The organism is Kitasatospora sp. NPDC001132 (genome assembly GCF_053598415.1).
On sequence record NZ_JBSFKF010000002.1, the window covers coordinates 57672 to 114328 of the forward strand.

At 74.6% G+C, this 56657-nt stretch carries 49 protein-coding genes and 2 pseudogenes (2 of these 51 cut by a window edge); 20 read left to right on the forward strand and 31 right to left on the reverse strand.

Features of this window, described 5'->3' with window-relative positions:
• The 7 genes in view from ACWDBE_RS02480 to ACWDBE_RS02510 are tightly spaced (at most 12 nt apart) and all read right to left on the reverse strand, a layout consistent with a single transcriptional unit that may run on beyond the window.
• A protein-coding gene (locus tag ACWDBE_RS02480; protein ID WP_449807004.1) for a class I SAM-dependent methyltransferase crosses the window boundary here: on the reverse strand, positions 1-17 show its 5' portion. The gene continues 739 nt to the left of window position 1, outside the view; only the first 17 of its 756 coding nucleotides appear in the window; it begins with the start codon at positions 15-17; its stop codon lies off the left edge, out of view.
• A gap of 3 nt (positions 18-20) precedes the next feature.
• On the reverse strand, positions 21-815 hold the full coding sequence (locus ACWDBE_RS02485; protein ID WP_449807005.1) for an SDR family oxidoreductase: 795 nt from the start codon (positions 813-815) through the stop codon (positions 21-23).
• On the reverse strand, positions 803-1666 hold the full coding sequence (locus ACWDBE_RS02490) for a TauD/TfdA family dioxygenase (RefSeq protein ID WP_449787454.1): 864 nt from the start codon (positions 1664-1666) through the stop codon (positions 803-805). Before ACWDBE_RS02490 ends, ACWDBE_RS02485 begins: the two co-directional genes overlap by 13 nt.
• 12 nt (positions 1667-1678) lie before the next feature.
• Positions 1679-2935, reverse strand: a complete 1257-nt coding sequence (locus ACWDBE_RS02495; protein ID WP_449787755.1) for an aspartate aminotransferase family protein — start codon at positions 2933-2935, stop codon at positions 1679-1681.
• 11 nt (positions 2936-2946) lie between these two features.
• Complete coding sequence (locus tag ACWDBE_RS02500) at positions 2947-7320, reverse strand: AMP-binding protein (protein ID WP_449807006.1); 4374 nt, start codon at positions 7318-7320, stop codon at positions 2947-2949.
• Positions 7317-7886 (reverse strand): DUF6309 family protein, encoded by a 570-nt coding sequence (locus ACWDBE_RS02505; protein ID WP_449787456.1) that lies wholly within the window; start codon positions 7884-7886, stop codon positions 7317-7319. The genes ACWDBE_RS02500 and ACWDBE_RS02505 overlap by 4 nt, the downstream gene beginning before the upstream one ends.
• An 11-nt stretch (positions 7887-7897) precedes the next feature.
• Positions 7898-8782 (reverse strand): phytanoyl-CoA dioxygenase family protein, encoded by an 885-nt coding sequence (locus ACWDBE_RS02510; RefSeq protein WP_449807007.1) that lies wholly within the window; start codon positions 8780-8782, stop codon positions 7898-7900.
• A gap of 376 nt (positions 8783-9158) precedes the next feature.
• Between ACWDBE_RS02510 and ACWDBE_RS02515 the strand changes: the two genes are divergently transcribed.
• From ACWDBE_RS02515 to ACWDBE_RS02525, 3 genes are all read left to right on the forward strand, one after another.
• Complete coding sequence (locus tag ACWDBE_RS02515; protein ID WP_449807008.1) at positions 9159-9821, forward strand: TetR family transcriptional regulator; 663 nt, start codon at positions 9159-9161, stop codon at positions 9819-9821.
• Positions 9822-9928: 107 nt separating this feature from the next.
• A complete protein-coding gene (locus ACWDBE_RS02520; RefSeq protein ID WP_449807009.1) occupies positions 9929-10123 on the forward strand; it encodes a DUF1918 domain-containing protein in 195 nt (64 codons plus the stop codon).
• Positions 10124-10167: 44 nt separating this feature from the next.
• Complete coding sequence (locus tag ACWDBE_RS02525) at positions 10168-10869, forward strand: DedA family protein (protein ID WP_449807010.1); 702 nt, start codon at positions 10168-10170, stop codon at positions 10867-10869.
• Here ACWDBE_RS02525 and ACWDBE_RS02530 read toward each other — a convergent pair.
• Positions 10862-11602 carry a PIG-L deacetylase family protein gene (locus ACWDBE_RS02530; protein WP_449807011.1) on the reverse strand — a complete coding sequence of 247 codons (741 nt, stop codon included), beginning with the start codon at positions 11600-11602 and terminating at the stop codon, positions 10862-10864. The genes ACWDBE_RS02525 and ACWDBE_RS02530 overlap by 8 nt on opposite strands.
• A gap of 109 nt (positions 11603-11711) precedes the next feature.
• On the opposite strand from ACWDBE_RS02530, the gene ACWDBE_RS02535 reads away from it, so the two are divergent.
• From ACWDBE_RS02535 to ACWDBE_RS02545, 3 genes are read left to right on the forward strand one after another with little or no spacing between them, the layout of a single operon-like run.
• Positions 11712-12119, forward strand: coding sequence for a hypothetical protein (locus ACWDBE_RS02535; protein WP_449787462.1), 408 nt, complete (start codon positions 11712-11714; stop codon positions 12117-12119).
• 59 nt (positions 12120-12178) lie between these two features.
• Positions 12179-13198: an MDR family NADP-dependent oxidoreductase gene (locus tag ACWDBE_RS02540; protein WP_449787463.1), complete on the forward strand. Its 1020-nt coding sequence runs from the start codon at positions 12179-12181 to the stop codon at positions 13196-13198.
• A gap of 42 nt (positions 13199-13240) precedes the next feature.
• Positions 13241-13633, forward strand: a complete 393-nt coding sequence (locus ACWDBE_RS02545; RefSeq protein WP_449787464.1) for a MerR family transcriptional regulator — start codon at positions 13241-13243, stop codon at positions 13631-13633.
• Between the two features lie 94 nt (positions 13634-13727).
• Here ACWDBE_RS02545 and ACWDBE_RS02550 read toward each other — a convergent pair whose 3' ends face one another.
• The 5 genes from ACWDBE_RS02550 to ACWDBE_RS02570 form a co-directional block, all read right to left on the reverse strand.
• A complete protein-coding gene (locus tag ACWDBE_RS02550) occupies positions 13728-14981 on the reverse strand; it encodes an MFS transporter (RefSeq protein ID WP_449787465.1) in 1254 nt (417 codons plus the stop codon).
• A 5-nt stretch (positions 14982-14986) separates the two neighbouring features.
• Positions 14987-15574, reverse strand: coding sequence for a GNAT family N-acetyltransferase (locus ACWDBE_RS02555; protein ID WP_449787466.1), 588 nt, complete (start codon positions 15572-15574; stop codon positions 14987-14989).
• A complete protein-coding gene (locus ACWDBE_RS02560) occupies positions 15571-16866 on the reverse strand; it encodes a type III PLP-dependent enzyme (protein WP_449787467.1) in 1296 nt (431 codons plus the stop codon). Before ACWDBE_RS02560 ends, ACWDBE_RS02555 begins: the two co-directional genes overlap by 4 nt.
• Before the next feature lie 74 nt (positions 16867-16940).
• The gene (locus ACWDBE_RS02565; protein WP_449807012.1) at positions 16941-18284 is read right to left on the reverse strand and encodes a DUF6271 family protein; all 1344 of its coding nucleotides are present in this window, start codon (positions 18282-18284) and stop codon (positions 16941-16943) included.
• Positions 18266-19375 carry a phytanoyl-CoA dioxygenase family protein gene (locus tag ACWDBE_RS02570; RefSeq protein ID WP_449807013.1) on the reverse strand — a complete coding sequence of 370 codons (1110 nt, stop codon included), beginning with the start codon at positions 19373-19375 and terminating at the stop codon, positions 18266-18268. The genes ACWDBE_RS02565 and ACWDBE_RS02570 overlap by 19 nt, the downstream gene beginning before the upstream one ends.
• A gap of 432 nt (positions 19376-19807) precedes the next feature.
• Between ACWDBE_RS02570 and ACWDBE_RS02575 the strand changes: the two genes are divergently transcribed.
• Positions 19808-21748 (forward strand): FUSC family protein, encoded by a 1941-nt coding sequence (locus tag ACWDBE_RS02575; RefSeq protein WP_449807014.1) that lies wholly within the window; start codon positions 19808-19810, stop codon positions 21746-21748.
• 69 nt (positions 21749-21817) lie between these two features.
• Here the strand turns inward: ACWDBE_RS02575 and ACWDBE_RS02580 are convergent, their stop codons facing one another.
• Positions 21818-23221 carry an amidase gene (locus ACWDBE_RS02580; protein WP_449787470.1) on the reverse strand — a complete coding sequence of 468 codons (1404 nt, stop codon included), beginning with the start codon at positions 23219-23221 and terminating at the stop codon, positions 21818-21820.
• Positions 23222-23530: 309 nt separating this feature from the next.
• Between ACWDBE_RS02580 and ACWDBE_RS02585 the strand changes: the two genes are divergently transcribed.
• Both ACWDBE_RS02585 and ACWDBE_RS02590 read left to right on the forward strand, forming a co-directional pair.
• Positions 23531-24880, forward strand: coding sequence for a cytochrome P450 (locus tag ACWDBE_RS02585; RefSeq protein WP_449807015.1), 1350 nt, complete (start codon positions 23531-23533; stop codon positions 24878-24880).
• Between the two features lie 108 nt (positions 24881-24988).
• Positions 24989-25702 carry a rhomboid-like protein gene (locus tag ACWDBE_RS02590; protein WP_449807016.1) on the forward strand — a complete coding sequence of 238 codons (714 nt, stop codon included), beginning with the start codon at positions 24989-24991 and terminating at the stop codon, positions 25700-25702.
• Positions 25703-25781: 79 nt separating this feature from the next.
• Here ACWDBE_RS02590 and ACWDBE_RS02595 read toward each other — a convergent pair whose 3' ends face one another.
• Positions 25782-26363: a DUF421 domain-containing protein gene (locus ACWDBE_RS02595; RefSeq protein ID WP_449787473.1), complete on the reverse strand. Its 582-nt coding sequence runs from the start codon at positions 26361-26363 to the stop codon at positions 25782-25784.
• Between the two features lie 54 nt (positions 26364-26417).
• Positions 26418-27269, reverse strand: coding sequence for a LysR family substrate-binding domain-containing protein (locus tag ACWDBE_RS02600; protein ID WP_449807179.1), 852 nt, complete (start codon positions 27267-27269; stop codon positions 26418-26420).
• Between the two features lie 67 nt (positions 27270-27336).
• Between ACWDBE_RS02600 and ACWDBE_RS02605 the strand changes: the two genes are divergently transcribed.
• Both ACWDBE_RS02605 and ACWDBE_RS02610 read left to right on the forward strand, forming a co-directional pair.
• Positions 27337-27765 carry a DUF5997 family protein gene (locus ACWDBE_RS02605; protein ID WP_449787474.1) on the forward strand — a complete coding sequence of 143 codons (429 nt, stop codon included), beginning with the start codon at positions 27337-27339 and terminating at the stop codon, positions 27763-27765.
• A 150-nt stretch (positions 27766-27915) separates the two neighbouring features.
• Positions 27916-29679 (forward strand): DUF885 domain-containing protein, encoded by a 1764-nt coding sequence (locus tag ACWDBE_RS02610; protein WP_449807017.1) that lies wholly within the window; start codon positions 27916-27918, stop codon positions 29677-29679.
• A gap of 108 nt (positions 29680-29787) precedes the next feature.
• Here the strand turns inward: ACWDBE_RS02610 and ACWDBE_RS02615 are convergent, their stop codons facing one another.
• Positions 29788-30915: a hypothetical protein gene (locus ACWDBE_RS02615; RefSeq protein ID WP_449807018.1), complete on the reverse strand. Its 1128-nt coding sequence runs from the start codon at positions 30913-30915 to the stop codon at positions 29788-29790.
• 407 nt (positions 30916-31322) lie between these two features.
• Here ACWDBE_RS02615 and ACWDBE_RS02620 point away from each other — a divergent pair, with 407 nt between their 5' ends.
• Complete coding sequence (locus ACWDBE_RS02620; RefSeq protein WP_449787757.1) at positions 31323-31994, forward strand: hypothetical protein; 672 nt, start codon at positions 31323-31325, stop codon at positions 31992-31994.
• A gap of 134 nt (positions 31995-32128) precedes the next feature.
• On the opposite strand, the gene nadE is transcribed toward ACWDBE_RS02620, so the two are convergent.
• Entirely contained in the window at positions 32129-32968 is an 840-nt protein-coding gene (nadE, locus tag ACWDBE_RS02625; RefSeq protein WP_449807019.1) for an ammonia-dependent NAD(+) synthetase, read from the reverse strand.
• A 66-nt stretch (positions 32969-33034) separates the two neighbouring features.
• Positions 33035-34900 (reverse strand): ATP-dependent zinc metalloprotease FtsH, encoded by a 1866-nt coding sequence (gene ftsH / locus ACWDBE_RS02630; protein WP_449807020.1) that lies wholly within the window; start codon positions 34898-34900, stop codon positions 33035-33037.
• 590 nt (positions 34901-35490) lie between these two features.
• Here ftsH and ACWDBE_RS02635 point away from each other — a divergent pair.
• The gene (locus ACWDBE_RS02635) at positions 35491-36081 is read left to right on the forward strand and encodes a DUF1707 SHOCT-like domain-containing protein (RefSeq protein WP_449807021.1); all 591 of its coding nucleotides are present in this window, start codon (positions 35491-35493) and stop codon (positions 36079-36081) included.
• Between the two features lie 95 nt (positions 36082-36176).
• Here ACWDBE_RS02635 and ACWDBE_RS02640 read toward each other — a convergent pair whose 3' ends face one another.
• The 5 genes and pseudogenes from ACWDBE_RS02640 to ACWDBE_RS02660 form a co-directional block, all read right to left on the reverse strand.
• Complete coding sequence (locus ACWDBE_RS02640) at positions 36177-36818, reverse strand: mycothiol-dependent nitroreductase Rv2466c family protein (protein WP_449787758.1); 642 nt, start codon at positions 36816-36818, stop codon at positions 36177-36179.
• Positions 36819-36984: 166 nt separating this feature from the next.
• A complete protein-coding gene (locus ACWDBE_RS02645) occupies positions 36985-38562 on the reverse strand; it encodes an alpha/beta hydrolase (RefSeq protein WP_449787480.1) in 1578 nt (525 codons plus the stop codon).
• Positions 38563-39144: 582 nt separating this feature from the next.
• A complete protein-coding gene (locus ACWDBE_RS02650; protein WP_449787481.1) occupies positions 39145-39855 on the reverse strand; it encodes a DUF6461 domain-containing protein in 711 nt (236 codons plus the stop codon).
• A 189-nt stretch (positions 39856-40044) separates the two neighbouring features.
• Positions 40045-41280 carry a glycosyltransferase gene (locus ACWDBE_RS02655; RefSeq protein WP_449807022.1) on the reverse strand — a complete coding sequence of 412 codons (1236 nt, stop codon included), beginning with the start codon at positions 41278-41280 and terminating at the stop codon, positions 40045-40047.
• 468 nt (positions 41281-41748) lie between these two features.
• A pseudogene (locus tag ACWDBE_RS02660) lies at positions 41749-42843 on the reverse strand (amidohydrolase family protein); the annotation flags it as partial.
• Between ACWDBE_RS02660 and ACWDBE_RS02665 the strand changes: the two are divergent.
• Positions 42837-43355: an ankyrin repeat domain-containing protein gene (locus ACWDBE_RS02665; protein WP_449807180.1), complete on the forward strand. Its 519-nt coding sequence runs from the start codon at positions 42837-42839 to the stop codon at positions 43353-43355. The pseudogene ACWDBE_RS02660 and the gene ACWDBE_RS02665 overlap by 7 nt on opposite strands.
• A 540-nt stretch (positions 43356-43895) precedes the next feature.
• Here ACWDBE_RS02665 and ACWDBE_RS02670 read toward each other — a convergent pair.
• A pseudogene (locus tag ACWDBE_RS02670) lies at positions 43896-44114 on the reverse strand (SRPBCC family protein); the annotation flags it as partial.
• A 208-nt stretch (positions 44115-44322) separates the two neighbouring features.
• On the opposite strand from ACWDBE_RS02670, the gene ACWDBE_RS02675 reads away from it, so the two are divergent.
• A complete protein-coding gene (locus ACWDBE_RS02675; protein ID WP_449787484.1) occupies positions 44323-45243 on the forward strand; it encodes a LysR family transcriptional regulator in 921 nt (306 codons plus the stop codon).
• A 113-nt stretch (positions 45244-45356) separates the two neighbouring features.
• Here ACWDBE_RS02675 and ACWDBE_RS02680 read toward each other — a convergent pair whose 3' ends face one another.
• Positions 45357-46127, reverse strand: a complete 771-nt coding sequence (locus tag ACWDBE_RS02680; protein WP_449787485.1) for a GNAT family N-acetyltransferase — start codon at positions 46125-46127, stop codon at positions 45357-45359.
• A gap of 131 nt (positions 46128-46258) precedes the next feature.
• A complete protein-coding gene (locus tag ACWDBE_RS02685; RefSeq protein ID WP_449787486.1) occupies positions 46259-47020 on the reverse strand; it encodes a crotonase/enoyl-CoA hydratase family protein in 762 nt (253 codons plus the stop codon).
• A gap of 192 nt (positions 47021-47212) precedes the next feature.
• Between ACWDBE_RS02685 and ACWDBE_RS02690 the strand changes: the two genes are divergently transcribed.
• Entirely contained in the window at positions 47213-48547 is a 1335-nt protein-coding gene (locus ACWDBE_RS02690) for an aminotransferase-like domain-containing protein (protein WP_449787487.1), read from the forward strand.
• A gap of 22 nt (positions 48548-48569) precedes the next feature.
• Here ACWDBE_RS02690 and ACWDBE_RS02695 read toward each other — a convergent pair whose 3' ends face one another.
• Positions 48570-49556 carry a helix-turn-helix transcriptional regulator gene (locus ACWDBE_RS02695; RefSeq protein WP_449807023.1) on the reverse strand — a complete coding sequence of 329 codons (987 nt, stop codon included), beginning with the start codon at positions 49554-49556 and terminating at the stop codon, positions 48570-48572.
• Between the two features lie 170 nt (positions 49557-49726).
• On the opposite strand from ACWDBE_RS02695, the gene ACWDBE_RS02700 reads away from it, so the two are divergent.
• On the forward strand, positions 49727-50275 hold the full coding sequence (locus ACWDBE_RS02700; RefSeq protein ID WP_449807024.1) for a DinB family protein: 549 nt from the start codon (positions 49727-49729) through the stop codon (positions 50273-50275).
• 89 nt (positions 50276-50364) lie between these two features.
• Here ACWDBE_RS02700 and ACWDBE_RS02705 read toward each other — a convergent pair whose 3' ends face one another.
• Entirely contained in the window at positions 50365-50580 is a 216-nt protein-coding gene (locus tag ACWDBE_RS02705; protein ID WP_449787490.1) for a heavy-metal-associated domain-containing protein, read from the reverse strand.
• A gap of 383 nt (positions 50581-50963) precedes the next feature.
• Here ACWDBE_RS02705 and ACWDBE_RS02710 point away from each other — a divergent pair, with 383 nt between their 5' ends.
• A complete protein-coding gene (locus tag ACWDBE_RS02710; protein ID WP_449807181.1) occupies positions 50964-51875 on the forward strand; it encodes a glutaminase in 912 nt (303 codons plus the stop codon).
• A gap of 86 nt (positions 51876-51961) precedes the next feature.
• Here ACWDBE_RS02710 and glmS read toward each other — a convergent pair whose 3' ends face one another.
• Positions 51962-53788 (reverse strand): glutamine--fructose-6-phosphate transaminase (isomerizing), encoded by a 1827-nt coding sequence (glmS, locus tag ACWDBE_RS02715; protein WP_449787491.1) that lies wholly within the window; start codon positions 53786-53788, stop codon positions 51962-51964.
• An 84-nt stretch (positions 53789-53872) separates the two neighbouring features.
• The gene (locus ACWDBE_RS02720; RefSeq protein ID WP_359817625.1) at positions 53873-54148 is read right to left on the reverse strand and encodes a hypothetical protein; all 276 of its coding nucleotides are present in this window, start codon (positions 54146-54148) and stop codon (positions 53873-53875) included.
• Between the two features lie 216 nt (positions 54149-54364).
• On the opposite strand from ACWDBE_RS02720, the gene asnB reads away from it, so the two are divergent.
• Both asnB and ACWDBE_RS02730 read left to right on the forward strand, forming a co-directional pair.
• Positions 54365-56215, forward strand: coding sequence for an asparagine synthase (glutamine-hydrolyzing) (gene asnB / locus ACWDBE_RS02725; protein WP_449807025.1), 1851 nt, complete (start codon positions 54365-54367; stop codon positions 56213-56215).
• 275 nt (positions 56216-56490) lie between these two features.
• Positions 56491-56657 carry the 5' end (the start) of a hypothetical protein gene (locus ACWDBE_RS02730; protein WP_449807026.1) on the forward strand. It continues 949 nt past the right edge of the window, so only the first 167 of its 1116 coding nucleotides appear in the window; the start codon lies at positions 56491-56493; its stop codon lies off the right edge, out of view.

The window sequence follows — 56657 nt, forward strand, 5'->3', positions numbered from 1 at the left end:
CGCGCGCTGACCAGCACGGCTCAACCCCTCCCGACGAACGGCATGGTGGTCGGCAGCACCACCAGGGACTGGATGGTGGTGTCCGGCGGCTGCGAGGCCATCAGCACCAGGGCCTCGGTGAAGCGGTCCACCGGGATGGTCGCCTCGACGGCCATGGTCCGGTCGGCCTGCATGGCGGCCGGCTGCGGGCCGCCGTCCACCGGGGTGACGTTGCCGACGTCGATCTGTCCGCAGGAGATACCGTACGGCCGGCCGTCCAGGGCGAGCACCTTGGTGAGGCCGAGGACGGCGTGCTTGGCGGCGGTGTACGCGATCGAGTTGGGGCGTGGCACATGGGCGGAGGGCGCGCCGTTGTTGATGATCCGCCCGCCCTGCGGGGTCTGGGCGCTCATCACCCGGAAGGCCTCACGGGCGCAGAGGAAGCCGCCGGTGACGATGGTGTCCAGCACCCGGTTCCAGTCCTCGAACGGGGTCTCGGTGATCGGCCGGCGCGGGGCGGCGGCGCCCGCATTGTTGAAGAGCAGGTCCAGCCGGCCGTACCGGTCGAGCACCCTGTCGAAGAGCCGGGCGACCTCCTCCGGGCTGCGGATGTCGGTCGGGACGGGCAGCACCCGGTCGGCCCCGGGGCCGGCCAGGGCCGCGGTCTCCTCCAGGGCGTCCTTGCGGCGCCCGGCGACGACCACCGTCCAGCCGGCCGCCAGCAGGGCCAGCGCCGAGGCCCGGCCGAGCCCGCTGCCCCCGCCGGTGACGATCGCCACCCGTCCGTGCGGTGCGGTCCCGCCGCCGCCCTCCCCCGTGGTCGTCACGGCGCCCACTCCTCCCCCTCGTTCACCCAGATCCGCAGCATCCGCCGGGAGTACGGCCCGGGCTCGTCGACGAACGGCGAACGGCCGTGCAGCACCCGGCTGTTGCGGATGATCAGCAGGTCCCCGGCGGCCATCGGCAGCCCGAAGGCGATCTCCGGCCGGTAGAGCACCTCGTCCAGCACGCCCAGCGCCTCCCACTGACGGTCCGTCAGGTCCGGCCCGCCGCGGTCGGGGGAGGAACGGACCGTACGGGTCTGGTAGTAGCAGCCGATCGTCCCGTCCTTGCGGTCGTACAGGATGGGGGTGACCACCACCTGCGGACCGGCCCGGCCACTGCGTTCGAAGGTCCAGTCCTCACGGAGCGTGGTCAGCGCGTCCGGGCGCTCCCGCTGGATCAGGTCGTGGACGTGCCGGGCGCTCGCCAGCTTGGTCAGCCCGCCGCCGTCGAAGGCGGGCCGCAGGCAGAGCAGGACCAGTAGGTCGCAGGTGTCGCAGTGGAAGCCCAGTTCGGTGTTGCCGTCGCCGTCCTGGTCGTGCAGCACCGAGGTGAGGTCACCGCGCCCGTTCTGCGGGACGATCCGGCCGAAGTCCCGCAGCAGGAAGGAGAGCACCTCGGTGATCTCCTGCTCCGGGCGGGCCGGGTCCACCAGGCCGCTCACATGGGCGACGCCCACCGAGTCGGCGGCTTTCCGGACGAACTCCCGTAGTCGGGCACGCACTTCCTCGGCCGCGCCCCAGCGCCCGGCCCGCGCGTCGGCCCAGAGCAGCCGTCGCTCCCGCTCCCCCAGCGGGAGCGACCAGAGCTCCCGCCGGGCGTCCAACTCCAGGCTGCTCCAGCCGATTTCGGTCACCGCATCCATGTCCTCTCCTTCCTACCGGCCGCCGGCCGCGACGGCCTTCGCCCACAACTCCAGGCCCTCGTCGATCTGTTCGGCCGTGACGACCAGCGCCGGGATCATCCGGACCACGTTCAGGTGGATGCCGCACAGCAACAGCAGCAGGCCGTGCTCGGCCGCGGACTGCTGGGCGCGCCGGGCCGCCTCCGGGTCCGGGGTGCCGTCCGGGCGGCAGAACTCGCTGGCGGCCATCAGCCCGAGCCCGCGGACGTCGGCGATCCCCGGCGTCCCGGCGGCCACCGCCCGCAGCCCGGCCAGCAGCCGGGTGCCCTGCTCGGCCGCGTTCTCGACCAGCCGCTCCTCGCGCAGCACGTCCAGGGTCGCCAGGGCGGCGGCGCAGGCCACCGGGTTCCCGCCGTACGTGCCGCCCTGCGATCCCGGCCAGGCGCGCCCCATCAGCTCGGCGGGCGCGGCGATCGCGGACAGCGGGAAGCCGCTGGCCAGGCCCTTGGCGGTGATCAGGACGTCGGGGAGCACCCCGCTCTCGTGCTCGTGGGCCCAGAACCGGCCGGTGCGGCCGAAGCCGGTCTGCACCTCGTCCACCACCAGCAGGATCCCGTGCCGGTCGGCCCGCTCCCGCAGCCCGGCCAGGAAACCGGGCGGCGCCGGGACGTAGCCGCCCTCGCCGAGCACCGGCTCGACGAACATCGCGGCCGTCTCGGCGGGCGCGGAGACGGTGGCGAGCACCTCGTCCAGTCCGCGCAGGGCGTGCGCCACCGCCTCCTCCTCGGACAGTCCGAGCCGGAAGGCGGCCGGGAAGGGCGCCACCGCGACCCCGGGCATCAGCGGGCCGATGCCGGCCCGGAACCGGGTGCCGGCCGTGGTGAGCGAGGCCGCGCCCATGGTGCGGCCGTGGAAGGAGCCCTCGAAGACGATCACGTTCTGCCGGCCGGTGGCGTGCCGGGCGAGCCGCAGCGCGGCCTCCACCGCCTCGGTGCCGGCGGTGGCGTAGAACAGCGAGTCCAGACCGGCGGGCAGGACCTCGCCCAACCGCTCGGTGAGAGCGAGGAGTCGGTCGTGCAGCACGGTGGTGTACTGCCCGTGGATCAGCCGGCCGGCCTGGTCCCGCACGGCCTCGACCACCTTCGGGTGACAGTGGCCGGTGCTGGTCACCCCCACGCCGGAGGTGAAGTCGAGGTGGCGGCGGCCGTCGGCGTCGTAGAGGTGGAGTCCTTCGCCGCGGACCGCGACGACCGGGGTGGCCTGCTTGAGCACTGGGGAGAGCCGGGACACGGGGCCTGCCTTCACGGGTTGGTCCTGCCTTCACGGATGTCGTCTCGGATGTCGTCACGGCTGCCGTGACGGGTGTCGTGACGCGCGTCGTCACGGCTGTCGCGTCGGGCGTCGTCACGGGTGGGCGGGGTCGGACCGACGGGCGGCAGGTAGCCGGCCTCGGCGGCCCAGGTGAGCGCGGCCGACCACCACCGCCGGGTCGGCGCGGCGAAGCGCACGCCCAGCCGGTCGAGCACCGCGGTGGTGTACGCGCTGTCCACCAGGACGCGGCGCTCCTCCTGCGCCGCCCAGGCGGCGGCCACCCGGGCGGCCGTCGGGTGGCGGCGCTCGGCCCGGGCGAGGGCGGCCGCGAAGGCCTCCTCGTCGGTGAGCCGCACGGGGTGGCCGTGCCCGGCCAGCCACCGCACCAGTTCGTCGTGCGGGACGGCGTGCGGCGACTCCACGTGGTACGCGCCGGGCACGGCGTACCGGTCGAGGGCGATCGCGGCGATCCCGGCGGCCACCGTGTCCACGTACGAGAACGCGAAGGCGGTGTCCGGCCGGCTCGGCGCGGCGCCGGCCAGCAGATAGCCGCGGATCAGCTGGTAGATCCGGTTGTCCCCGGCGTTGGCCTGGAACGCGCCGGTCCGGCTGTGCGCCGCGATGTGGCCGCTGCGGTGCAGGTAGGCGGCGTGCCCGCCCGTCGCCCAGGCCCGGACGGCCAGCTCGGCCCGGTACTTGGTCCGCTCGTACGGGGTGCGGAAGTGCTGGCCGATCTCCAGGTCCGCCTCGCTGAAGCGACGCGGCGGGCCGTCCACCCCGCCCGAGACGGCGAGCGTGGAGACGTGGTGGAGCCGGGCGTCCGGGGCGTTCTCGCCGACCCAGTCGAGCAGCCGGCGCACCGCGAGGTGGTTGGTGCGCTCCAGCTCGTCGGGCGAGGCCACCAGCCGGACGTCCGCCGCCGCGTGCACCACCAGGTGGGCGCCCCTGACGAGTTCGCGTCCGGCCGGGGAGAGGCCGAGGCCGTCCCGGTCGACGTCCCCGGCGAGCGCCCGGACGGCGCCTCCGGCTGCGTTGTCGGCTCCGGCTCCGGCTCCGGCTCCGAGCCGTTCCAGCGCCGTGGCGTCGTCTGCGGCCCGCACCAGGCAGGTGACCTCGGCACCGCGCCGGACGAAGGCCTCCAGCAGGTGCCGGCCGAGGTAGCCGGTGGCGCCGGTGAGCAGCACCCGGGCGGGTTCGCGCACCGTCGCCCGGGCGGCGGTCGGGGAGACGCCGGGGTGCAGCAGCTGGCCGGAGGTGGACAGCGCCGCCCGGACGGGCGGCGCGGTGTCCGGCGCCTGCGCCTCGGCCGCCACGGCCCGGGCGAAGCGCCCGGTGATCCGCCCGGCGGCGGGGTGCGGCAGACCGGGCCGGCCGTACACCAGGTCGGCCACCAGCCGATGCTCCACCACCCGTGCGGTGAGGCGCAGTTCGTACAGCGGGTCGCCGCCGGCGCAACGGGCCGTGCCCGCCTGTTCGGCGGCGACGGTCCAGTCCAGCGCGGGCTCCTCGGGCAGCCGGAAGGTGCCGAGGAAGTTGAAGCCGACGGCGGGCCGTTCGCCGGGCGCGTCCATCGGCCGGACGGGCGCCTCGCGCAGTCGCCGCGCCACGGTGTCCGGGGTGGCCCCGGCGTCCAGCTCGACGTGCTTGACGGCGGTGAACCAGCCGACGGTGTCCAGGAATTCACCCGGGTCGCCGACCGCGTCCCGGCCGTGGGTCTCGACCTCCACCGCGAGCCGGGGGCGGCCGTCGTCGCCGGTGACGGCCTTCGCGAAGGCGGCCAGCAGCACGGCCTCCAGCTCGGCCCCGGCGCCGTGCCGGGCGATCAGCCGGGCGGTGGCGTCCGGGTCGAGCGCCCAGCTGAGCGTGCCGGGCGCCTCGAACTCCGCTGCCGCTTCGGCTTCCCGGGCTTCCTCGGTCTTCTCGGCAGTGCGCTTCTCATTGCCGTCGACCTGCTGGGCATCGGGCGAGGCGAGCGCCGCCCAGGCGTAGAAGTCGGCCGTCGGCGGCAGGTCGACCGGCTTCCGGTCGAGCACCGCCCGGTACGCGTGCGCCAGATCGTCCAGCAGGATCCGCCAGGACAGTCCGTCGACCACCAGGTGGTGCGCGATCAGCGCGAGCCGGTCGTCGGTGCCGGGCGGGCCGGTGAACAGGTGGGCGCGCAGCAGCCGGCCCGCCGACGGGTCGAGGCTGCGGTGGAGTCCGGTGCAGACCCCGGCGACGGTGTCGGCGATCTCCCCGGCGGCGTTCGGGATCCGCGAGAAGGAGACCGGGTCGAGGTCGGCCACCGCCCGCGGTTCGCCGCAGCCGTCCGGAGTGACCGGCCGGCGCAGCGCCGGGTGCCGCTCCAGGACGCCCGCGACGGCGGCCGAGAGCGCCGCCGGGTCGACGGCGGTGCGACAGCGCAGCAGCACGGACTGGTTCCAGTGCCGCAGGTCCCGCGGCTTCCGCTGCCCGTACAACCAGCGCTGGGCCGGGGCGAGTCGGAGCCCGCCGGTGGAGCCGCGCGGGGCCGGGGCGGACGGCGCGGCCGGGACCGCGGCCGCCGCCAGGCCCTCCGCCGTCGGGTGCCGGTAGAAGTCCTCGTAGGCGACCCGCAGGCCGGAGCGCCGCAGGAAGGCGATGGTGCGCATGGCCAGAATGGAGTCGCCGCCGAGGCCGAGCACGTCGGCGCCCGGCCCGACCACGGGCAGGCCGAGGGCGCCCGCCCAGAAGCTCGCGATCTCCCCGACCAGGCCGCCCCCGGCGTCACCGCCCGGCTCCCCCGCGCCGGCCGCGCCCGACTCGGCCCGGGCCTCGACCAGTTCGGCCGCCAGCTCGGCCAGCCGCTGCCGGTCGAGCTTGCCGTTCGGTCCGACCGGGAACCGCGGCAGCACCAGGATCGGCTGCGGCACGGAGTAGCCGGGGAGCCGGTCCCGCAGGTGGGCCCGCAGCCCATCGAGCCGGTCCGAGCCGTCCGAGCCGTCCGAGCCGTCCGACAGCCGTACGATGCCGATCAGTTGATGGCCGAGCGAGGTTTCCCGCAGCAGCGCCGCCGAGCGGGCGACACCCGGGTACCCGTCCATGGCCCGCTCGACCTCGGCGAGGTCCACCCGGTACCCGCGGACCTTCACCTGGCGGTCCACCCGGCCCAGGAAGACCAGGGTCCCGTCGGCCCGCCGGCGGCACAGGTCACCGGTGCGGTAGACGAGTCGGCCGTCGTGCCGGACGAAGCCGCGGGCGGTCTCGGTCGGCCGGCCGTAGTATCCGGCGGTCAGGCCCCGGCCGCCGATGAGCAGTTCGCCCACCGTGCCGTCCGGGGCCTCCCGGCCGGTGCCGTCCACCACGGTCAGCAGCACCTCGCCGATCGCGGTGCCGATCGGTACGGTCGGCTCCTCGGCGGGCAGCTGGCGGGCGGAGGTGACGAGGAGGCAGGCGGCGCCGACGGTGGTCTCGGTCGGGCCGTAGTGGTTGACCAGCCGCGCGGTGGTGCCGCCGTCGAGCAGGGCGGCGGCGAGCGGGCGGGGCAGCGCCTCGCCGCCGAGCAGCACGGTGTGCAGCGGCGGGGAGTCGGCCGGGCGGCCCTCCAGCAGGGCGGTCAGGTGCGAGGGGGTGGTCTTCAGCACGTCCACCCCGGCCCGGCGCAGCGAGGCCCAGAAGGCCTCCGGGTCGCGCACCTCGCGGTCCGGCACGAGGTGCACCGAACCGCCGGTGGCCAGGGCGAGCAGCCAGGAGGTGTGGCCGAGGTCGGCGGCCAGGGTGGTGACGTGCGCGGCGCACGGCGCGTCGGCCTCGGTGAGGTCGAGCCGCCCGGCCAGCGCCCGGGCGTAGTGCACGGCGTTGGCGTGGGTGACGGCCACCGCCTTGGGCTCGCCGCTCGACCCGGAGGTGAAGGAGAGGTACGCGAGGTCCTCGCCCCGCACCTCGGCCCGCGCCTCACTCCCTCCCGGCGGCAGGCCCGGCAGCGCCTCGACGTCGACCACCTCCCCGCCGAGCCCGCCCTCGGTGGCGAGCACCCGGGCCACCCGGACGGAGGCCAGCCGCCGGGCCAGGTCCGCCGCCGACCAGTCCGGATCGGCCAGCACGGCCGCCGCGCCGGAGCGCAGCACCCCGTGCAGCAGCACCAGCATCCGGGCGTCCCGGGGCCCGACCAGGGCGACCCGGTCCCCCCGGCCGGTGCCGGCGGCGGCCAGCCGGTCGGCGATCCGGTCGGCCGCGGCGTCGACTGTGCGGTAGTCGAAGCCGCGGACGCCGTCGGTCAGAGCGGTCCGGTCGGGGTGGGCCCGGGCGCGGTGGGCGAGCAGCTCGGGCAGCGAACGGGCAGGGCGGGCGGGGTCGGCCGGGTGGCCCGAGGACGCGGAGCGGACGTGCTGCGTCGCGGAGGTCACGCCGACTCGTCCCCCGTCCGGCCCGCCCGGGCGGGCTCGGCGACCACCGCCGGGTCGCCGACCAGGTAGCCGTCCAGCAGCGGCCGCTCGGGCAGCCGTCCGGCCAACTCCCAGGCCAGCATGCGGTGCAGGCCGTCGAGGTGGATCAGACCCGACCGGACCGCGAGGTCCCCGTAGTCGGAGTGGTCGACCGGGGAGGTGCTGAGGAAGAGGGGCGTGAACGGCGCCCGGCGCAGCAGCCGGAGCTTCGTCGCGCAGACCGGGTTGGCGGTGGCCCACGCCGCCCCGCCGGCGCGGACCCGCTCGGCCGCCTCGGCCACCGTCAGTCCGCAGCGCGGCACCAGTTCGAGCTCCCCGCCCTCGCTGAGGTGCCAGGGCAGCACGACGCCCAGGACGTCCGCCCGGGAGAGCCGGATCCGCCACCAGCCGCCGCGGATGCGGTCGGCGCGTTCGAGGTTCTCCTCGCCGTACATGTTGCTGTTCGCCTCGTGGGCCCGCTCCACCGGGTGGTCCCGCAGGTAGGCGTCGTGGACCTCGGGGTAGGCGACGGCGGTGACGATCTCCACGGCAGTGCTCCTCAGACGGTTCCGGTGTACTCGGTGCCGGCGTACTCGGTGCCGGACGGTCCGGTGCCGGCGTACTCGGTGCGCCCGGTACGCCCGGCACGGCTCGTGCCGGTGTACTCGGTGAAGTGCCGCTCCGCGAACAGCTCGGGCCACTGGCCGTCGGCCAGGTCCAGTTCGCGGGCCCGGGCGAGCATCCGCCGCCAGTACGGCTTCACCGGGCGCCAGCGCGCCCCCACCTGGCAGTAGGAGGCGTCGACGAAGTAGCGGGGCCGGCCCGGGCCTTCGGGCGCCGGCCGACGGGTGTGGAACAGCGCCGAGTTGAGCAGCACCGTCGAGCCGGGCGGCAGCCGGTCGATCACCACCTCGCCGGCCAGTTCCGCGGTGCCGTGGTGGGCGTAGGCGGACTTGTCGGCGGTGCGCAGGTGCGAGCCGGGCAGGACGGCCAGACTGCCGACCTTCCCGTCCAGTCCGCCGAGGTAGTGCAGCGCGTGGACCATCAGCAGCGACGGGTCGGAGCGGTCGTTGGGCTCGCAGTCGTGGTGCCAGGCCTTGCCCGGGATCCCCGGGTCCTGGCGGTCGCTGTGCAGGTGGTGGAAGACGAAGTCCGGCCCGAGCAGACGGGTCAGGGCGAGCAACAGCGGTGGGAAGGTGAGGAGTTCACCGTGGGCGGGAAGTTCCAGTTCCAGCAGCGGCGGCGGTCCGTACCGTAAGGGGTCGGCGCAGGCGGCGATCGAACGGGCCCGCAGACCCTCGTCCACCCACCGGTCGACCTCGGGGGCGAGCCGTTCGCGCAGCGCTTCCGGCAGCAGGCCGGGCAGGACCAGGTATCCGGCTTCCAGGAACTGGCGGCGGTGCTCGGTGTCGAGGGCCTCGCGCCCTCCGGGCGGCAGCGTCACCGAACCGATCCCCTCCTTCCGGTCGGCGGGGCACACACAGGAACGTGGCGCCACAGGGCGTGGCACGGGCAGTGGAGGTACACGGCGTCATCCAGACCTCGGGTGGCGGCGGAGCGTCCGTCACAGGCGCCTCGGCCGCCACAGCTGAATCGCGATCACCACGAAGAGGAATGCGTTGATCACGCAAGGTAGTCCGCCTCAGGAGTATGAACCTGTCCTCGCGTCCACGACAAGGCCGATGCCAACCCGTGGACACCTTCCCGCCACCGTGCCGTTCAGCTCCGGCCACCACTCGCCTCCCGTCGCACGGGCAACTCCGCGCCGATCGCGCCCCGGTGATTCGCCGCCGCAACAGCGGATGCGGCACAGTGAGGTCATGAGCGACAGGACCAACCCCGCCCCCGGACCGGTCAGGCGCCGCCCGGTCCAGCAGCGCAGCCTGGAGCGGTACGGCCGCATCCTGGACGCCTGCGCCGGACTGCTGGACGAGGTCGGGGCGACCGCGCTCACCACCAAGGAGGTGGCCCAGCGCGCCCAGGTGCCGATCGGCACCCTCTACCAGTTCTTCGCCGGCAAGGAGGACCTGCTGGCCGCGCTCGCCACCCGCAACCTCGACCGCTACCTCCAGCGCCTGGACGCCCGGCTGGCCGCCGCCGCACCGGTCGGCCCGGCCGTCTTCACCGACCTCGCGGTGGAGGAGTTCGTGGCGATGAAGCGCGCGGTGCCGGGCTTCGGCCAGCTGGACTTCGGCCTGGCCGTCCCGGCCGTGCCCACCGACGTCCTGGACGACCGGCACCTGCTGGACACCGGCGTCGACAACAACACCGCCGTCGCCCTGCGGCTCCAGTCGCTCGGCGGCGAACTGTTCCGGGCGGGCGACCCGACCGCCACCACGCTCACCCTGCGGGTGGCCCTGGAGGCCGCCGACGCGGTGCTCAAACTGGCCTTCCGGGAGGCCCCGGACGGCGATCCGGCGCTGATCGCCGAGTGCAAGCGGTTGGTCCGCGGCTACCTCGCGCAACAGCCGTCCGCCCGCTGACGCCCACCCCCGGCGCCCGAGGCGTTGCGCACCCGCCGCCCCCGCAGCACAGTGGATAGCGGGAGAGGCCGCGCAGGCGGCCTGCACACGACCCGAGGGAGCAGACCATGCACGCGGCGGTAGGTGACCAGCTCCACATCCACAGCAGATCGGTGGGCATGGTGGACCAGAAGGGCGAGATCGTCGAAGTCCGCGGCACCGACGGCCAACCGCCGTACGTGGTCCGCTTCGAGGACGGCCACGAGGGCCTGATCTACCCCGGCCCCGACTGCAACATCGAACAGCGCCAGGCGGGACGCTGACCGACTCCCCCGCCACCTTGCCCCGCGCGAGGTGGTGAGGAGCGGTGTCCGCCCCCGCGACCCCGCTGCCCGGGGCGCTCGCCGGGCTCGCGCCACTGCTGGACCACTACGGGTACCTCGCGGTGGCGCTGCTCGTGCTGCTGGACAACTGCGGCATCCCGGTGCCAGGGCAGACCATCCTGGTGCTGGCCTCGGTGTACGCCGGCGCCGGGCACCTGGACTTCGCCGCCGTGCTGTTGACCGCGGCCGGCGCCGCCGCGCTCGGCAACAGCCTCGGCTACCTGATCGGCCACACCGGCGGGCGCGCCTTCGTCCACCGCTGGGGCCGCTACGTGCTGCTCACCCCGGCCCGGATGGAGCGCGCCGACGGCTTCTTCGCCCGGCACGGCGGCAAGGTGGTCACCGTCGCCCGCTTCGTGGACGGGCTGCGCCAGTACAACGGGATCATCGCCGGGACGGCGGAGATGCCCTGGCGCCGGTTCCAGCCGTTCAACCTGCTCGGCGCGGTGCTGTGGACGGCGGTCTGGGGCACCTTCGGTTACGTCGCCGGGGCCCACATCGGCACCGTCTACCACACGGCGCTGCGCTACCAGATCTGGTTCGCGATCGCTCTCGGCGTGCTGGTCGCCGCCCTCCTGCTGCGGCAGGTGCTGCGCTACCGCCGTCGGCGCCGCGCGGGCACCGACGGCCCCACGGACGGGTCCGAGGACGACGGGTCCGAGGACGGGTCCGAGGCTCCTAGCTGAGCGGGAACACCTCGAACGACACCGCGAAACGCGTCCCCAGCCGGGTCCCGGCGCCCCGGCCGGCACCCTCCAGGAACTCCCGGGGCTCCGCCATCGCCCCGCCCAGTCCGGCCAGGTACGCTCGGTGCTCCTCCAGTGAGGCGACGCCCCGGTCGAAGGTGTCGGTGGTGTCCACCGCGTGCTTCGCCTCCGGCGAGGCCGCCGCCCAAATCTGCCGCACGCCGTTCCACGGCTCGTGGCCCTCGGCCAGCAGCTCGCGGAACACCCAGCGGTTCCCGGCGTCCCTGACCCCGTCCAGGGTGGCCCGCCCGACCGCGATGTGGTCGGCCTGGTTGAGGAACTCCCCGCCGTAGGTGTCCCGGAAGTTGCTGGTGATCACGATGTCCGGCCGGTGTCGGCGCACCAGCCGGGCGATGTCCCGGCGCAGCGGCAGCCCGTACTCGACCACGCCGTCCGGGTAGCCGAGGAACTCCACGGTCTCGACGCCGACCACGCGGGCCGAGGCGAGCTGCTCGGCCTCGCGCAGCGGGCCGCACTCGGCCGGGTCCAGCCCGTCGATGCCCGCCTCGCCGCTGGTGACCATCGCGTAGACGACCGTCTTGCCCTGCGAGGTCCAGCGGGCGACGGCCGCGGCCCCGCCGTACTCCATGTCGTCGGGGTGGGCGACGATCGCCAGCGCCGTCCGCCAGTCCTCGTCGACGGGCTCGAAGGACTCGGGGGCCGGCTCGCTCATGCTGCTCGTTCCTCTCGATGCGGCTCACGGTCGTCCGGGGGTCCGGCCGTGGACCATGATCCGGCGGCCGACTGGGAACTTACCCCGCGTCAGGTGGCGTCGAAGGGGCATGACCCGCTACCAGCTCGGCTTCGTCCACGCGGCGCTCGCCCTGCTCATCCTGGAGACCGTCGCCGCCGTCATGCTGTTCCTCATCGCCTCCCCGATGATCGGCGGCCTCTCGTTGCGCCACGACACGTGGGACGTGCCGCTCGGCGTGCTGATCGCGTCGGTGGTGGGCGTGTCCGCCGTGCTCAACACGTGGGCGGTCAAGGCGGTGTCGCGGATGGGCATGGCGGGCGAGCGGACCGGGCGCCGCCGGCTGGCCCTGGCCGGCGCCGCGGTGGTCCAGCTCGGTCTGGCCGCGCTCGGCCTGCGGCACGAGAACACGCCGGCCGTCCTCTACCCGGTCGTGGTGCTGCTCCTCCTCGCGGCGCTGTCCGGCCGGCTTGCCTCTGACGCAGGGGTCAGGGGTTAGCGTCCGGGCACCCCGCGGCGGCACCGGCCGCCGCTCCCCTCGTTCCGAGGAGTGCCGCCATGGCCCTGCCCGCCACCGCCCGTGTCGTCCGGCTGACCGCCGCGCCGAAGGGGCTGCCCGCCCCCGGGGACTTCGCCGTGGCCGAGGAGCCCCTGGGCGCGCCCGGCCCCGGGGAGGTGCTGGTCCGCAACCGGGCCTTCCTGGTCTTCCCCGCACTGCGCACGCTGATCGGCGGCGCGGGCTCCGGCCTGCCGCTGCCGGGCATCGCCCCCGGGGACGCGCTGTTCGGGCCCGCCCTCGGCGAGGTGCTGGCCGCCCCCGGGGGCGGGCCGCTGCGCCCGGGCGACCTGGTCACCCACCTGTACGGCTGGCGGGACCACGCGCTCGCCCCGGCCGGGCGTTTCACCGCCGTCCCGGCGGACTTCCCGGACCCGCTCGCCCTGGTCTCCTCCGCCGCGGCCGGCTACGGCGGGCTGACCCGCTGCGCCGGGGTGCGCCCGGGCGACGTGGTGCTGGTGACCGGCGCGGCGGGCGCGGTCGGCACGGTGGCCGGACAGGTCGCCAGGCTGCTCGGCGCCGCCCGGGTGATCGGCACCACCCGCTCGCCCGCCAAGGCCGAGCGGCTGACCGCCGAACTCGGCTACGACGCCGTGCTGGTGCCCGGCGAGCGGCCGCTCGCCGAGCAGTTGGCCGGGGCCGCGCCGGACGGCGTCGACGTCGTGCTGGACCTGGTCGGCGGCGAGCAGCTGACCGCCGCCGTGGCCGCGGCCCGGCGCGGCGCCCGCCTCGCCCTGGTCGGCACCCTGGCCGGTCAGCTCGCCCCGGAGCGCCAGGGCGGCGACGCGCCGACCGTGATCGACGCGTTCCGGGTCGTCACCCTCGGTCTGAGCCTGCGCGGCTTCACCGTGCCGGACCACCCGGGCCTGGAGGCCGAGTGGCGGGAGCACCTGGCCGGCTGGCTGCGCGCCGGGGAGATCGTCCTGCCCCGGACGCCGGTGGCGGGCATCGACCGGGCCGCCGAGGCGTTGGCCGGAGTGTTCACCGGGAACACCTTCGGGACCACCCTCGTGGAACTCTGACCATCCGGTACGACGACCGGGTACGACGACCAGGGAGCGGGCATGCGGATCGGCGACGCGGCGGCAGGGGCGGGCACCACGCCCAGGGCACTGCGCTTCTACGAGCAGCGCGGCCTGCTCCACCCGCCGGCCCGCTCCGCCTCCGGCCAGCGCGAGTACGGCCCGGACGACGTCGCCCGGGTCCGGGTGATCCGCCAACTCCTCGCCGTGGGGCTGACGGTGGACGACCTGGCCAGCCGGGCCCACCGCCTCGACCTGCTCGGACAGGACCCGCCGGTCCGCTGCTCCGGCTCTCCCGGCCCGGACACCTTCGCCCCCGTAGTCCACGCCCGACTGGCCGCCCTGGACGTCGAGATCGCCCGCCTCACCGCGCTGCGCGCCAAGCTCGCCCACCACATCGCGACCGGCGGCTCGGACGTGCCGGCCGAGGCCTGACGGATGCGGGAAGCCCGTCCGAAGGATGCGGGAAGCCCGGCCGGCACCTCGCGACGGGGGTTGCGGGAGGTGCCGGACGGGCGCGCAGGGCGGATCAGGACGCGTCGGTGGCGAGTCGGCCGTCGGCGACCGGGGCGGCGGCGCCGTCCCGCCCGGTCCAGCCGATCCTGGTCGCGCAGAGGGAGACGACGGCCGCCGAGGCGGCGACGGCGGCCATGCCCCAGAGCAGGCTGGTGGCACCGGCGATGAAGCCGATCACGGCGGGGCCGGCCAGCAGGCCGGTGGTGCCCATGGCGGCGACCAGCGAGAGGGCGTCGGCGCCCTGCCGGGCCGCGGCGACGTAGACGCACGGGGTCACCGCGGCCACGCCGAGACCGACGCAGGCGAAGCCCAGCAGGGTCGGGACCACGCCGCCGACCGCCAGCGCGAGGGCGAGCCCGAGGCCGGCCAGCAGGCTGCCGGTGCGCACGATCCGTCCGTCGCCGAAGCGGGTGCGCCAGCCGTCCGCGAAGATCCGGGCGCAGACCATCATCACCGAGACCACCGCGATGCCCATCGGGGCCAGTCCGGCGCCGGCGTGCACGTAGTCCTTGAGGTAGAGCGCCGACCAGTCGTTCATGGCGCCCTCGGTGACGGTGCCGAACACCATCGCCAGGCCCATCCACAGGGTCGCGACGGTCGGCAGCACGAAGCCGCGGCGCTGCTTCTTCTCCGCCGATTCGCCGGTGTCTCCGGTGTCGCCGGCGTCGGCGGCACCCTCGGCGTCGGCCGCCGCGGCCGGGCCGTCCGCGAGCAGCCCCGGCCGGGCGGCCACCACCAGCACCGCGAGCAGCGCGGCGGCGAGCCCGAAGTGCACCGCCAGGGTGCCGGTGGCGGAGGTGACGCCCGAGGCCAGCAGCGCGGCGAGCAGCGAGCCGGCGCTGAAGGTGGCGTGCAGCCTGGACATCGTGGTCCGCTCGAAGCGCGCCTCGAGCGCGGCGCCCTGGGCGTTCATCGCGACGTTCAGGCAGCCGACCGCGACGCCGTCGAAGAACAGCACCAGCAGCGTGACCGGGTAGTTCGGCACCACCGAAAGGGCGAGCAGGATCACGCCGAGGGCGAGTGCGGACAGCACCGAGAGCAGCCGGGAGCCGAGCCGCCGCATCAGCACCGCGACCACGGGGAAGGACACCGCCGCGCCGATGCCGCAGGTCATCAGCAGGAGGCCGATCTGGGCCTCGCCCAGGTCGAGCCCGGCCTTGAGCGCGGGCACCCGGGAGACCCAGGTCGCGTACTGGAATCCGAGGACGAAGAACAGTGCGCCGATGGCCACTTGGGACCGGCGGAACTCGTCGCGAACGGGGGACATCGGTATCAGCCCACTTCGGCTCTGGGACGCGGCCCGGGGACCGGGTCGGTGGAGTGCGGCAGCGGCCGGGCCGGGACGGGGTCCAGCGGCATCGCCATGTAGACCGCCCGGGTGCCGTAGCTCTCGGGCAGTTCGATCTCGGGCCGGGCGCGGTAGCCCAGCGGGGTCCACAGCACGTGCGAACCGCGGACGGCGACCAGCGAGGCGGTGCGGTAGCCGGCCGCCCGGGCGGTCTCCTCCAGGTGCCGCAGCATCCGCAGGGCCAGGCCCCGGCCGCGCAGGCCCTCGGAGATCACCAGGTCATGGGCGTGCATGTTGGTCGGCCGCTCGCCCGCGCCGGGCGCGGTCCCGCCCTCGTCCTCGCTGCGGCCGAGGTCCGGGCAGCGGAACAGCGGGTACGGCAGGGCGAGCAGGTAGCCGCCGAGGCCGCCCACGTGCTCCAGCACGAAGCAGGTGTCCGGCGAGGCGCGGTGCCGGGAGCGCAGGGCCTCGCGGCCCTCGGACAGGCCGCTGGCGGCGTAGGCGCGCTCCTCCAGCGCGACCACCTCGTCCCAGTCCTCCTCCCGGAGCAGCCGGATGCGGTACTCGCTCATGCGCTTCCTTCCTCGCGGCGCCCGCCGACGCAGGTGTACGGCAGCGGCGCGAAGCCGTTGAACCCCTGGGTGGCGTAGGCCGTGGCGTACGCGCCGCAGGAGTGGATCCAGACCGGGTCGCCGGAGCCGAGCGCGCGCGGGACGCGCACCAGGCCGTCCTCCTGCGCGTACGCGTCGTCGCTGTCGCAGGTCGGGCCGGCCACCACGGCGTTGACGAACCGGCCGCCGGGGTGGGTGGGGAACTCCAGCCGGTACTGCAACTGGTCCATCTCGTACAGGCCGTTGAACTTGCCGCAGCTCAGGTAGAGCCAGTCGTCCCTGGTGCCGTCGAGGCGGCGGCGGGAGGTGAGCCGGGAGACGTGGGCGCGGATCGCGCCGTGGTCGGCGACGAGGTGGCGCCCGGGCTCCAGCAGGAACTCCAGCGGCCCTGCGTTGACGGCGCGCAGCCGTTCCATGCCTTCGCGGATCACCGCGAACATCTTGTCCAGTGGCGGGTCGAGCGGGCGGCCGCCGCGGTCGAGGACGCCGAGGGCGGGCAGGCCGCCGCCGAGGTTGATCCGGGTGGGGATGATGCCGCGCCGGTTGAGTGCCTCCAGCACGGCGGCCAGCGAGTCGATCGCCGCGGCCCAGGCCTCGGCGGTCATCTGCTGGGAGCCGACGTGCACCGACAGGCCGGAGGGCACCAGCCCGGCGGTGCGGGCTTCGTCGAGCACCCGCAGCGCATCCTCGGGCGAGCTGCCGAACTTGTGGCTCAGGCCCCACAGGGCGCCCTCGCCGCTGGTCGCGATCCGGCAGAACACCCGTGCGCCGGGGGCGTGTTCGGCGATCGCCGCGACGTCCTCCAGGCTGTCGGTGGCGAAGTCGCGCACGCCCAGCCGGTGGGCCTCGGCGATGTTGCGGTCGGACTTGACGGTGTTGCCGTAGTGGATCAGCCCGGGCGGCACTCCGGTGCGCAGCGCCTGGGCGATCTCCTGCGGGCTGGCCGCGTCGAAGCCGGAGCCGAGCGCGGCGAGGTGGTCCAGCACCTCGTCCACCGGGCAGGCCTTCATCGCGAACCGGACGGCCACGCCGGGGAGTTCGGCGCACAGGGCGGTGTACTGGCGGCCGATGCCGTCGAGGTCGTAGATGATGGTGTCCTCGGTGGCGGTGGCGAGCGCGGCGCGCAGCGCGCGGTGGTCGTGCTCGTCGGGGCGCGGCGGGTTCGCCGGGGGCGCGTCGGTGTGCACCGCGGAGACGACCGGGACGCGGTGTGTGGTGTTCGCGGTCCGGTGTCCCGCGGTCTGGTGTGCCATGGTCTGCGGTGTCACGGCCTGCGGCGGCGCCACGGACTGCGGTGTCACGGCCTGGTGTTTCACGGTCTGGCGTGTCACGTGGAGCTCCCCCTCGGCCTGCGCGGCAGCCGGTCGGCGGGGGTGGTCCTGCTCGCCCGCACCAGCGGGCCCCACGCGTCGATCAGTGTCGCGAAGTCCTCGATGTCCGCCTGCGCCTCGTCGAGCAGGCGCGCCCGCAGGGGCGCCAGGTGGTCCGCGAACTCGGCGTACTTCCCGCCGAGTCGCCGGTAGCAGCGGTCGAGTTCGGCGAGCCTGCGGTGGTTCTCCGCGCGGTCCGTCGCGGCGCTGCGGCGGGCGGATTCGGCGATCGGCTCGGGGCGGACGCGGTGCTGCTCGTCGAGCAGGGCGTCGCCGGCGGCCTCCATCTCGGAGTAGACCGGGTAGAGGTAGAGCATCGACAGCAGGAACTTGGCGTAGCGCAGCTGGTAGGCGGTGAAGCCGGGGCCGGTGCGCCGTTCCGGGGTGTGGTAGTTGACGATGTGGCGGTTGTGGGTGACGCCCGGCAGGGTCGCGTCACGCACCAGGTGGTGCAGGAAGTAGTCGCTGCCTATGGTGTCGGTGGCGGGCGGCAGCGGCACCCGTTCGTACACCTCGTGGTGGAGGGCGATGTTGCACATGTCGATGTGCCAGATGTCGGGCAGGTCGAGCACCGCGAGGTCGGTGGTGAACGGTTCGGTGCCGCCGCCGGTGAAGGATTCGGCGACCAGTTCGCGCTTCTCCTCCTCGCTCGCGCCGGTGGGCGCCCAGAGCGCGACCACGTCGTGGTAGACCTCGGGGTCGAGTTCGCGGATATCGCCGACGTCGACGGAGAGTTCACCGACGAAGGAGGCGCCGACCAGGGCGACCCGCTTGTCCGCGTGCACCGGGTCGAGGGTGTTCCGGGTGACGGCGGCGGCCGCGTCGGCGGCCTTCAGCCCGAGCGTGGCCAGCTCGTGCTCGATCGGGAACACCGGTTCGCCGTCGAGCAGTTGGTAGCGACTGTCGGAGTCCCGGCGGTGCACCGACTCGCAGCCGAGGGCGGCGGCCAGCAGGAACGCCCGGTTGGTGCAGGCCCCGTAGGAGACGGCGCCCGGCAGCATGAGGTCCAGCAGCCGGTCCGGTCCGGCCTCGCCGGCCGCTCCGGAGCGCTCGATCACCGAGCGCAGGAAGTCGCGTTGGGCGTCCTCGTCCAGGTGGTGGACGACCACGCCCTCGACGGCCGGCAGGGCGGCGAGGGCCACGGTGTGCCGCTCCCTGGCCGCCGGGTCGGCGGAGTCCAGCACCAGCAGGTGCACCCGGACGCCGAACCGCCGTACGGCGTGGGCGGCTTCGGCGCCGATCGCGGTGATGGTCTCCGCGCACTCGCGGTTGGTGGGCAGGGTCAGGCAGACGTCGCGCATTCCCGCTCCCCCGTGGCGGCCGGCCGGTCGTTCCCGTGCTCCTCGAAGGGCTTGCCGCTCCAGGACCGCAGGCCGAGCAACTTCTCTCCCAGTTCGGTGAGTTCAGCGGTCCCGTAGCGCTGGGCCTCGGGCCGGTCGGCGTCGCCGACCAGGGTGCGGTTCCAGTCCGGGGTGGCGAGCGTGCGCCAGGACTCCACCCGGGAGCGGCGCAGCTTCTCGGACTCCTCCAGGGCCGGCATCATCGACAGGTACTGCACCGCGCGCACGCCGTTCTCGGAGGTGTTGCGCTCCACGCCGTGGGCGAGCAGACCGTTCCAGATCAGCAGGTCACCGGCCTCCAACTCGGGCCGCACGACGGGGAACTCGGTGCGGTCGACGTCGGGGCGGATCGGGTCGCGGTCGGCCGGCTGGGCGGCCTGCCACTCGTTGAAGCGGCGGAACAGCTCCGGGGAGCACTGGAAGCCGCCGTGGTCGGGGGCGGTGTCGTCGAGCGCGATGATGCCCTGGACGCGCTGCGGCAGCATGCCCTGGGTGGTGTCGACGTCCCAGTGCAGCTCGATGTCGAAGCCGCGGTCGGTGGGCTCGATCAGCGCGCGGTCGCGGTTGCGGATGTTGGGCGGGTTGAGGTTGAGCCGGTCGAGGGTGACCCAGAGCTCCTCGCAGTCCCAGACGTCCACGAAGGCGTCGTAGACGCGCTGCGACTGGCGACTGTCCCAGAGGAGTTGGTGGTGGTAGGCCTCGACGAAGCCGTAGATGTGCAGGTGTCGGTCGAGTTCGTCGCGGTACTCGCGCTCGCGGTACCAGTCCTCGGGGCGGTCCGGTGACAGGCCCTGGAACTCCCAGGCGAAGTCGAGCAGTCGGCGCGCGGCCTCGGCCGGGATCGCCTGCTTCACCACCACGTAGCCGTAGCTCTGCCAGAACGCGTGGTCCTCCTCGGAGAGCACCCGCAGCGGGTGCTTCTTGCGGATGTCGCGCAGGGCGGTGCGGGCGAGGTAGCTCTCGGTGTCGGCGCTGAAGTAGGGGCGCTCCGACGCGGCCCGGTACAGGTACTCCCCGGCGGGCACGTCGGGGCGTTCGGCAGGGCTCGGCATGGGCAGTCACTCCATGGTTCGTAGTCGGCGCAGCGCTTCCTCATGCGCTCGGTGCGGGCACGGCGGGTCGACGGCCGGTCGACGGCCGTGGCGGGAATCCGGGCGCGCGGCGGAGGGTCCGTCCGCACACGGTCCTTGCCACCTCACCCCGACGGGCACGGAACAGCGCCACATCAGGGGGCCAACTCGCCCGCCCGGAAGGGTGTCTCACCCCACATCAGCCACTGCCGTACCGCGCTCCCCATACGTTGGACTAGACCAACTAATGGTGTCAACCCTTTCCCGAGGGTTGCCGATTGGGAAATCCGCGCAGCTCACAACGCCTCTCGGGGTTCGCTTTATGTTTCGGAGACTGACATAAGCGCGGGTATGTTTCCGGAATTGACATAAGCGCGAACGGTGAACCGGACGGGCCGGCCGTACGTTGGGCGTATGGCACGCGCGCTGACGGCTCCCCCGTGGCTGACCGAGGGCCTGCGGCCCCGGGCCGCGCCGATCCCCCGGGCCGCGGTCGCCCGCGCCTCCGTCGCACTCGCCGCCCCGCTCGCGGTGGGCACCGCCACCGGGCGGCCCGCGTACGGCGCGCTGGTGTCGATGGGCGCGCTGTCCGGAGTCATCGGGGACACCGCCGACGCGTACCGGATGCGGGTGTTCAACATCGCCGTGCCCCAGCTCTTCGGCGCCCTCGGAATGCTGTGCGGCACCCTGGTGTTCGGCTCCGGCTGGGCGGCCGTCGCGACGCTGACCGTCGTCGCCCTGGTCTCCGGCATGATCTCCTCGATCGGCGCGGTCGCCTCCGTCTCCGGACTGCTCCTGCTGCTCAACGCCGTCGTCGGGGCCGGCCTGCCGCTGCCCTCGCCCTGGTGGCTGCCGCCCGCCCTGCTGCTGCTCGGCGGCCTGGTCGTGCTCGCCCTGACCCTGCTCGCCTGGCCGCTGCGCCTGGGCGTCCCCGAGCGGGTGGTGGTCGCCGACACCTACCGGGCGGTCGCCGACCTGCTGGCGGCCGCCGGCACCCCGGAGTACGACGGCCGCCGCCGCGAGCTCACCCGCTCGCTCAACCAGTCCTACGACCTGCTGCTCGCCCGCCGGGCCCGGCGGCACGGCCGCTCACCCACCCTGGTGCGGCTGCTCGCCCAGCTCAACGCGGTGATCCCGGTGGTCGAGGCGGCCCCGGCGGCCCAGCTGCGCCCGCCCGAGTTCGGCCCGCTGTCCGCCGGCTACCCGGCCGCCGTGCGCGCGCTGGCCGACGCCGTCGAGCAGGGCCGCACCGGCCCGCCCCCGCCGCTCGACCTGCCGGTCCCGGCCGGCCCGTCCACCCGCGCGCTGGTCGAGGCGGTCCGGCACGCCGCCGCCGTCGTGTACGAGGCCGCGCCCGACCCGTACGCCGACGAGGACCGGCTCGGCCGGCCCGCCCGCCTCGCGGTCCGGGCCCGGCGCGCGGCCAGGGCACTGCTGCTGTCCGACACCTCCTGGCGGTACGGGCTGCGGCTGGCGCTGTGCATCGGGCTGGCGCAGGTGCTGGTCTCGGCGATCGCGGTGCCCCGCTCGTACTGGGTGGCGCTGACCGTGACCTTCGTGATGAAGCCCGACTTCGGCTCGGTGTTCTCCCGCGCGGTGCTGCGCGCGCTCGGCACCGCGGCCGGGTTGCTGATCGCCATCCCGGTACTGGCCGAGGTGCCGCACGGCTGGTGGGACGTCCCGGTGATGGCGGCGCTGGCCGCGCTGATCCCCGCGCTGTCCGCCAAGGGGTACGCCTTCCAGACCGCGGCCATCACCCCGGTCATCCTGCTGCTCTCCGACCTGCTCAACCACCAGGGCTTCCACCTGGTGCTGCCCCGGCTCTACGACTCGCTGATCGGCTGCGGCATCGCGCTGCTGGTCGGCTACCTGCTCTGGCCCGAGTCCTGGCACACCCGGATCGGCGACCGCCTCGCCGACGCCGTCCAGGACACCGCTGCGTACGTGTCGCTGGCCCTCACCACCGCGCCCGGACAGGACGAACCGGCCCGCGCCCACTACCGGCGGCGGCTCTACCGGGACCTGTCCACGGTGCGCAGCGAGTTCCAGCGGGCACTCACCGAGCCCCCGCCGGTCGGCCCCCGGGCGGAGGCGTGGTGGCCGGTGGTGATCGCGGTCGAGCGGATCGTGGACACCACCACGGCCACCCGGGTGCGGATCGAGCACGGCGCGCCGGTGCCGGCCCCCGAGGACGTCGCCGCCGTCACCCGGGAGCTGACCGGCCTGGCCGAGGCGCTGCGCACCGGGGCGCCGCTGCCGGCGGCGGAACCGGACGTGCTGTCGCCGGACTGCGCCCTGGCCCGGCTGCACCACGAGGTGCACGCGGCCCGCTCGGTGGCGGCGCCGGTGGTCTGAGCGGCGCCCGGTGCGGCCGGTGTCGGCCGAGGGCGCCGCCGCCGGGCCTCGGTCCCGGCATCGCCGGGCTCAGTCCTGGATCCGCCGCCAGGGCCGGTCCGCCTCCAGTGCGTAGGCCAGTTCCAGCAGCAGCCGCTCCTGCCCGTGCGCCGCCGACAGGTGCACCCCGACCGGCAGCCCGCCGGGCGCGGAGCCGGCCGGCAGCGCGATGCCCGGGCCGCCGGTCACGTTGTTGACCGGGGTGAAGGCGACGTAGCGCATCAGCCGGTCCATCAGCTCGTCGAAGTCGACGTTCGGGCTCAGGTGCCCGATCGGCGGGGCGGTGTGGGCGAGCACCGGGGAGAGGATCGCGTCGTGGCCGCGGAAGATCCGCGCGTACACGCCCTCGGCCCGGCGCAGCCTCCGCAGCACGCCGGGGGTCCGCGGGAACTCGGCCTGGAACCGGCGGCGCAGCCCGGTGGTCAGTCCGTCCAGCTTCCCGACCCGGAAGCTCGGGTCGATCAGCAGTCGGCCGGTGGCCGCGATGGCCCAGGCGATGTAGCCCCAGTAGCTGACGAAGTCACGGGAGAACTCCTCGCCGAAGGGCAGTTCGGTCGGCTCGACCAGATGGCCCATCGCCTCCAGCCGGGCGGCCGTCTCCTCGACCACCCGCCTGGTCGGCTCGTCGGTCTTGGCGATCGGCGAGTCCACCACCAGGCCGATCCTCAGCCGCCGTTCGCCCGGCCCCTCGACCAGGCCGAGCGGGGGCAGCGCGGGGTTGGCGCGGTGCCGCTCGGCGGCGGCGAAGAAGGCGGCGGTGTCGCGCACCGAGCGGGTCAGCACGCCGTCGGTGACCAGGTCGATCGGCAGTTTGCCGCTCTGGGCGTTGGTGACCAGCCGGCCCCGGGTGGGCTTGAGCCCGACCAGTCCGCAGCAGGCCGCCGGGATGCGGATCGAGCCGCCGCCGTCGTTGGCGTGCGCGATCGGCACCACGCCGGAGGCCACCAGGGCCGCCGAGCCGCCGGAGGAGGCGCCGGCCGAGTGCGAGGGCTTCCAGGGGTTGCGCACCGGCCGGGCGGCGGCGAACTCGGTGGAGGCGTTGAGGCCGAACTCGGGCAGCCTGGACTTGCCGAGGACGGCGAGGCCGGTGGCGAGGAACTGGTCGGTGAAGCGCGCGTTGCGGCGGGCCGGTCGGGCGCGGTAGGCCGCGCTGCCCATCGCCGTCGGCAGGCCGCGCAGGTCCACGTTGTCCTTGAGGTACGTCGGCACGCCCCACAGCGGGCCGCCGATGCCCTCCCGGCTGATCCGCGGCCTGTCGTACGAGGCGTGGGCGACGGGCAGCAGCGTGCCGTCCACCCGGGCCGCCCGGTCGACGGCCGCGCGGACCAGCTCCCTCGGGTCGGCCTCGCCGGCCCGCACCAGTGCGGCGAGCGCCACCGCGTCATGGGCGCCCAGGGCGTCGTCGGCGAACGCGTGGACCCGCTCGTCGGTCATCCGAACTCCCCACTTCCTGCCGGGCGTCCCGCCGTCCGGCGATCGCACCGGCTGGTCGTTCCTGCCCGGTTCTACTGACCGGTAATCCCGCAAGGGCTTCGAGTGTAGGCGTGGCCGGTGGTCCCCGCCGAGCCGGGGCGCCGTTCCGCGAGTGAACGATTCGTCACATCGCAGAGGGCGCACGACCGTTCAACCCGCGCCCCCGCGTTCACCCCGTCCGCCGGTCCACGATCGTTTCGCCGCACGCCGCCGGGAAAGATCACGTTCACGATTCGTCCCGGTCCTCCCGCCCCAACCAAGGTGACGCCCGTGCCGACCCCCTTCTTCCCGACCACCCGGTTCACCGCGGCCCTGGCCCCCGGCGGCCTCCCCCTGCTCGGCCACGCCCCCGCCCTGCTCCACCGCCCGCACGAGTTCGTGGCCCGGCTGGCCGCCCACGGCGACCTCGTCCGGCTGCGGCTCGGCCCGCTCCGCGCGTACGTGGTCTGCCACCCCGAGCTGGTCCACCGGATGCTCGCCGACGATCACACCTTCGACAAGGGCGGGCCCCTCCTCGCCGAGGCCCGGGAGGTCGTCGGCAACGGCCTCGCCACCTGCCCCGCCGCCGTCCACCGGCGCCAGCGCCGGATGCTGCAGCCCGCCTTCCACCGTGAACGACTGCCTGGCTACGCCGCCCTGATGGCCGAGGAGATCGCCGACGCCACCGCCCACTGGCACGACGGCGACGTGATCGACGTCCCCGCCGCGATGCACCGCCTCAGCACCGCCGTCACCGCCCGCTGCCTGTTCGCCGCGCACGAGCGGGCCGGCTCACCGCCGGTGCACCGGAGCATGGACGTCGTGACCCACGGCCTCGCCCGGCGGCCACTGCTGCCACTGCCCGGCACCGACCTCCTCCCCACCCCAGGCAACCGCCGCTTGCGCCGCGCCCGGCAGGACCTCCGGGAGATCACCCGGCGGCTGATCGCCGAGCACCGCACCGCCGGCACCGACCGGCACGACCTGCTCTCCACCCTGCTCGCCGCCACGGACGAGGACGGCCGGAGCCTGTCCGACGCCGAGATCCACGAGCAGGTGCTCACCTTCCTGCTCACCGGCGTGGAGACCACCGCCGCCACCCTCTCCTGGGCCTGGACGCTGCTCGCCGCCAACCCGGCCGTCCGCAGCCGGCTGCACGCCGAGCTGGACACCGTCCTGGACGGCCGTCCCGCCCGCCACGAGGACCTGCCCGCCCTGCCGCTCACCGCCCGGATCGTCAGCGAGACCCTGCGGCTCTACCCGCCGCCGTGGATCCTCAGCCGCACCGCCACCACCGACACGGAGCTCGGCGGCCACCCCGTCCCGGCCGGCACCACCCTGCTGTTCAGCCCCTACCTGCTGCACCGCCGGGCCGACCTGTTCCCCCGCCCCCACCGCTTCGACCCCGACCGCTGGCTCACCACCGCCAGCCCCGCCCCCGGCACCTACACGCCGTTCGGCCTCGGCGCCCGCCGCTGCATCGGCGACGACTTCGGCACCACCGAGGCCGTCCTCGCCATCGCCACCATCGCCGCCCGCTGGACCATCGCCCCCGCCCCCGGCCGGCCGGTCCGCCCCCGGCGCAGCTCCTCCCTCGCGCCCCGGCCCTTCACCGCGCGGCTGACCCGCCGCATCCGCTGACCGGACGCCGACCGGCGTCCGGGGACGGGGCTTCGATACTGTCCCGGCATGGCCGGCCGTACGGGCGCCGGCCGGAACCAGGCCGCTCGACCGGGACACCTCCACGCCATGAACGCTCGAACCCCACGGGGGCTCCTGACCGGGGCGCTGCACGCCGTCCGGACGTACCCGCGCCGCTCACCGCTGACCTTCGGCTACGTCGTCCTGCTCCTGCTCGGGCACGTCTGGGTCGAGAGCGTGCTCGCCGCCGACCGGGCGGACGCGCTCCGCGACCACATCAGCACCAACCTCGACAACCTGCACGACCACCCGGTCACCGCCCTGTTCGGCAGCGCGCTGCTCTTCGACGGCACCCTCACCGAGGTCCTCTCCACCGGCTTCGGCAGCACCCTGATCACCCTGGGCCTGGGCGTCTGCTGCTGCCTCGCCTGGACCGAGCGCCGCTACGGCAGCCTGCGCGCCGCCGCCGTCTTCCTCGGCGGGCACATCGGCGCGACCCTGGTCACCGCCGCGGTGATCGTGCTCGCCCTGCGGCACGGCTGGTACCCGCAGGACGTGCGGCAGGCCTCGGACTACGGCATCAGCTACGGCGCCCAGACCGTTCTCGCCCTCGCCACCCTCGCCGTACCCCGGTGGGCCCGACTGCCCTGGGCCGCCTCCGTCGTCGCCTGGCCGCTCGGCGGCGGCGAATGGCCCGGCCCGCTCCCGGAGTTCACCACCGTCGGCCACCTCCTCGCCGCCGCCCTCGGCTTCGCCCTGGCCGCCGCGGTGGCCCTCACCGCCTCCCGCCGCCGTCGCGCCGGGGCCCCGGGGTCCGCCTGACGACACCCGCACCGGAACCGGGCGGGCGTCAGCAGGGCGAGCGTCAGCGGGGCGGGGGCGGGCGTCAGCGAGGTCGGCGTCAGCGGGGCGGGCGACGGTCGGCGGTGAGGACGGCGAGCAGCCGCTCGATCTCCGCCAGCCGGCGCCGCAGGTCCTCGACGTCGCCGCGGGTGGCGTTCTGCTCGTCCGCCTTGATCTCGACCAGCAGCTGCCCGTCCGGCTCCAGCCGGGCGCGGGCCACCTCGCCGAGGTCGTCGCCGTTCTGGATCCGGATGGCGTGCTCCAGCTCGGACGGGCGCAGCGCCAGGTCGTGCAGCGCGCCGGGCACCAGCCTGCCGTCCCGGACGACGGTGGTGGCCTTTCCCTCCAGGATGCGGGCGGCCCTCTGGTCGCGGGCGAGCCAGCGGGTGACGACGGCGTTCACCGCGACCAGGGTGACCGCCCCGATCGCGCCGCCGAGCAGGCTGTTGTCGTTGCCGATGATGGCGTTCTGCACCACGTTGGAGAGCAGGAAGACGACCACCATGTCGAAGGTGTTGAGCCCCGCCAGCCCGCGTTTCCCGGCGAGCCGGAACAGCACGAGGATCAACGCGTAGACGGCGATCGTGCGCAGGATCTTCTCCCCGATCGGGATCTGGACCGCCACCAGGTCGTGCCACACTGCCCCGCTCCTCCCGCCTCGGCTGTTGGGAACGGGGCAGAGGCTACGCCTCGGTCACCGCTTCGGCCTGCCGCGCCGGGCCGCCGCGCCGCGCCCGGCGGCCTTGGCGCCGCCGGCCTTCGCGCCCTTCGGTCCCCCGGCCCGCTGGCCGCCCGCCTTCTGGGCGCCCGTCTTCTGGGCGCCCGTCTTCTGGCCGCCCGCCTTCTGCCCGCCGGACTTCTGCCCGCCGGACTTCTGCTGCTGCGGCTTGCCCTGAGCCGCCTTCCCGGGCCGGGCCTCGGGCGCCGCCTGCCCGGCCCCGCGGCCGCGCGAGCTGTTGACCGTACGGCCGCGGACGATCCCGATGAACTCCTCCACCAGGTCCGTCGTCCGCTCCTGCGGCCAGGACAGCGCCACCTGGGACTGCGGTGCCTCCACCACCGGCCGGTAGGTGAGGTCCCGGCGGTGGTGCAGCCGGGCCAGCGACTGCGGCACCAGGAGCACGCCGATGTTCGCCGCGACCAGCTCGATCGCGTCCGCCGTGCTGTCCGGCCGCGCGATGGCGGGGCGCCCGGGCAGGGTCTCGGCGGTGAAGCCGAGGGAGTCGTCGAGCGGGTGGAAGACCACCTCCTCGGCCAGGTCCGCCAGCGGGACCTCCTCGGCGGCGGCGAGCCAGTGGTCCTTGGGGAAGACCACGACGGTGGTCTCGGTGTAGAGCGGGATCGCGCTCAGCACGTCCTTGTCCACCGGCAGCCGGACCAGCCCGGCGTCCGCGCCGCCCTCGCGCAGGGCGCGCTCGGCATCGCCGAACGGGACCGCGAGGAGGTCCAGCGGCACGTCCGGGAGCCGCTCGCTCCAGACCCGGACCCATTTGCCGGGGGTCACGCCCGGGACGTACACGAGCCGGAAGGACGGGTTCACCTGCATGTCTGTCACAGGGCAAGGCTACCGACCGTGACCGGAAGCGCCCGCGCGCTCCCTTACCCTTGTCACCATGACATCGCTCAAGCAGAAGACCAGCCAGACCATGAAGCCGGCCACGGCGGCCAAGAAGCTGGGGATCTACCTCGACGCCGCGCCGACCGACTTCCGGGAGGGCGTGGTCTCCCGCGAGGAGCTGAACGCGCTGCAGGCCGAGCCGCCGCAGTGGCTCCAGGACCTGCGCAAGAACGGCCCGCACCCGCGCCCGGTGGTCGCCGCCAAGCTCGGCATCTCGATCTCCGGCCTGGCCCGCGGCGGCGTGACGGAGGCGCTGACCACCGAGCAGATCGAGGCCGTCAAGGCCGAGAACCCGCTCTGGCTCCAGCACGAGCGCGCCAACCAGGTGGACGTCCGCAAGGAGACCGCCCGGATCAAGGAGAAGCACGAGAAGGAGGCCGCCGCCAAGGCCGCCAAGGAGGGCAAGGCCGCCCAGGCGCGCTGACCCGTCTCCCTTCGGTGCGGCGGTGGCGGAAGGGGTGGAACTCCCCTCCCGCCGCGGCGTATTGACCGGGCCGTCGATCGCTCCGAATAATCGGCGGGATCGGGCGCGGCGGTACGCCGCACCGCGGCAACCGCACCGGGGGAGCGACCAGTGATCGAGCAGCCTCAGGACGCAGCGCGGACTCAGGACACCGGACAGCACCAGCACGCAGGGCGGCCTCAGGACACCGGGCAGCCTCAGGACACCGGGCAGTCGCGGCACGCGGGGCTCGCCGCGCTCGCGGACGAGTTCTTCGCCGCCGAGAACACCCACAACCCGTTCGACGCGACCCTCAGCGGGGTCGAGGGCTACGCCCACCTGGTGCCCGACCCGTCCCGCGAGGCCGCGCACCGCCACCGCGGGACGCTGCGCGGCTTCGCCGACCGGCTGGCCGCGATCCCGCCGGACACGCTGGCCGGCGAGGACCGGATCACCCACCGGGTGCTCGCCCGGCTGATCGACAACGGCATCGGCCAGATCACCCACGGGCTGGCCGAGTTCAGCGTCTCGGCGACCATCGTCGCCCCGCAGAACGAGGCCTTCTCCGCGCTCGCCATGACCTCGGTCGAGCAGGAGGGCGCCGACGCCTACCTGGAGCGCCTCGCCGCCCTGCCCGGCTACTTCGACGTCACGCTGCGCCGCACCCTGGACGCCGCCGCCGAGGGCCGCCGCCCGCCGCGCAGCGGGGTCGACGCCGCCGTCGCCCAGCTGGAGGCCCACCTGGCCACCGCCCCGGCCGAGGACCGGCTGCTGCGGCCGCTGGCCGGCCGCCGGGAGTCCGAGCGGGCCCTGGCCATCGTGCGCGACGCCGTCCGCCCGGCCGTGGCCCGCTACCGGGCCGGGCTGGCCCAGCAGCTGGTACCGGTTGCCCGGCCGGACGACAAGCCCGGGGTCTGCCACGTGCCGGGCGGCGCCGAGGGCTATGCGGACGCCGTCGCCCGCTTCACCCGGCCGGGGCTCACCCCGCAGGAGGTGCACCGGATCGGCCTGGAGGCCGTGGCGGCGCTGCGCGAGGAGTTCGCCGAGCTCGGCGGCAAGGTCCTGGGCATCACCGACCCCGCGGCCGTGCTGACCGCGCTGCGCGAGGACCGCTCGCTGCGCTTCGGCAGCGCGGCCGAGATCGTCGCCCTGGTGGACGGGGCGCTGGAGCGGGCCCGCCTGGCCTGCGCCGACTGGTTCCGCCCGTACCCGATCGCCGACTGCGTGACCAGGGAGATCGACCCGATCGAGGCGGAGAACGCGCCGCTGGCCTACTACCAGCCGCCGGGCCCGGGCGGGCTGCCCGGAACCCACTGGATCAACACGCTGCGCCCGGAGAGCCGGTTCAGCTACGAGTACGAGGCGCTCGCCTTCCACGAGAGCGTGCCCGGCCACCACCTCCAGCTCGCCGTCGCCCGGACCCTGCACCACCTGCCGCAGTTCCGGCGGAACCCGAGCGGCCAGCTGACCGCCCACGTCGAGGGCTGGGGCCTGTACACCGAGCGGCTCGCGGACGAGATGGGGCTGTACAGCTCGGAGCTGTCCCGGTTCGGCATGCTCTCGATGGACGCGCTGCGGGCGGTCCGGCTGGTGGTGGACACCGGGATGCACCACTACGGCTGGTCCCGGGAGCGGGCGATGGCCTACCTGCGGGCCAACACCGCTACCCCCGGGGCCAACGCCCGCAACGAGATCGACCGCTACATCGCCTGGCCGGGCCAGGCCACCGCCTACCTGATCGGCCGCCGGGAGATCGTGCGGCACCGCGAACGGGCCGAGGCCGCGCTCGGCGCCCGGTTCGACGTCCGGGAGTTCCACCACCAGCTGATCGGGCACGGCAGCCTGCCGCTGGGGGTGCTGGAGGAGCTGGTGACGGACTGGATCGCGGCGCAGTAGGCCGTACGTCCCGCTGCCCTGCCACCGCTGCGCGTCCCCCTCGGTGTGCCGTCCGCCGGACGGCACACCGAGGGGCTCCACGCCCGCCCCGGTGCCGTCCGGTCGTCGTCAGAACCGGACGGTCCGCAGGACCGAGTCACCGCCCTGGAGCCCGGCCAGGTAGAGGGTGCGCCCGTCCGCCCCGAGCTGGACCTGGACGACGGAGTCCAGGCCGAAGCCGGTGACGGTCTCGCCGGGGACGGCCGTGCCGGTCGCGGGGTCGTACGAGAGCAGCGCGGCCTGGGCGGTCTTCGCGCCGGTGAACACGAAGATCCGGCGCGAGTCGGGGCTCGCCCCGAGCAGCTGGGGGCCGTTGTCGAAGGGCCCCAGGGAGAAGCCGGACCGGAAGGTGTTCGTCGCCGGGTCGAGGGTGTCGAGGGAGACGGTGCCCCATTCGCGGTAGCCGCTCGCGTAGACGGTGCGGCCGTCGGGAGCGGGCACGACGGCCTCGGCGGAGCCGAAGTCCGCCACCCGGTCGATGACCTCCGGGACGGCGCCCTCGACGTCCAGGTGGTACAGGTTGTCCGCGGTGCCGACCCAGGCGTCGGTGGCGTCGGGGCCGAGCACCACCTGGTTCACGGTGAAGCCGGTGAGCGTCACGCTGCCGGGGAAGGTCCGGGTGGCGGGGTCGTAGGCGAGGACGCGGCCGGCCCGGCTGCCCATGCGCACGCCGTAGGGGCCGTACTGGGCCAGCCAGAGCCGGGTGCCGTCCGGGCTGACGGTGACCCCGTGCAGCCCGCCCTTGGTCATCGCTCCGGGGCGGGGCTGGTCGGGCGTGGCGACCCGGGCGAGCAGCCCGCCGGTGACGGCGTCGAAGGTCAGCAGGTCCCAGTTGACGGTCACGTAGACCCGGCTGCCGTCCGGGCTGACGGTCGGACGGCCGACCATGTCGAAGGAAGAGACGGTGAGCAGGTCGGTGCTCACTCCGGTCCGGGTGTCGATGCTGCGGACCGCGCGGGCGCCGTGTCCCGGGTCGACGTCGTAACTGGCCACCACGAACGCGCGGCTGCCGTCCGGACTGACGGCGAACGACTCGCCCTTCGCCCCCAACGCCAGGGTGTCCGGGGCGACGCCCTGCCGGATCGTCACCGCCGGGCCGGCCGGCGCGGCCGCCACCGCCTCCGTCCCGGTCACCAGCAGCGCTCCCGCCGCCACCACCGCGACAAGCCAACGCGCTTTGCGCACAAGCCCGTTCATGCTTTCCCTCCCGCCGGTCGGATCGCGGCTTCGCCGCGTCCGCGTCAGGCTACGACACGTTCGCGGGGCCCGCGTAGCGGTTCGGCCGGAGTCGGTCCCACTCCGGCCGAACACAGCCCCTTCACGACACCGCCGAAACCGGAGCCGGCCTCGGCGTCGGCATTGGCCTCGGCGTCGGCGTCGGCCTCGGCGTCGGCCTCGGCGTCGGCGTCGGCCGGATTCGCCGCCGTCGCGGAAACGGTTCCGCGCGCCCGGCGAAGGCTTCCCGCGCCCGAACCGGCGTCACCCCAACGGCTCTGCCGACACGGTAGGGTCCGCTGGAACGGCCACCGGCACGCCCGGCGACCGCCGCCCGCGCCCACCCGATGGAGGAACCCGTGCCGGCTCCCGCCCGCCGCACCCTGGCCATGGCCGCCGCCGTCCTGTTCGCCGCCGCGGCCGCGGGCTGCTCGCCCGGCGGCGGCCACACCGCCGGGAGCGTCAGGTCCGGCTCCGCGGCGGCCGCCCCGCCCGCCGTCTCGATCGTCACCGGCCCCGGCCCGATGGACAGTTACAAGGTCCAGCCGCAGCCCGCGCCGGGCAGCTGCCACTACCGCTACACCGCGGACCAGCAGCCGCTGCCGGACCCCGCCTGCACCCCGGGCGCGATCAGCCCGGCGGTCAGCCAGGACAACCTCAAGGACACGATCTGCAAGCCGGGCGGCTACACCTCGACCATCCGCCCGCCGGCGAACATCACCGGCAAGGAGAAGGCCGAGAACGCCAAGTCCTACGCCTACACGGGACCGTTGGCCGACGCCGAGTACGACCACCTGATCAGCCTCCAGCTCGGCGGCGACCCCAACGACCCGCGCAACCTGTGGGTCGAGCCGCCCTCCCCCGGCCACGTCCCCGGCAAGGGCCCGAACAACCCCAAGGACACGGTGGAAACCCACCTGCACACCGCGATCTGCAAGGGCCGGATCACCCTGGCCGCCGCCCAGCAGGCGATCGCCACCGACTGGACGACCGCCGAGGGCCGACTCGCCGTCGGCACCGGCTCCGCCCCGACCCCCGAGCCCGACGCCGACGGGGACTGACGGTCTCTCAGGGTCCAACTGCTGGTCACAGCACCGCTGTTGCGACCACTCGGGTGACGGGACACACGGGCGTCGGCCCGCCGCCCGGCCACCGAGGGGTCCGGGAGACGGGCGGAAGGCGCGGGCCCGGCCGGTCAGGCCACCAGCGGGACGACCGGCAGGTTGCGCTTGTGCTCGGTGCGGCGGTAGTGGCCGAGGACAGTCCGGAAGACCTCCTCGCTGACCGGCAGGCCCTCCAGGAAGTCGTCCAGGGCGTCGTAGCTGACACCGAGGGCGTCCTCGTCGGGGCGGCCGGGGGCGAGGTTCTCCAGGTCGGCGGTCGGGACCTTCTTGACCAGCTCGGCCGGTGCGCCCAGCGCCTCGGCGATCGCCCGCACCTGGCGCTTGGTCAGGCCGGACAGCGGCATCACGTCGGCCGCGCCGTCGCCGAACTTGGTGAAGAAGCCGACGGCGGCCTCGGCGGCGTGGTCGGTACCGACCACCAGCCCGCCCTTGGCACCGGCCGCCGCGTACTGGACCACCATCCGCTGGCGGGCCTTGACGTTGCCGCCGACGAAGTCCTCGTGGCCGTGGTCGGTGTAGGTCAGTCCGGCGGTCTTGAGGGCGGCCAGCGCGCCGTCGGTGGCGGGCTTGACGTCGACGGTCAGCACCTCGTCGGCGCGGATGAAGCCGAGCGCGAGCTGGGCGTCCGCCTCGTCCGCCTGGACCCCGTACGGCAGCCGCATCGCGGTGAAGGTCACCTGGCGGCCCTCGGCCCGCAACCGCTCGACGGCGAGCTGGCAGAGCCGCCCGGCGGTGGTGGAGTCGACGCCGCCGCTGATCCCCAGCACCAGGCTGCGCGCGCCGGTGCTCCGCACCTGGTCGGCCAGGAACTCCACCCGCCGCTCGGCCTCCTCCGCGGGGTCCGGCACGGGCACGACCCCGAGGGCACGGGCGATCTCCCGCTGGACGTCGGCAGGCAGGGGCTCGGTCATTCCGACTCCTCGGGACGGTGGGTACGTGACGCGCAAACGAGGATACGACCCCCGGCGACACGGCCGTCACGGGCGGGGGGTCTCCCCCGGCTCCGCCCGCCCCTCGGGCCCGCCGGGCTTGCGCAACGAGACCGGCTGCCCCGGACCCGGTCCCGGGTGCGCCAGGATGTCCAGCACCACCCGGCCGTCGACCGTCTCCTGGGCGACCAGCAGCGCCGCGAGCTCGTCCAGGTGGTGCCGGTGCTCGGTGAGCAGGTCGAGAGCCCGCCGCTCGGCCCGGCGCAGCAGACCGGCCACCGCCTCGTCCACGGCGCGCTGGGTCTGCTCGGAGTACGGGCGGCGCAGCAGGTCCTCGGGGTTGTCGCCGAGGTAGTGCGGGGTGCCGCTGGAGTAGCCGACCGGGCCGAGCTCCGGGGAGAGGCCGAACTCGCGGACCATCCGGGTGGCGACCGAGGTGGCGTTGGCGAGGTCGTTGGCGGCGCCCGTGGAGCCCTCGCCGAAGACCACCAGCTCCGCCGCCCGGCCGCCGAGCTGGACGGTCAGCAGGTCGGTCAGGTAGCCCTCGCTGTACAGGTGCCGTTCGGCCTCGGGCAGCTGCTCGGTGGCACCGAGGGCGACGCCGGCCGGGAGGATCGTCACCTTGGCGACCGGGTCGGCGCGCTCGCACAGCGCGGCCATCAGCGCGTGCCCGGACTCGTGCACCGCCACGGCGTGCCGTTCCTCGGGCAGCAGCGCGTTGGAGGACTCCCGGCGGCCGAGCAGCACCCGGTCGCGGGCGGCGTCGAGGTCGTCGGCGGTGAGGACGGACCGGTCGGCGCGCACGGCGTTGATGGCGGCCTCGTTGACCAGGTTGGCGAGGTCGGCGCCGGAGAAGCCGGGGGTGCCGCGGGCGAGCCGCCCGAGGTCGACGTCCGGGTCCAGGTTCTTGCCCCGGGCGTGCACGGCGAGGATGGCGGCCCGTTCGGCCTGGTTGGGCAGCGGGACGGTGACCTGCCGGTCGAAGCGGCCGGGGCGCAGCAGGGCCGGGTCGAGGGCGTCCGGGCGGTTGGTGGCGGCGATGACGACGATGCCGGTGCTCTGGTCGAAGCCGTCCATCTCGGCGAGCAGCTGGTTCAGGGTCTGCTCGCGCTCGTCGTTGCCGCCGAGCCGGGTGCCGCCCGCGCGGCGGCCGCCGACGGCGTCGATCTCGTCGATGAAGATGATCGACGGCGCGCGTTTGCGGGCGTCCTCGAAGAGGTCGCGGACCCGGGAGGCGCCGACGCCGACGAACATCTCCACGAAGCCGGAGCCGGTGACCGAGAGGAAGGGCACCGAGGCCTCCCCGGCGACGGCGCGGGCGAGCAGGGTCTTGCCGGTGCCGGGCGGCCCGACCATGATCACCCCGCGTGGCCCCTTGGCCCCGGCGGCGGCGTACCGCTCCGGGCTGCGCAGGAAGTCGACCACCTCGCTGACCTCCTGCTTCACCCCCTCGTAGCCGGCCACGTCGGCGAACCCCGTGTTCGGCCGCTCGGCCTCGATGATCTTGGCCCGGGACCGTCCGATGGCGCTCAGGCCGCCGCCCAGCGAGCGGGCGGCCATCCGGCCCGACCAGAGGAACAGCGCGCCGAAGACCAGCAGCGGCAGGAACAGCAGCAGGGTGGACCAGATCGAGCCGCCGCCGCTGGTCCGGCTGCCGGTGACGGTCACCTGGTGGTCGGTGAGCGCGCTGCTGAGCTGGGAGGTGTCCAGGGCGGTGGGGATCTGGGTGGTGAAGTGGGTGCCGTCCTTGAGCGTGCCGCTCACCCCGCCGGTGTCGCTGACGTCCACGGTCTGCACCTGGCCGGCGTTGACCCGGTTCACGAAGTCGCTGTAGCCGTAGCGGGTGCCGGGCTTGCCTGGGTTGGAGAAGAGCACCAGCAGGAGCAGCGTCACCAGCACGGCGACTGGCAGCAACCAGCGGCGCCACGAGGGCGGCGGGGGCTTGCCGGGGCCGCCTGGGCCACCCGGGCCGCCGGGCCCCGGGCCCTGGTTGCGGCCCTGGCCCGGGCCCTGGCCGCGCGGCTGGTCCCAGCCCGGCCTCGGGCCGGGTCCGGTGCCGGGGCCGGCGCCCGAGTCGGTGCCCGGGCCGGAACCGGACCCCGGGGGAGTCGTGGGGTGACGGGCAGCGCGCAGCCGGATTCGTACGATCATCCACGCTCACCGCCTCTCGGGGACCGAGCTCTCGGGGCTGAACTCTCGGGGGCCGAACTCTCGGGGGGCCGAACTCTCCGGGAGGCGAACAGCCTCCGCCCCTCCATGGTGGGACGGTCCGCGCCCGGACGGGAGACCGAACGGGGTGGTAACGGTCCACCCGGGGCACAACGGCGCGTGCGGCGCCCCGGGCCGACAGCCGCAGAGCGCGGGCGTCCGCCGGGCTCCGGCCCCCGGCTGCTCCGCCGGCCACGGCGCCAGCCACGGCGTCGGCCACGCTCACGGCACAGCCGGGCACGGGGAGTTGGCGATCGAGCGGCCCGCGAGGGCGATTCGTGACCTAGAGTAGCCACATGGTCAACGAGGAACTGCCCGCCATACGCACGACGCCCGAGGCCGCCATGGAACCCCGGGCCGGGGACAGCGACCGGGAGGCGGTGGCCGAGCAGCTGCGGGTCGCCGCCGGCGAAGGCCGCATCGACCTCGCGGAGTTGGAGGAGCGGCTCGACCTGACCTACGCCGCGCGGACCTACCGCCAACTCGACGTCCTGGTGGCGGACCTCGGCGGGCGGGTCGGGCCCGGAGCGGAGTCCGCGGAGGAGGCCCTCGTACTCCGGCCCCGGATGAACAACATGGTGCAGGCCGGCCGGTGGTCGGTGCCCCGCCGGATCGTCGCGGAGACCAGGATGTCGCTGCTCACGATCGACTTCACCGAGGCCGTCTGCCCCCACCGGGAGGTCACGGTGGAGGCGTCGACCGGCATGGGCCACGTGCGACTGATCGTCCCGCGCGGCTGGGGCGTACGGATCGATCCGTCGAGCACCAACACCGGGAACATCGTCAACAAGGCCGCCGAGTCGGCGGAGCCCGGCGCCCCGACGCTGGTCCTGATCGGCCACCCACGGTCGGGGCCGATCAGGATCAAGCAGCGCCGCCGGGACTGACGGGCGGGGACGGTCTGGCCTGGCCTCTGGCCTCGTCGGGCCTGGTCAGGTCGGGCCTGGCCTGGCCTGGCCTGGCCGGGTCAGTCCTGGTCGGATCAGGAGAAGTCGAGGCCGCCCGTCCGGGTCCGCTTGAGTTCGAAGAACTTCGGGTAGCCGGCCAGCAGCCGCACACCCTCGAAGACCCGTACGGCGTCCTCGCCGCGCGGGATGGCGCTCAGCACCGGGCCGAAGAAGGCCACGCCGTCCACGTGGATGGTCGGCGTGCCGACCTCCTCGCCGACCGGGTCCATGCCCTCGTGGTGGCTCTTGCGCAGGGCCTCGTCGTGATCGGTGCTGTTCGCCGCCTCGGCCAGCTCCTCCGGCAGGCCCGCCGCCGCCAGCGCCTCCCGGATGACGGTGTCGTCGGCGGGCCGGTCCTGGTCGTGCAGCCGGGTGCCGAGCTCGGTGTACAACTCGCGCAGCACCTGCGGGCCGTACTGCTCGGCGGCGGCGATGCAGACGCGTACGGGGCCCCAGCCGGTGGTCATCAGGCGCTGGTAGCGCTCGGGCAGGTCGGTGCGGCCCTCGTTGAGGACGGACAGGCTCATCACCCGGAAGTTCAGGTCGAGTTCACGCTGCCGCTCAACCTCCAGGATCCACCGCGAGGTGATCCAGGCGAACGGGCAGACGGGATCGAAGTAGAAGTCGACCTTGACGGTGTCGCTGTCGGGCCCGTGGCCGTTGTCGAGGGGCTGGATGGCGTGCTGGGCGGGGTGCTGGTCGAGCACGCTGTTCGTCACATCGTTCGTCACGTCGTTCGTCACGTCGAAGAGGCTAGCGGCCGAATGGCCCACCCTCCAGGGCCAATCGACAGCTGCCGTGGTGGGCCACTCTCGGACCCGAGCTCACGCCCGACCACCCCGCTCAGGCACACGTCGTCCCGTCCGCCGGCACCGTGCCGTCCAGCAGGTAGGCGTCCACGGTCTGCTTCAGGCACGCGTTGCCGGTGTTGTAGCCGCCGTGCCCCTCGCCCTGCAGGGTGACGCTGACGCCGACCCCCGCGCCGAGCTGCCGCGCCATCGCCCGGGCGCCCTCCACCGGGGTGGCCGGGTCTCCGGTGGTGCCGACCACCAGGATCGGGGCGGCGCCCGGCGCGGAGACCTCCGGATGGGCGGTCTTGCCGGGGACGGGCCAGCCGGTGCAGCCGGTCAGGCCCCAGGCGGTGAAGGTCCCGAACACCGGGGAGGCGGCGCGGAACTGCGGCAGCTGCTGCTGCACGTCCTGGTCCGAGTAGCGCTGCCGGGCGTCCACGCAGCTGATCGCCCGGTTCGCGGCGTTCAGGTTGTTGTAGTGCCCCTGCGGGTCGCGCCCGTTCAGCGCGTCGGCGAGCTGGAGCAAGGTGTCACCGGTCCCCTGTTCCATCGCCTCGGTGAGCCCGCCGACCAGCGCGGGCCAGGTCGCCTGGCTGTACAGGCCACCCGCGATGCCGGTGACCGCCAGGCTCTCGGTGAGCTTCCGCCCCTGCTTGGTGGGCAGCGGCGACTGGTCCAGCCGCTGCAGCAGTGCGGCGACCTTCGCCGTCCCCTCGTCGCCGCCCGCGCCCGTCGGGCAGGCGGCACCGGCCTGGGCCGCGCAGGCCTTCATGAAGTCGCCGAGGGCGAGTTGAAAGCCCTGGGCCTGGCCGAGCGCGGCCTGCTGCGGGTCCTGGGTGGGGTCGACCACCGAGTCCAGCACCATCCGCCCGACGTGCTGCGGGAACAGGTGGGCGTAGACGCCGCCGAGCTGGGTGCCGTAGCTGAAGCCGAAGTAGGACAGCTTCTGGTCACCCAGTGCCTGGCGCATCAGGTCCATGTCGCGTGCGGCGCTCCCGGTGTCCACGTACGGCAGCACCGCGCCGGAGTTGTGCTCGCAGGCGGCGACGAACCCGGCGTTGGTGGCGTCCAGGGCCTTCACCTCGTCGGGGGTTTCGGGGGTGCCGTCGGAGGCGGTGGCGGCGTCCATCGCCCGGTCGTCCAGGCAGGTCACCGGGGCGCTGGCACCGACTCCGCGCGGGTCGAAACTCACCAGGTCATAGCGGGTGTTGAGGGAGGCGTAGGTCGCGGCGAGGGCGTGCAGGACGACCACGCCGGAGGCGCCGGGGCCGCCGAAGTTGAACAGCAGCGAGCCGATCCGGTGCTGCTCGTCCTTGGCGGGCGTGCGGATCAGGGCGAGGTCGATCGTCGCGCCGTCCGGTTTGCCGTAGTCCAGTGGGACCTTGAGGGTGGCGCACTGCCAGTCGGCCGCGGGCGCGGTGCCGGCGCCCTGGGCGGTGGTGGGGGCGGTGCAGGCGTGCCAGTCCAGGCTCCGGGTGGCCAGGGCGGTGGCGACCTCGGAGGTGCCGGTGGCCGGCGAGATCGGTGCGGGCTCGGCGGCGGAGGGCCCGTCGGCCTGGCAGCCGGTGGCGGCGGTGAGCAGCAGGACGGTGAGGCCGAGCGCTCCGGCGCCGCGGACGACGGTGTGCATGGGGTGGGTCCACCTCTCGGTCGGCCGGGCGCCCCGGCGCGGCCCGGGCCCTTGGGCCTGCGGGCCTGTGAGCTGGCGGGCCTTTGGGCCTGCCGGACGCCCGTGCGCTCGGCGGGACGGCGTACGCCCGGCGGTCGGTTCGTCGACGCACCGCAGACCCTAGGGGCTGGAGCCCGCCGGTACCGTGCGGAGGCCCACGGACGGGGGCGCGCGCCGAACCGGCTGCCACCGGCCGAACGGGTGAGGGACCGGTCTGCGCGGCCCGGCTGCGCGACGCCTGCCTCCCTCACCCCCTGGTCTCCCCCTGCCGATCGGCAGGGGGAGACCAGGGGTTACGCCTCGGGAACCTCCCGATCGGCACATGTGCGACGGGCCGGCAGCACGCAAGGATGACGGGCATCGGGGCCCCGCCGGTGGGGCCCGGGAAGGAGCCCTGCCGTGACCGCCCTGTTCCTGTTGCTCTTCCTGTCCGCCGTCTTCTGCGTCCGCCTCCGCTTCGCCCTCGGCGCAGGCCTCGGCTCCGCGGACTTCGGCTCCGCAGGCCTCGGCTCCGCAGGCTTCGGAGACAGCCGACGTGCCTCCTCAGCGCAGCGCCATGCCCGGGGTTCCCCGCACCGCGTACGCCGGCAGGCGCAGCCCCCCGAGGGCCGCGCGGGGCAGACTCAGCCCGAAGCGCCGTTCGACGGCGCCGAGGGCACGTCGCCGGGCGGCGCCGTCGGCCTCCCGCCCGGGGTCACAGGAGGTCACGCCGTCGGCCTCCAGGACTCTGGCGGCGACGAGGTCCGGCACCAGCAGGTCCGGCTCCTGGCCCCAGCGCCAACGCTCCTCGCCGAGGCCGAAGCCGCACAGCACGGCGCCGTCGCGGGCGTAGTCGAGCAGGGCCGGCCGCTGCTCCGGCATCGGGCGGAAGTGCACCACCTCGGCTCCGTCACGCGCTATCTCGGTGATCAGCTCACCGCCGGTGGAGTCGCCGTACTCGATCGCGAACGACCAGCCTGCGCACCTGCCGACGCGGATCACGCCGTCGCCGTCGTCACCGGGGCGGTAGACCTCGATGTCCAGGTCCCGGATCTGGGCGTCGCTGATCGGCTCGGTCGCGGTGGCCGGGTCGGCGCCCATCCGGCGGGCGAGCTCCTCGGGCGTGATCCCCCGAGCGAAGACGACGCCGCCGAGCTCACCGTCCGTGTCGGCGCCGCCCGTCGGGCATCGCCCGGTGCCGGGCCCGCCGATCTCCGCGAGCCACTGGATGCCGTCGCCGTCCTGCCCCGCTCCCCCGTGCGTGCCGTCGCTCATGCCGCCCTCCCCTCGCGCGCGGCCTGCGGTGACCGGGCGCGCCGGTGGGCACCCTAACCGACCCGGCCGACAGCCGGACTCCGGTCGCCGGATCACTGCCGGAACCATCCGTACGCGGGCCGACAACCACCCCCGATCGATTGGAAGGGGACTGAGTCAAAGCCGAACTCGCCCGGCCCGAGCCGCCGTTCACCCGGACACGGCCGGCGCCTCCTGTCCCACCGCTTCGAACAGCATCTTCGCGGCGACCATCGCCCCGTCGGTGCGGATGCTGCCGGCCACGGCCTCCGCCCGTGTCCTGGTCTCCGGCGCCAGGGCCCTGGTGAGCGCGGCGGAGAGCGAGTCGACGGTCGGCGTGCGGTCGAGGTGCGCCGCACCGATGCCCAACTCCGCCACTCGGGCGGCCCAGTAGGGCTGGTCCGCGATCCGGGGGACGACCACCTGGGGCACCCCCGCCACGGCCGCGGTCGTCGTGGTGCCCGCGCCGCCGTGGTGGACGACGGCGGCCACCCGGCGGAACAGAGCCTGCTGGTTCACCTCGCCGACGACGTGGCAGTCCTCCCGGCCGTCGATCGGGGCGAGCCCGGCCCAGCCACGAGCGAGGAGCAACCGGCGGCCCTGCGCGCGGGCCGCTTCGACGGCCACCCGCGCGATGCCCTCCGGGGCGTGCGCGGCCATGCTGCCGAAGCCGACGTACACGGGCGGTTCACCGGCGTCCAGGAACGCCTCCAGGTCGGCCGGGAGCGGGCGGTCGTCGGGCAGGATCCACGCCCCGGTCGGCACCACGTCGAGTTCCGTCATGCCCTCGGACGGGCACAGCGTCGGGTCCGCCGCCAGCCATGGCCGCTCGGTGAAGACGTGGTCGCGGACGTTCTCCACCGACGGCAGTCCGATCGCCGCCCGGTGGCTGTTGAGCGCCTCCCCGTACAGCGCGTTCACCCGCTGGGCGTCCTGCTCCCACAGCTTCCGGTAGTCGGTCTCGTCCTCCGGGGACGGCGTTCCCGGCCGCTGCCCGGGCCGGAAGTGCCTCGAGGGCAGCCCGAAGATGTGGAAACAGGCCAGCACGTAGTGGAGGCCCAGCTTCTCGGCGACGTCCCGCGCCCCGGCTGGCATCAGCCCGGTCGCCAGCAGCACGTCACAGCCCTCGGCAGCGGCGGTCAGCGTCTCGAACCGCGCGGCGACCAGCTCGCGGGCAAGCCGGAACGCGTCCTCCGCCGTCGGCGGCTTCGGACCTGCGACCACCGACCGCACCGTCGGGCCGAGCGGCACCAACGGCACCCCGGCCCGCGCCAGTACCGCCACGAACTCCTCGTCCGGCGGCGCACACACCCGCACCTCCGCACCGAGCCCCCGCAGCGCCACCGCCAGCCCGGCCAGCGGCTCGACGTCCCCGCGCGATCCCCACGTCGTCATCAACACACGCATTTCACGACTCCCGTTCCCGCAGGTCATGGCCTTACGGACGGGATTCTGCGACAGATCGGGGGCCTTGCCGCAAGCCCCGGGTCACGCTATAGCTTGATAGTGGCAAGGGGATTGACTCTCCTTGCCCCTTCCTTTGGCCGCGTGGTCCCGCCCGCTCTCCCGAACCGGCCATCCCGTGGCAATCCCGCCGGCCCCAGCGCAGACTCCCGACCGTCCCCAACGGCCCCCGCTGCCCTCGCCAACCCGCAGGACGCGCGCGGCCGTCACCACGCCGGTGACGGTCCGGCCCCGCACCCTGTTGCCGGCCGTCCCGGTCGCCCTCGCCGCGCTCGCCGTCCGGGCGCACGGGTGGGGGCCCGGCGTGGCCTCCGGCTATCTCCCGGTCACCATGATCGGTACGGGCCCACAAGCGGACGGGCCGACGGGCGGACGGGCACGAGACCCGCCCGGCCGGTCCGCGCGCGCCTGTCAGCCCGTGAACCGACCGTCCCGGGCCACCACCCGGCCCGCGCGGACCACCAGTTCGCGCGCCGGCAGGTCGACCACCACCTGCGGCAGGCACTCGCCCGTCACCAGCATGAAGTCGGCGGGCGAGCCCGGCTTCAGGGTGGCGGCCGGCAGGTCCAGCAGTTCGGCGCCGCCGTCGGCCGCCAGCGCGAAGCAGTCGGCCAGCTGCTCGTCGGTGCGGGCGTCGGTGGTCCAGCCGAGCAGGTGGGCGCGGTGCAGGAGGTCGGCGTTGCCGTACGGGCTCCACGAGTCGCGCACGCCGTCCGAGCCGAGGCCGACCCGCACCCCGTGCGCCCGCAGCTCGCGGAACGGCAGCACCTGGTGGGCGGAGGGCGCCACGGTGGTGAGGCCGACTCCGGACTCGGCCAGCTCGGCGGCGAGGTCGGCGAGCGGCGCGCCGGTCAGTTCGGGGACGCAGAAGGCGTGGCTGACGACCACCCGTCCGGCCAGTCCGGCCGCCCTGGTCCGCGCGGCGATCTCGCGCAGCGGGCCGAGGCCGCGCTCGCCCCGGTCGTGCAGGTGGATGTCCAGGCGCAGTCCGTGCTGTTCGGCGAGTCCGAACAGCAGCTCCAGCTGGGCGGGCCCCTCGCCGTCGGAACCCTCGGCCGGGAGGCCGTCGAAGCCCGCCGGGTCGATCCCGCCGATGGCGTCGATCAGGCCGCTCGCCGCCGCTTCGGCGAGCAGCGCGCCCGCGCCGGGCATCCGCCGGACGCCGTGCTGGGGGAAGGCCACCAGCTGGACGTCCAGCACTCCGGCCAGCCGTTCGCGTGCCTCGGCGAGGCCGGTCACCCCGGCCAGTCCGTACGCGGGCGCGACGTCCACGTGGGCCCGCACGGCGCGGTGCCGCGCGTCGTCCTGCAGGCACCGCACCCCGTGCCCTTCCTCCCGTTGCTCGTGCTGGCCACCGGACTGCTGGTGCTCATCGGCCTGCTGCCCTGCCGGATCGGCGGGCAGCCGGTCCGCTACCCCGTGTCCTGGTGACGGCCGCGCGGCAATGACGGCCACACGGCCACTTGGCCGCACGGCCACGACCGGCCTCGCGCCGGTGCCTGTTCCCCACTCTCCTGCCGAACGCCGACGGCCGGGTCGCCGTCGCCCGGCTGCTGGTCGAGGCCGGAGCGGACGTCAACGCGCAGGATCCCCGGCTGAACACCCCCTGGCTGGTCAGCGGCGTCACCGGCAGCGTCCCGATGCTGCGCGCCCTGCTGCCCGGCGGCCCGGACCTCACCCGCCGCAACCGCTACGGCGGGGTGTCGGTGATCCCCGCCGCCGAACGCGGCCACGCCGCCTACGTCCGCGCGGTCCTCGCCGAAACCGCCGTCGACGTCGACCACCTCAACGACCTCGGCTGGACGGCCCTGCTCGAAGCCGTCCTCCTCGGCGACGGCGGCCCGGCACACCAGGAGATCGTCGAGGTCCTGGTGTCCCACGGCGCCGATCCGCTTCTGCCCGACGCCGACGGCGTCACCGCGCGCGCCCACGCCGAGCGCCGTGGCTTCCGCACCATCGCCGCGGCGCTGCGCACGGCGGAGACCGCCCACAATGACGGCACGGGCACTACCGGCTGAAGCCCATCCAGGCCCGACGGACCACGGAACCACGGAACCGCGGAACCGCGGACCGCAAAGGTGAAGACCCCGACCAGGAACCGTGGAACCGGCCCCCGGGTGACTCCCCCGAGTCGGCGGGCGGGCCGGACGGGCACCCAGCCCGCCCCCGCCCGAGGGACCGGGATCAGCGCTCGGGCAAGACCCGATCCCCCTGCTCGGCCAGCGACTTGATGCCGTCGAGGGTGGCCGCCATGCCGGTGCGCAGTCGTTCACCCGGAAGTCGACGATCTTCTCCTCCAGCTCCGGCGTGGCGTCGATGAACAGGCTGGGGCCGCTGCGGCCCGGACCGATCACCACCGACTGGCGCAGCCGGGTGCCGCCGTCCTCGGGGGTCAGCTCGAAGCGCCACCGGGCTAGCGCCCCGAGGAGGTCGGACACCGGCTCGCCGTAGCGGCCGTCCGCGTCCATCACGCCCCAGGCGAAGACGCGCCGGCCGCCCGGCCCGGCCGGTGCCGTCGCCCCGGTCAGCTCGGTGGTCTCGGTCAGCTCGGTGATCTCGGAGACCGTCCGCCAGTCGGGCATGCCCGCGCGGCTGTTGTGCCCCTCGAAGCGGGCGCCCACCGCGGGGCCGTCCGCGCCGTCCAGCCAGGCGACCCGCCGGAGCTCCGGACTGAGCCGGGCGGGCAGGCCGATGTCCGTCACCAGCTCCCACACCCGCTCCACCGGCGCCGCGGCGAACACCTCGCAGTGCGTACCCGGACCTTCGGCGTACCGCATTCCCGTCCCCCCTCTGCCTTCCTACGTCACCGCTCTTGCGCATCGATGCGGGTCGACACCCGCCCGCTGTCCTCGCCGACGTCCGGACGCCGGTGAGGACAGCGGGCGGGTTGCCGCCCTGGGCCCTGGTTCGATGATCGATCCGGCGGAACACCCAAGTCAATCCGCCGATTTACTGGGACACCCCCAAGCGATACCTTGGACCTCCGTGACCATTGACGACCTCCGTGTCTTCGCCGCGGTCTGCCGGGCCGGTTCGCTCAGCGCCGTGGCCCGCGAGCTGAACTGCACCCAGTCCGCCGTCAGCCAGCACGTCAGGCGGCTGGAGCGGGAGGTCGGCCTCGCCCTGATCGAGCGCCACCCGCGCGGGGTCGTCCCCACCACTGCGGGGAGCCTGCTGCGCACGGCGGTCGCCGCCGGCCTCGGCAGCATCGACCACGCGCTGCACCGGATCGCCGAACTCGCCCGCGGCGAGGGCGGATCCGTACGGATCACCACCGGCGCCACCAGCATCCGGCACTTCATGTCCGCGGCCGTGGTGGACTTCCGGCGGCGCTTCCCCCAGGTCAGCCTGGAGTTCCAGACCGAGGTGTCCAGCCGTAGCTGCCTGGAGTCGCTCAACGCCGGGCGGGTCGACCTCGCCTGGATCACCCTCGGCGCCCCGGCCCGGGGCGTCGACCGGCGGCCGGTGGTCGAGCTGCCCTGGGTGCTCGCGGTCGCGGCGGGCGACCCGCTCGCCGCCCGGGCCCGGATCTCGCCCGCCGACCTCCAGGACGCCCGGCTGATCGGGCTGCCGCAGAACTCCGTCTCCCGCTCCCAGGTCGAGGCCTGGCTGGGGAAGTCGGGTATCCGGCCGGTCTTCGACACCAGCGTCGCCGACTGGGACACCGCGATCCTGCTCGCCGAACTCGGCCTCGGCCACGCCGTCGTCCCGGCCCTCCCGCAGTGGCAGGGCCCCGGCCACCCGGGCCTGCGGCTGCTTCCACTGCCCGACCTGCCCGCCCTCACGGCCGGTTGGGCCGTCCGCGACTGGGAGAACCTCGGCCCGCTCGCACGCGCCTTCGCCGACACCGTCGCCACCCACTGCGGCCGCGACGCTCCGCGGCCCGGAGGCCCGGAGGCGGGCTGACCGCGGCGCGGCCGGCCGCCGTCACCCCTCGCCCTCCGGGGCCGTCCGGTCCCCGGCCGACAGGAAGCGGCCGACCGGCGTCCACACGCCGTGCCGCTGTCGCGTAGTCGTCGTCAGCGGCTGTGGAAGGAGTGGCTGCGCCCGATCTGCGCGAAGCCCCGGCGGGCGTACCACTCGCGCGGCCAGTCCACCGCGTCCGCGAGCAGGAACAGCTGCGGGACGCCGGCTTCGGCCGCCAGTGCCAGGCCGGTGGCGAGCAGAGTGTCGCCGTGCCCCGCACCCCGATGCCGTGAGGCGGTCACCAGGTCCTCCAGCTGGGCCAGCTCGAGGGACGGTTCGAGGTAGAGGTCGCTCCAGGCCGCGATCTCGCCGACCGGCGTCCGGGCGGCCAGGAAGTGCACCCCCGCGGCGCCGCGCAGCCGGGCGGCACGGCGGTCGGTGAGCTGCCGGCCGAGTTCCTCGTCCTCGGTCCACTCCCGCTGCTGGCGCAGCACCGCCTCCCGCATCTCGGCCAACTCCACGGGGATTGCGGCCGGTTCGGGCCGCAGGCAGCCGCCCGTCGGCCGAGCCAGGATCACCACGCTCTCCCGCTCGTACCCCGCCGCCGTCAGCACCGGGGCGGCCCGCTCTCCCGAGGCCGGGTCCAGCACCGTGATGCGGTACCGGCCACGCCGCCCCAGCCATCGGGCGGCGAGCTCGGGCAGCATCGCCGGATCGGTGCCCGGCCCCTCGACGATCAGCTGGTTGTGCTCCTCCGAGCGGGCGAACTCGGCGTCTCGTACGGCGAACACCCCTGGGAACTCGGGACGTTCGAGGAGTTCAGCCGCCTGGCGGCGGGCGAATGCGGAGCGGAAGGTGGTCACGCGCGCAAGCAGATCCGACATCCCGCCATGATCACCCCCGCGGCCCCCGCGGGCAACGGCTTTCCCGGGCCCGCACCCCGCGCGCCCCCACACCCCGCACACCACACACCGACAGACCGGCAGACCGCGCCTCACACACCGCCCCCGGCGGACTAACGATCCAGGAAGCGCCGGATCCCGTCCCGCACGCCGTCCGTCGGCACGGTCGCCGCGAAGGCCGCCGCCTCGACCGCCAGCCCCTCGTCGATCGGCAGGTTGATGCCCCGGGTTACGGCCCGCAGGCAGGCGGCCACGGCGGTCGGCGCGTGACGGATGATCCGATCGGCCAAGTCGCGGGCGGTGTCCAGCAGTTCGTCCGCCGGAGCGACTGAGTTGACCAGGCCGAGCTCGGCGGCCCGGGTGGCCGGGATCGGGTCGCCGGTGAGGATCAGCTCCAGACCGTGCTTGCGGCCGACGTGCCGCGGCAGCCGCTGCGAGCCGCCGAAGGGCGGCGGGAAGCCGAGCGAGATCTCGGGCTTGGCGAAGGTCGCGTGCTCGGCCGCGACGGCCAGCGGGGCGGCCTCGGTGATCTCGCAACCGCCCCCGTAGGCCAGGCCGTTGACGGCCACGATGACCGGCTTGGGGAACTCCTCGATCCGCCGGGTGAGGGTGTGCCCGCGCCGGACGAACTCGCGCAGCGCCCGCTCCGGCCCGCCCGCGATGCTGGCCGCCAGCGACGGGATGTCGGCGCCCGCGCTGAACGCCCGCTCGCCGGCGCCGGTGAGGATCACGGCGCGGACGGTGTCGTCGGCGTCGATCAGGTCGAGCTCGGCGAGCAGCGCGTCGATCGTCGGGTAGTCGAGGGCGTTGAGCTTCTTCTCCCGGTCGATGGTGAGGGTGACGACGTGCCGGTCCCGCTCGCTGCGGATGGTCATGGCCGTGTGCTCCGTTCCTGGCCTCGCTGCTGGATGGGACGAGGCTAGGAACACCCGCCCAGGACAATCCACTTATTGTCCTGGATACACTCCGGTACCCGCCCGCACGCCCGGGGCGGGCCTCCGCCCCCAGGAATCCCGCTCCGAGAACTCCACTCCGAGAACTCCACCCCGAGGAACGGCAGGTGCCCCGTGCGGCCGCCCACCTACAAGGCCGTCGTCGACGAGTACGCGGCCGCCATCCGCTCCGGCGCGCTCCCGGCCGGCACCCGGCTGCCGACCCACCGCGCCCTCGCCCGCGAACGGCGGATCGCCCTCGCCACCGCCACCCGGGTCTACGCCGAACTGGCCGCCGCCGGACTGGTGGTGGGCGAGCAGGGGCGCGGCACCTTCGTCCGGCTGCGGTCCGGCTACGACGGCCCCGAACCCTCACGAGCGCTCCCGGTGCCCCGGGTGGCCGACCTCTCCTTCAACCAGCCGCTCGCCCCGGGGCAGGGCGACCAGCTCCGGCAGGCCCTGCGCGCGCTCGCCTCCTCGGGCGACGCCGAGGCCCTGCTGCGCCAGCACCCGCCGGGCGGCCACCGGCACGACCGGGCCGCGGTCGCCACCCACCTGCTGGACCGCGGGATCGACACTCCGCCCGAGAACGTCCTGCTCACCAGCGGCGCGCAGCAGGCCCTGGACTGCGTCCTGCGCACGCTCACCCGCCCCGGGGACGTCCTCGCCGTGGACGCGCTCGGCTACCCGGGCATCAAGCTGCTCGCCACCGCCCACGGACTGGACCTCGCCCCCGTACCGGCCACCGCCGCGGGCCCGGACCTCGACGCGCTCGACCGGCTCTGCCGCACCCGGCCGGTGCGGGCGGTGTACACCCAGCCCACCGTCCACAACCCGCTCGGCTGGGTGCTCGACGCGGCGCAGCGCGAGCGCCTCGTCCGGCTCGCCGCCGACCACGGCTTCACCCTCGTCGAGGACGGCACCTACGCCTTCCTGGAGGCCGCACCGCCCCCGCCCCTGCACACCCTCGCCCCCGAGCGCACCTGCTACCTCGCAGGCCTCTCCAAGAGCGTGGCACCCGGTCTGCGGTTCGGCTTCGCCGTCCTGCCCACCCACCTGGTCCGGGCCGCCACCACCAACCTGCGCACGGCGGCCTGGGGCGCCCCCGGGCTGATCACCGCCCTCGCCACCGGCTGGCTCACCGACGGCACGGTCGCCCGGCTGGAACGGGAACGCCGTACGGACGCCGCCGCCCGCCAGTCCATCGCCCGCACCGCCCTGGCCGGCCTGCCGACCACCGCCCACCCCACCTCGTACATCGTCTGGCTCACCCTCGAACCCCACCAGCGCCCGGACCACGCGGCCGCCGCCCTGGCCGCCGAGGGCATCCTGATCTCCACCGCCGACGCCTTCGCCACCACCCCCCACCACCCCAACGCCCTCCGCCTCGCCCTCGCCACACCCCCGCTCCCCACCCTTCCCGCCGTCCTCACCCACCTCCGCACCACCCTCGAAGCCATCGCCCCCTGACTCCCCCCCAGCCGGCACGGCATCAGAAGTCGGCCTCGCCGACTTCTCCCTCCCCCGCCGCGCGGGCGAAGCGGGTGCTCCAGTCGGCGAGCAGGCTCCGCAGGGCGGGTGGGGCGAGTACGTGGAACTCGGCGCCGAGGGAGCCCAGGGCCATGGCGGGCCAGTCGAGGGAGTCGGCCGTCATCCGCAGGCGGCAGCGGTCGGGGGTGACGGGTTCCACGGTGGCCCAGCGGCCGACGCGGGCGCGGACGTGGTCGGCCGGCGCCTCGACGAGGGCCTCCACGAGGTGCGGCCGGGGCATGCCCTGGAGGCCCGCGCGGACGAACTCCGCCGCGTCGGCGGCCGGGAGGGCGCGCGGGGCGAAGCGGGCGCCGCTGCCGGACGGGGCGGTGAGGCGGTCGATGCGGAAGCTGCGCCAGTCGGCCCGGTCGAGGTCGTACGCCACCAGGTACCAGCGGCGGTTCAGGCAGACCAGCCGGTGCGGTTCGACGTGCCGCTCCGTGCCGCGCCCGTCGGCGGCCGTGTAGGAGAACCGCACCCGTTCGCCGTCCCGGCAGGCGAGCGCCACCACGGTCAGGACGTCCGGGTCGACCCCCGCGCCCGCCCCGGTCCCCCAGTCCACCGGGACGGTCACCGCGCGCAGTGCCTCCACCCGTCGGCGCAGCCGGACCGGCATCATCTGGACCACCTTCGCCAGCACCCGCACCGAGGCCTCGGCGATTCCCTCCACCGGGCTCTCGGCCGCCGCCTGCAGGCCCACCGCGAGGGCCACCGCCTCCTCGTCGTCGATCACCAGCGGCGGCAGCGCCGCGCCCGCCGCCAGCTGGTAGCCGCCGTCGACGCCGCGCTGCGCCTCGACGGGGTAGCCGAGTTCGCGCAGCCGGTCGATGTCGCGGCGCAGGGTGCGGACGGAGACGCCGAGCCGGTCGGCCAGTTCCTCGCCCGGCCAGTACCGGTGGGTCTGGAGCAGGGAGAGCAGTCGCAGCGTCCGGGTGCTCGTGTTGGCCATGCCCCGATTCTCCCGGGATTCAGGACAGGAAGTGGCCGCAATGGTCGGTAGCGTTGTTCTTGTCCGAGGGAGCAGGACCCGAGCAGGACCCACAAGACCCGCAGAACCAGAGCAAAACCACAGCAAGACCTAGCAGGAACCGTGCAGGACCCGAGCGAAAGGCCGTCACGATGACCACGTCCACCACCCCCGCCGCCACCCCCCGGACCCTCACCGGCGAGCGCGCCGACCTCCTGGGGGCCCTGGAGAAGCAGCGGCATTTCCTGCGATTCACCACCCGCGACCTCACCGACGAGCAGGTCGGCCTGCGGACCTGTGCGAGCGAGCTGTGCCTGGGCGGCCTGATCAAGCACGTGACCAGCGTCGAGCGGCTCTGGGCGGAGTTCATCGTGCAGGGGCCGTCCGCGATGCCCGACTTCACCAGTTGGACCGAGGAGGACTTCGCCCGCCGCGCGGACGAGTTCCGCATGCTGCCCGGCGAGACGCTGGCCGGTGTGCTCGCGGCGTACGCCGAGGTCGCCCGCCGCACCGACGAGCTGGTGGCCGGCCTCCCCGACCTGGACGCCACCCAGCCGCTGCCGAAGGCCCCCTGGTTCGAGCCGGACGCCGAGTGGTCGGCCCGCCGGGTGCTGCTGCACATCGCCAACGAGACCGCCCAGCACGCCGGCCACGCCGACATCATCCGCGAGTCGCTGGACGGCGCGAAGAGCATGGGCTGAGCCGGTCCCGGACCGGCCGGGGTCCGTCGGCAGCCGCCGCCGGGCCCCGGGACCCACGGACCTGCCCCGGAAGCGCCCCGGAACCGCCCTCAGGCCCGCCCGACGAAGGTGAACCCGGCGCCGTCGACCACGTCGCGGACCAGGGCCTCGTCCAGCGGCTGCGCGGAGGCCACGGTGACCCGCCCGCTCGGTGCGTCGGCGCTGACGTCGGTGACACCCGGCAGGACGGCGAGTCCGGCGCTGACCGTCTTCTCGCAGTGGCCGCAGCTCATGCCGTCGACGGCGAAAACAGCGGTGGTGGACATGGCGGCGCCTCCGATGGCAGGTCAGACGGAACGAGGTCGACCCGGACGGATCGACCTGCCCCCACCACACCCGAATCCGACGGCGGCGCCCAGGGACACGCCGCCCGGGTGACACCATCGAGCGGTTCCGGGAACCGCCCGGGCCTCCCGTCCGACTGGCGTCCGCACGGCGGCCATCCGGCCACCACCGCCCTTCCGCCCGTCCAGGCCCCGAGCAAAGCGCCCTGACCTGCCGACACCCGCCCCCCCGTGCCGGCCCGCCTGCCGAAAGACGGATAATCCTGGTCGGACCGGACGCACCGCACCGCGCGCCCGGTCCCGGTCGTGTTCCAGTCGGTGCCGGTGGAGGAGAAGCGTTGAACGGTGTGCCCGGCGGGGAGATCCTGGACTGGCCGGTGCTGCTGGAGGCCGCCGAGGCGGCCGCCCGCGCGACCACGGGCCGGGGCCGGGTCGCCGACTACATCCCGGCCCTCGCCAGCGCCGACCCGGAGGCCTTCGGCATGGCCGTGGCCACCGTCGACGGGGAGCTGCACGGCGTCGGGGACTGGGAGCAGCCGTTCTCCGTGCAGAGCGTCTCCAAGCTGTTCTCGCTCGCCCTCGCGGTGGCCTACGGCGGCGACACGCTCTGGCGTGGCGTCGGCCGCGAGCCGTCCGGCAACCCGTTCAACTCCCTGGTGCAGCTGGAGACCGAGCACGGCATCCCGCGCAACCCGTTCATCAACGCGGGCGCCCTGGTGGTCACCGACCGCCTCCAGACCATGACCGGCGACGCCTCGGGCGCGGTACGGGAGTTCCTGCGCCGCGAGTCCGGCAACCCGCTGCTCGACACGGACCCGGTGGTCGCCGCCTCGGAGGCCGAACACGGCCACCGCAACGCCGCGCTGGCCCACTTCATCGCCAGTCACGGCAATCTGGAGAACCCGGTCGAGACCGTCCTGGAGCACTACTACGCCCACTGCGCGGTCGCCACCAGCTGCCGCGACCTCGTCCTGGCCGGTTCCTTCCTCGCCCGCTACGGCGTGCGCGCCGACGGCACCCGGCTGATGTCCCGCAGCGAGGCCAAGCGGATCAACGCCGTCCTGCTCACCTGCGGCACCTATGACGCCGCCGGCGAGTTCGCCTTCCGCGTGGGCCTGCCCGGCAAGAGCGGCGTCGGCGGCGGCGTCCTCGCCATACTCCCCGGCCGCGCGGCCGTCTGCGCCTGGGGCCCGCGCCTGGACCAGGCCGGCAACTCCGTCGCCGCGGTCGCCGCCCTGGACACCCTGACCACCCTCTCCGGCTGCTCGGTGTTCTGATCCCCGGTGGGGAACCGGGCCCCGGCCGTCCGCACAGCGACCGGGACCCGGTGGTTCGAAGGGCGGCCGACCGCCCTCGGGGAGGGCTACTCCACCGTCACGCTCTTCGCCAGGTTGCGCGGCTTGTCCACGTCGCGGCCGAGGGAGACGGCGGCGTGGTAGGCCAGCAGCTGGAGCGGGATGTTGAGCAGCAGCGGGTCCAGCTCGGGCTCGCTCTTGGGCACCAGGATGCAGTGGTCCGCGAGCTTCTCCTCGGGCCGCCGGTGGGCGACCGCGATGACCCGCCCGGAGCGGGCCTTGATCTCGCCCAGCGTGGTCAGGTTCTTGTCCAGCAGCTCGTCGTCCGGAACCAGTGCCACGGTGGGCAGTTCGGGGCTGATCAGCGCCAGCGGGCCGTGCTTGAGCTCACTCGCCGGGTAGGCCTCGGCGTGCACGTAGGAGATCTCCTTGAGCTTCTGCGCGCCCTCGCGGGCCACCGGGAAGCCGCGCACCCGGCCGATGAACATCATGCCCGTCGACTCGGCGTACTCGGCGGCGAGTCCGGCGATCGCCTCGCTCTGCTCCAGCACCTCGCGGATCTGGTCGGGCAGCGCCTGGAGCGCCGAGACGATCCGGCGCCCGTCGGCGGGCGACAGGTCGTGGATGCGCCCGAAGTGCAGGGCGAGCAGCGCGAAGGCGACCACGGTGGAGGTGAAGGCCTTGGTCGAGGCGACGGAGACCTCGGGACCGGCGTGCAGGTAGATACCGCCATCACACTCTCGGGCGATAGCGCTGCCCACGGTGTTGACGACGCCGAGCACCCGGCCGCCCTTGCGCTTGATCTCCTGGACGGCGGCCAGCGTGTCGTAGGTCTCACCGGACTGGCTGACCGCGACGTACAGGGTGTCCGCCTCGATCACCGGGTTGCGGTAGCGGAACTCCGAGGCCGGCTCGCTGTGCGCGGGGATGCGGGCCAGCTCCTCGATCAGCTGCGCGCCCATCTCGCCCGCGTAGTAGGCCGATCCGCAGCCGAGGATCTTCACCCGGCGGATCTCGCGCAGCTCCCGGGCGTCCAGGTTGAGGCCGCCGAGGTGGGCGGTCGCGAAGCGCTCGTCGAGGCGGCCGCTCAGGGTGCGCTCGACCGAGCCGGGCTGCTCGTGGATCTCCTTGAGCAGGAAGTGCTCGAAGCCGCCGGTGTCGTAGGAGTCGACCTCCCAGTCCACGGTGGACGGCTGGCGGTGCGTGGTGCGGGCGTCCGCGGTGAAGGTGCGGAAGCCGTCGGCCCGGACGGTGGCGAGCTCGCCGTCCTCCAGGTGGACGACCTGGCGGGTGTAGCGGACCAGCGCGGAGACGTCCGAGGCGGCGAACATCTCCTTCTCGCCGATGCCCAGCACGATCGGGCTGCCGTTGCGGGCGACGACGATGCGGTCCGGCCGCTCGGCGTCGAGCACCGCGATGCCGTAGGTGCCGACCACCCGGCTCAGCGCGGCGCGCACCGCGTCCTCCAGCTCCACGCCCTCGGCGACGTTCGCCGCGATCAGGTGGGCGAGCACCTCGGTGTCGGTCTCGGAGTGGAACACGGCGCCGTCGGCGGTGAGCTTGGCGCGCAGCTCGTCGGCGTTCTCGATGATGCCGTTGTGGACGACGGCGATCCGCTCGGCGTTGTCCAGGTGGGGGTGGGCGTTGGCGTCGCTGGGGACGCCGTGGGTGGCCCAGCGGGTGTGGCCGATGCCGGTGGTGCCCTTGAACCGGGCCGGCACGGCGGCGGCCAGGTCGGCGACCCGGCCCTTCACCTTGCGGAGCTTGATCCCGCCGCTGCGCCCGGTGACGGCGACACCGGCCGAGTCGTAGCCGCGGTACTCCAGCCGCGCCAGCCCCTCCAGCAGGAAGGGGGTCGCGTCCTTGGGGCCGATGTAGGCCACGATTCCGCACATGCGTGGTCTCCTCTTCGAAGTCTTCGGAAGGTCGGGAACGGCGGTCCGGTCGGAAGGAACGGCGGATCGGCCGGATCGGACGGCTCAGCCGTAGACGATCCGCCGCAGCTGGCGGGCCGACAGCTCCGGCGCCGAGACCCGGCGCTGCGGCAGCTCCTCGGCGAGCCGGGCGAAGATCCGCTCGTTGGTCAGACCGCGTGCCTGGAGCTCGGTGTGGCGGCGGCGCACGTACTCCTCGGTGCTCTCGGAGAAGTACGCCAGCACCTCCGCCACGACCCGCGCCGCCTCCCGGGGCCCGAGCGGGCTGGTCCGGGTGAGGTGGGCGAGGAGGTCTTCGTGAGGGTGGGATGAGCTCGGCACGAATGAGGAGCCTAGGTCGGGCTCCCCGCCGAAGCCAAAGTTTCTGCCCGAAATCGGGCAGACATTACGACTTTCAGACCACGTTCACGCCTCCTTCACATTCGACCGCCGATCGGCCACCCGGTCACCCCCGTTCTCGAAAGCCCCTTGAAGCGACGCCAACTCCGCACGTAGCGTGACCCCCTGAACACGAAGCGGAAGACCGGAGGCTTGCGGATGTGCGGGATCACCGGATGGGTCGCGTTCGAGCGCGACCTCACCGCCGAACGGGGGGTCATCGAGGCGATGACGGCCACCCAGGTCCGTCGCGGCCCGGACGCCGGCGGCGTACACCTGGAGCCGCACGCCGCGCTCGGCCACCGCCGGCTCGCGGTGATCGACATCGCGGGCGGCGTCCAGCCGATGACGGTCGAGCACGACGGCCGGACGCTGGCCGTGCTCACCTACAGCGGAGAGGTCTACAACCACCGCGAACTGCGCGCGGACCTGGAGGCGGCCGGGCACCGCTTCCGCACCCGCAGCGACACCGAGGTCGTGCTGCGCGCCTACCTGGAGTGGGGCGAGCACCTGGCCGAGCGGCTCAACGGCATGTTCGCCTTCGCGATCTGGGACGTGCGGCGCGAGGAACTGCTGCTGGTCCGCGACCGGATGGGCGTCAAGCCCCTGTACCTCCACCGCACCCCGGACGGCGTGATCTTCGGCTCCGAGGTCAAGGCCCTGCTCGCCCACCCCGCCGTCCGCCCGGTGGTGGACCTGGACGGGCTGCGCGAACTGCTCGGCTACACCCGCACCCCCGGCCTCACCCCGTACCGGGACATCCACGAGGTCCGGCCCGGGCACGTGGTGCGGGTGCGCCGCGAGGGCCTCACGGTGCGCCGCTACTGGGCGCTGGAGGCGCGCGAGCACCGCGACAGCCTGGAGGCCACCGTCGCCACCGTCCGGGCCCTGCTGGACGACATCATGCACCGCCAGCTGGAGGCGGACGTCCCGCTCTGCTCGCTGCTCTCCGGCGGCCTGGACTCCAGCGCCGTCACCGCCCTCGCCTCCCGGACGCTGGGCGCCGCCGGGGCCGGCCCGGTGCGCTCCTTCTCCGTCGGCTTCGCCGGGCAGAGCGAGACCTTCCACGCCAACGACGTCCGGCAGACCCAGGACGGCCCGTTCGCCCGGCTGCTCGCCGAGCACGTGGGCGCCGACCACAGCGTCGTCGAGCTGGACGCCGCCGACCTGACGGACCCGTCCCGGCGCTCCGCCGTGCTGCGCGCCCGTGACCTGCCCAACGGCGTCGGCGACATGGACACCTCGCTGCTGCTGCTCTTCCGGGGCGTGCGCCGGCACTCCACCGTCGCGCTGTCCGGCGAGTCCGCGGACGAGCTCTTCGGCGGCTACCGCTGGTTCCACGACCCCGAGACCATCGCCGTCGAGGACTTCCCCTGGGCGCTCGGCCTCACCGGCATCGCCGGCGGCGGAGCCACCCCGCGCGAGTACCTCCTGGACGCCGAACTGCTCCGCAAGCTCGACCTGGACGGCTACCGCAGGGCCCGCTACCGCGAGGCGATCGCCGAGGTCCCGCACCTGCCGGCGGCGGATCCGCTGGAACGGCGGATGCGCGAGATCTCGTACCTCAACCTGACCCGCTTCGTCTGCATCCTGCTCGACCGCAAGGACCGGATGAGCATGGCCAACGGCCTGGAGGTCCGGGTGCCGTTCTGCGACCACCGGCTGGTCCAGTACGTCTTCAACGCCCCGTGGGCGATGAAGACCTTCGACGGGCGGGAGAAGAGCCTGCTGCGCGCCGCCGTCCGGGACGTGCTGCCGCCCGCGGTCGCCGAGCGGCCCAAGAGCCCGTACCCCGTCACCACGGACCCGCACTATCCGGCGAAGCTGCGCGCCGAACTGGCCCGGCTCGCCGTCGAGCGCACCTCACCGGCCCTGGACCTGCTCGACCGGCGGCGCCTGACCGACGCGCTCGCCCCGGACACCGACCCGCAGTCCGTCCGGCTGGCCGTGGACCTCGCGCTGGACTTCGACGCCTGGCTGACGGAGTACCGGGTGACGCTGGAGCTGTGAACGCGGGCGCCCCACGGGCCCCCGGGAGAGGCCCGCGGGGCGCCGGGGCGCCGGGGCGCGGGTGCCACCACCCGGACGGCGCAGTTGGCGACGCCCGCGCCCCCATACTCCGTCCGGGTGATTGTGCGGAGCCCCATCCCGCCGGGCCCCGCGGTCCCCCGGTGCGGTAGCGTCGCCGACACCTCCCGAACGGCGGGCGAATACGCGGATTACCCGCTCATCTGCCGTCAGGATGGAAGCGAAACGTTCACCTCGATCCGCCGGGGGATCCCGTCATGCAGCCGCGAGTCTTCGCGATTCTCACCGCCCTGCTCCTGGGCGTCCTGGGCCTGGGGTCGGTGGCCGTCACCGACTGGTCGCCCGCGGCGGCCACCGCGCCCCAGGCCGCCGCCCCCGGGGGCACCGCCGCCGGCGCCAAGCCGGCCGCGGCCGGTGCCGCGAG

Bases quoted from the DNA above. Each gene is read 5' to 3' on its own strand.
- ACWDBE_RS02490 (WP_449787454.1), bottom strand. From the start codon at position 1,666: ATGGATGCGGTGACCGAAATCGGCTGGAGCAGCCTGGAGTTGGACGCC.
- ACWDBE_RS02515 (WP_449807008.1), top strand. From the start codon at position 9,159: ATGAGCGACAGGACCAACCCCGCCCCCGGACCGGTCAGGCGCCGCCCG.
- ACWDBE_RS02520 (WP_449807009.1), top strand. From the start codon at position 9,929: ATGCACGCGGCGGTAGGTGACCAGCTCCACATCCACAGCAGATCGGTG.
- ACWDBE_RS02530 (WP_449807011.1), bottom strand. From the start codon at position 11,602: ATGAGCGAGCCGGCCCCCGAGTCCTTCGAGCCCGTCGACGAGGACTGG.
- ACWDBE_RS02535 (WP_449787462.1), top strand. From the start codon at position 11,712: ATGACCCGCTACCAGCTCGGCTTCGTCCACGCGGCGCTCGCCCTGCTC.
- ACWDBE_RS02540 (WP_449787463.1), top strand. From the start codon at position 12,179: ATGGCCCTGCCCGCCACCGCCCGTGTCGTCCGGCTGACCGCCGCGCCG.
- ACWDBE_RS02545 (WP_449787464.1), top strand. From the start codon at position 13,241: ATGCGGATCGGCGACGCGGCGGCAGGGGCGGGCACCACGCCCAGGGCA.
- ACWDBE_RS02550 (WP_449787465.1), bottom strand. From the start codon at position 14,981: ATGTCCCCCGTTCGCGACGAGTTCCGCCGGTCCCAAGTGGCCATCGGC.
- ACWDBE_RS02555 (WP_449787466.1), bottom strand. From the start codon at position 15,574: ATGAGCGAGTACCGCATCCGGCTGCTCCGGGAGGAGGACTGGGACGAG.
- ACWDBE_RS02560 (WP_449787467.1), bottom strand. From the start codon at position 16,866: ATGGCACACCAGACCGCGGGACACCGGACCGCGAACACCACACACCGC.
- ACWDBE_RS02565 (WP_449807012.1), bottom strand. From the start codon at position 18,284: ATGCGCGACGTCTGCCTGACCCTGCCCACCAACCGCGAGTGCGCGGAG.
- ACWDBE_RS02570 (WP_449807013.1), bottom strand. From the start codon at position 19,375: ATGCCGAGCCCTGCCGAACGCCCCGACGTGCCCGCCGGGGAGTACCTG.
- ACWDBE_RS02575 (WP_449807014.1), top strand. From the start codon at position 19,808: ATGGCACGCGCGCTGACGGCTCCCCCGTGGCTGACCGAGGGCCTGCGG.
- ACWDBE_RS02580 (WP_449787470.1), bottom strand. From the start codon at position 23,221: ATGACCGACGAGCGGGTCCACGCGTTCGCCGACGACGCCCTGGGCGCC.
- ACWDBE_RS02590 (WP_449807016.1), top strand. From the start codon at position 24,989: ATGAACGCTCGAACCCCACGGGGGCTCCTGACCGGGGCGCTGCACGCC.
- ACWDBE_RS02600 (WP_449807179.1), bottom strand. From the start codon at position 27,269: ATGCAGGTGAACCCGTCCTTCCGGCTCGTGTACGTCCCGGGCGTGACC.
- ACWDBE_RS02605 (WP_449787474.1), top strand. From the start codon at position 27,337: ATGACATCGCTCAAGCAGAAGACCAGCCAGACCATGAAGCCGGCCACG.
- ACWDBE_RS02615 (WP_449807018.1), bottom strand. From the start codon at position 30,915: ATGAACGGGCTTGTGCGCAAAGCGCGTTGGCTTGTCGCGGTGGTGGCG.
- ACWDBE_RS02620 (WP_449787757.1), top strand. From the start codon at position 31,323: ATGGCCGCCGCCGTCCTGTTCGCCGCCGCGGCCGCGGGCTGCTCGCCC.
- nadE (WP_449807019.1), bottom strand. From the start codon at position 32,968: ATGACCGAGCCCCTGCCTGCCGACGTCCAGCGGGAGATCGCCCGTGCC.
- ACWDBE_RS02635 (WP_449807021.1), top strand. From the start codon at position 35,491: ATGGTCAACGAGGAACTGCCCGCCATACGCACGACGCCCGAGGCCGCC.
- ACWDBE_RS02645 (WP_449787480.1), bottom strand. From the start codon at position 38,562: ATGCACACCGTCGTCCGCGGCGCCGGAGCGCTCGGCCTCACCGTCCTG.
- ACWDBE_RS02650 (WP_449787481.1), bottom strand. From the start codon at position 39,855: ATGAGCGACGGCACGCACGGGGGAGCGGGGCAGGACGGCGACGGCATC.
- ACWDBE_RS02655 (WP_449807022.1), bottom strand. From the start codon at position 41,280: ATGCGTGTGTTGATGACGACGTGGGGATCGCGCGGGGACGTCGAGCCG.
- ACWDBE_RS02680 (WP_449787485.1), bottom strand. From the start codon at position 46,127: ATGTCGGATCTGCTTGCGCGCGTGACCACCTTCCGCTCCGCATTCGCC.
- ACWDBE_RS02685 (WP_449787486.1), bottom strand. From the start codon at position 47,020: ATGACCATCCGCAGCGAGCGGGACCGGCACGTCGTCACCCTCACCATC.
- ACWDBE_RS02695 (WP_449807023.1), bottom strand. From the start codon at position 49,556: ATGGCCAACACGAGCACCCGGACGCTGCGACTGCTCTCCCTGCTCCAG.
- ACWDBE_RS02700 (WP_449807024.1), top strand. From the start codon at position 49,727: ATGACCACGTCCACCACCCCCGCCGCCACCCCCCGGACCCTCACCGGC.
- ACWDBE_RS02705 (WP_449787490.1), bottom strand. From the start codon at position 50,580: ATGTCCACCACCGCTGTTTTCGCCGTCGACGGCATGAGCTGCGGCCAC.
- glmS (WP_449787491.1), bottom strand. From the start codon at position 53,788: ATGTGCGGAATCGTGGCCTACATCGGCCCCAAGGACGCGACCCCCTTC.
- asnB (WP_449807025.1), top strand. From the start codon at position 54,365: ATGTGCGGGATCACCGGATGGGTCGCGTTCGAGCGCGACCTCACCGCC.